This is a genomic window from Nioella sp. MMSF_3534, from assembly GCF_030732985.1.
Classification (GTDB): domain Bacteria; phylum Pseudomonadota; class Alphaproteobacteria; order Rhodobacterales; family Rhodobacteraceae; genus Nioella.
The window spans coordinates 1-54,421 of the sequence record NZ_JASHJX010000026.1 but is presented as its reverse complement, the minus strand read 5'-3'; the positions used below and the strand labels follow the sequence as shown (position 1 = coordinate 54,421).

General features: G+C 66.1%; 56 protein-coding genes, 1 tRNA gene and 2 riboswitches (1 of these 59 cut by a window edge). Of the genes, 16 read left to right on the top strand and 41 right to left on the bottom strand.

All coding sequences use genetic code 11. The features are described 5' to 3' along the window. The 8 genes from RBB16_RS12300 to cbiE form a co-directional block, all read right to left on the bottom strand. Positions 1-224: the start of a D-cysteine desulfhydrase gene (locus RBB16_RS12300; protein WP_306046450.1), read on the bottom strand. The gene continues 769 nt to the left of window position 1, outside the view; only the first 224 of its 993 coding nucleotides appear in the window; its start codon is at positions 222-224; the stop codon falls past the left edge of the window. Between the two features lie 205 nt (positions 225-429). Next, entirely contained in the window at positions 430-1,191 is a 762-nt protein-coding gene (gene cobF / locus RBB16_RS12295; RefSeq protein WP_306046449.1) for a precorrin-6A synthase (deacetylating), read from the bottom strand. 71 nt (positions 1,192-1,262) lie between these two features. Then, positions 1,263-1,940: an energy-coupling factor ABC transporter permease gene (locus RBB16_RS12290; protein ID WP_306046448.1), complete on the bottom strand. Its 678-nt coding sequence runs from the start codon at positions 1,938-1,940 to the stop codon at positions 1,263-1,265. Between the two features lie 78 nt (positions 1,941-2,018). Further along, positions 2,019-2,239, bottom strand: a riboswitch (cobalamin riboswitch). A gap of 18 nt (positions 2,240-2,257) precedes the next feature. After that, positions 2,258-2,983 (bottom strand): uroporphyrinogen-III C-methyltransferase, encoded by a 726-nt coding sequence (gene cobA / locus RBB16_RS12285; RefSeq protein WP_306046447.1) that lies wholly within the window; start codon positions 2,981-2,983, stop codon positions 2,258-2,260. Position 2,984: 1 nt separating this feature from the next. Next, complete coding sequence (locus RBB16_RS12280) at positions 2,985-4,292, bottom strand: cobyrinate a,c-diamide synthase (protein WP_306046446.1); 1,308 nt, start codon at positions 4,290-4,292, stop codon at positions 2,985-2,987. Next, positions 4,292-5,077, bottom strand: a complete 786-nt coding sequence (gene cobM / locus RBB16_RS12275) for a precorrin-4 C(11)-methyltransferase (RefSeq protein ID WP_306046445.1) — start codon at positions 5,075-5,077, stop codon at positions 4,292-4,294. The genes RBB16_RS12280 and cobM overlap by 1 nt, the downstream gene beginning before the upstream one ends. Continuing rightward, a complete protein-coding gene (locus RBB16_RS12270; protein WP_306046444.1) occupies positions 5,074-5,442 on the bottom strand; it encodes a cobalamin biosynthesis protein in 369 nt (122 codons plus the stop codon). Before RBB16_RS12270 ends, cobM begins: the two co-directional genes overlap by 4 nt. After that, positions 5,439-6,626, bottom strand: coding sequence for a precorrin-6y C5,15-methyltransferase (decarboxylating) subunit CbiE (gene cbiE, locus RBB16_RS12265; protein WP_306046443.1), 1,188 nt, complete (start codon positions 6,624-6,626; stop codon positions 5,439-5,441). Before cbiE ends, RBB16_RS12270 begins: the two co-directional genes overlap by 4 nt. Here cbiE and RBB16_RS12260 point away from each other — a divergent pair. After that, on the top strand, positions 6,625-7,374 hold the full coding sequence (locus RBB16_RS12260) for a cobalt-precorrin-6A reductase (protein ID WP_306046442.1): 750 nt from the start codon (positions 6,625-6,627) through the stop codon (positions 7,372-7,374). The genes cbiE and RBB16_RS12260 overlap by 2 nt on opposite strands. Here the strand turns inward: RBB16_RS12260 and cobJ are convergent. Genes cobJ through RBB16_RS12225 form a run of 7 tightly spaced genes read right to left on the bottom strand, consistent with a single transcriptional unit; the run spans position 7,350 to position 15,258 of the window. Further along, on the bottom strand, positions 7,350-8,087 hold the full coding sequence (gene cobJ / locus RBB16_RS12255) for a precorrin-3B C(17)-methyltransferase (RefSeq protein WP_306046441.1): 738 nt from the start codon (positions 8,085-8,087) through the stop codon (positions 7,350-7,352). The two genes, RBB16_RS12260 and cobJ, sit on opposite strands and share 25 nt — an antisense overlap. Beyond that, complete coding sequence (gene cobI / locus RBB16_RS12250; protein ID WP_306046440.1) at positions 8,084-8,800, bottom strand: precorrin-2 C(20)-methyltransferase; 717 nt, start codon at positions 8,798-8,800, stop codon at positions 8,084-8,086. Before cobI ends, cobJ begins: the two co-directional genes overlap by 4 nt. A gap of 5 nt (positions 8,801-8,805) precedes the next feature. Then, positions 8,806-9,435: a precorrin-8X methylmutase gene (locus RBB16_RS12245; RefSeq protein WP_306046439.1), complete on the bottom strand. Its 630-nt coding sequence runs from the start codon at positions 9,433-9,435 to the stop codon at positions 8,806-8,808. Beyond that, positions 9,436-10,575, bottom strand: a complete 1,140-nt coding sequence (gene cobG / locus RBB16_RS12240; RefSeq protein WP_306046438.1) for a precorrin-3B synthase — start codon at positions 10,573-10,575, stop codon at positions 9,436-9,438. Next, on the bottom strand, positions 10,572-13,823 hold the full coding sequence (gene cobN / locus RBB16_RS12235) for a cobaltochelatase subunit CobN (protein WP_306046437.1): 3,252 nt from the start codon (positions 13,821-13,823) through the stop codon (positions 10,572-10,574). Before cobN ends, cobG begins: the two co-directional genes overlap by 4 nt. Before the next feature lie 10 nt (positions 13,824-13,833). Beyond that, entirely contained in the window at positions 13,834-14,868 is a 1,035-nt protein-coding gene (gene cobW / locus RBB16_RS12230; RefSeq protein WP_306046436.1) for a cobalamin biosynthesis protein CobW, read from the bottom strand. Between the two features lie 3 nt (positions 14,869-14,871). Next, positions 14,872-15,258: a DUF1636 domain-containing protein gene (locus RBB16_RS12225; protein WP_306046435.1), complete on the bottom strand. Its 387-nt coding sequence runs from the start codon at positions 15,256-15,258 to the stop codon at positions 14,872-14,874. A gap of 84 nt (positions 15,259-15,342) precedes the next feature. After that, positions 15,343-15,568: riboswitch (cobalamin riboswitch) on the bottom strand. Between the two features lie 37 nt (positions 15,569-15,605). On the opposite strand from RBB16_RS12225, the gene cobO reads away from it, so the two are divergent. The 4 genes from cobO to RBB16_RS12205 all read left to right on the top strand — a co-directional run bounded on the left by cobO (position 15,606) and on the right by RBB16_RS12205 (position 18,697). Beyond that, the gene (cobO, locus tag RBB16_RS12220; RefSeq protein WP_306046434.1) at positions 15,606-16,226 is read left to right on the top strand and encodes a cob(I)yrinic acid a,c-diamide adenosyltransferase; all 621 of its coding nucleotides are present in this window, start codon (positions 15,606-15,608) and stop codon (positions 16,224-16,226) included. 310 nt (positions 16,227-16,536) lie between these two features. Continuing rightward, positions 16,537-16,884, top strand: a complete 348-nt coding sequence (locus tag RBB16_RS12215) for a Lin0512 family protein (protein WP_306046433.1) — start codon at positions 16,537-16,539, stop codon at positions 16,882-16,884. Continuing rightward, positions 16,884-17,252, top strand: a complete 369-nt coding sequence (locus RBB16_RS12210; protein WP_306046432.1) for a Lin0512 family protein — start codon at positions 16,884-16,886, stop codon at positions 17,250-17,252. The genes RBB16_RS12215 and RBB16_RS12210 overlap by 1 nt, the downstream gene beginning before the upstream one ends. After that, positions 17,249-18,697, top strand: a complete 1,449-nt coding sequence (locus tag RBB16_RS12205) for a cobyric acid synthase (protein ID WP_306046431.1) — start codon at positions 17,249-17,251, stop codon at positions 18,695-18,697. The genes RBB16_RS12210 and RBB16_RS12205 overlap by 4 nt, the downstream gene beginning before the upstream one ends. Positions 18,698-18,798: 101 nt before the next feature. Here the strand turns inward: RBB16_RS12205 and RBB16_RS12200 are convergent, their stop codons facing one another. From RBB16_RS12200 to RBB16_RS12190, 3 genes are all read right to left on the bottom strand, one after another. Further along, entirely contained in the window at positions 18,799-20,001 is a 1,203-nt protein-coding gene (locus tag RBB16_RS12200) for a UbiH/UbiF family hydroxylase (protein ID WP_306046455.1), read from the bottom strand. 87 nt (positions 20,002-20,088) lie between these two features. Continuing rightward, a complete protein-coding gene (locus RBB16_RS12195) occupies positions 20,089-20,313 on the bottom strand; it encodes a hypothetical protein (protein ID WP_306046430.1) in 225 nt (74 codons plus the stop codon). A 149-nt stretch (positions 20,314-20,462) separates the two neighbouring features. Then, positions 20,463-21,110, bottom strand: a complete 648-nt coding sequence (locus RBB16_RS12190) for a pyrimidine 5'-nucleotidase (RefSeq protein WP_306046429.1) — start codon at positions 21,108-21,110, stop codon at positions 20,463-20,465. A gap of 87 nt (positions 21,111-21,197) precedes the next feature. On the opposite strand from RBB16_RS12190, the gene RBB16_RS12185 reads away from it, so the two are divergent. Beyond that, a complete protein-coding gene (locus tag RBB16_RS12185; RefSeq protein WP_306046428.1) occupies positions 21,198-21,839 on the top strand; it encodes a GntR family transcriptional regulator in 642 nt (213 codons plus the stop codon). Here RBB16_RS12185 and RBB16_RS12180 read toward each other — a convergent pair. Both RBB16_RS12180 and carA read right to left on the bottom strand, forming a co-directional pair. Beyond that, entirely contained in the window at positions 21,785-23,755 is a 1,971-nt protein-coding gene (locus tag RBB16_RS12180; RefSeq protein WP_306046427.1) for a glycosyltransferase family 2 protein, read from the bottom strand. The genes RBB16_RS12185 and RBB16_RS12180 overlap by 55 nt on opposite strands. Before the next feature lie 71 nt (positions 23,756-23,826). After that, positions 23,827-24,981, bottom strand: a complete 1,155-nt coding sequence (carA, locus tag RBB16_RS12175) for a glutamine-hydrolyzing carbamoyl-phosphate synthase small subunit (RefSeq protein ID WP_306046426.1) — start codon at positions 24,979-24,981, stop codon at positions 23,827-23,829. Positions 24,982-25,134: 153 nt separating this feature from the next. On the opposite strand from carA, the gene RBB16_RS12170 reads away from it, so the two are divergent. Next, the gene (locus RBB16_RS12170) at positions 25,135-25,593 is read left to right on the top strand and encodes a GatB/YqeY domain-containing protein (RefSeq protein ID WP_306046425.1); all 459 of its coding nucleotides are present in this window, start codon (positions 25,135-25,137) and stop codon (positions 25,591-25,593) included. Between the two features lie 354 nt (positions 25,594-25,947). Here the strand turns inward: RBB16_RS12170 and RBB16_RS12165 are convergent, their stop codons facing one another. From RBB16_RS12165 to RBB16_RS12140, 6 genes are all read right to left on the bottom strand, one after another. Next, on the bottom strand, positions 25,948-26,475 hold the full coding sequence (locus RBB16_RS12165; protein ID WP_306046424.1) for a DUF2244 domain-containing protein: 528 nt from the start codon (positions 26,473-26,475) through the stop codon (positions 25,948-25,950). Between the two features lie 4 nt (positions 26,476-26,479). Beyond that, entirely contained in the window at positions 26,480-28,153 is a 1,674-nt protein-coding gene (ctaD, locus tag RBB16_RS12160) for a cytochrome c oxidase subunit I (protein WP_071690685.1), read from the bottom strand. A 215-nt stretch (positions 28,154-28,368) separates the two neighbouring features. After that, positions 28,369-28,593, bottom strand: coding sequence for a hypothetical protein (locus tag RBB16_RS12155; RefSeq protein ID WP_306046423.1), 225 nt, complete (start codon positions 28,591-28,593; stop codon positions 28,369-28,371). A 241-nt stretch (positions 28,594-28,834) separates the two neighbouring features. Continuing rightward, the gene (locus RBB16_RS12150) at positions 28,835-29,506 is read right to left on the bottom strand and encodes a hypothetical protein (protein ID WP_306046422.1); all 672 of its coding nucleotides are present in this window, start codon (positions 29,504-29,506) and stop codon (positions 28,835-28,837) included. A gap of 110 nt (positions 29,507-29,616) precedes the next feature. Then, positions 29,617-30,297, bottom strand: a complete 681-nt coding sequence (gene lipB, locus RBB16_RS12145) for a lipoyl(octanoyl) transferase LipB (RefSeq protein ID WP_306046421.1) — start codon at positions 30,295-30,297, stop codon at positions 29,617-29,619. A gap of 3 nt (positions 30,298-30,300) precedes the next feature. Beyond that, on the bottom strand, positions 30,301-31,074 hold the full coding sequence (locus tag RBB16_RS12140) for a LytTR family DNA-binding domain-containing protein (protein WP_306046420.1): 774 nt from the start codon (positions 31,072-31,074) through the stop codon (positions 30,301-30,303). A 100-nt stretch (positions 31,075-31,174) separates the two neighbouring features. Between RBB16_RS12140 and RBB16_RS12135 the strand changes: the two genes are divergently transcribed. The 3 genes from RBB16_RS12135 to RBB16_RS12125 all read left to right on the top strand — a co-directional run bounded on the left by RBB16_RS12135 (position 31,175) and on the right by RBB16_RS12125 (position 32,659). Beyond that, positions 31,175-31,669 carry a DUF2306 domain-containing protein gene (locus RBB16_RS12135; protein ID WP_306046419.1) on the top strand — a complete coding sequence of 165 codons (495 nt, stop codon included), beginning with the start codon at positions 31,175-31,177 and terminating at the stop codon, positions 31,667-31,669. A gap of 158 nt (positions 31,670-31,827) precedes the next feature. Then, a complete protein-coding gene (locus RBB16_RS12130) occupies positions 31,828-32,421 on the top strand; it encodes a peptidoglycan-binding domain-containing protein (protein WP_071690691.1) in 594 nt (197 codons plus the stop codon). Positions 32,422-32,572: 151 nt separating this feature from the next. Further along, positions 32,573-32,659, top strand: a tRNA-Leu gene (locus RBB16_RS12125). A 245-nt stretch (positions 32,660-32,904) separates the two neighbouring features. Here the strand turns inward: RBB16_RS12125 and RBB16_RS12120 are convergent. Together RBB16_RS12120 and RBB16_RS12115 are read right to left on the bottom strand one after the other, a co-directional pair. Further along, complete coding sequence (locus tag RBB16_RS12120; RefSeq protein ID WP_306046418.1) at positions 32,905-33,504, bottom strand: response regulator transcription factor; 600 nt, start codon at positions 33,502-33,504, stop codon at positions 32,905-32,907. 179 nt (positions 33,505-33,683) lie between these two features. Further along, a complete protein-coding gene (locus tag RBB16_RS12115) occupies positions 33,684-34,832 on the bottom strand; it encodes an acyl-CoA dehydrogenase family protein (RefSeq protein WP_306046417.1) in 1,149 nt (382 codons plus the stop codon). Between the two features lie 117 nt (positions 34,833-34,949). Here RBB16_RS12115 and eutB point away from each other — a divergent pair, with 117 nt between their 5' ends. The 3 genes from eutB to RBB16_RS12100 all read left to right on the top strand — a co-directional run bounded on the left by eutB (position 34,950) and on the right by RBB16_RS12100 (position 38,487). Further along, positions 34,950-35,954: a hydroxyectoine utilization dehydratase EutB gene (gene eutB / locus RBB16_RS12110; RefSeq protein WP_306046416.1), complete on the top strand. Its 1,005-nt coding sequence runs from the start codon at positions 34,950-34,952 to the stop codon at positions 35,952-35,954. Further along, positions 35,944-36,930, top strand: a complete 987-nt coding sequence (locus RBB16_RS12105; RefSeq protein WP_306046415.1) for a cyclodeaminase — start codon at positions 35,944-35,946, stop codon at positions 36,928-36,930. The genes eutB and RBB16_RS12105 overlap by 11 nt, the downstream gene beginning before the upstream one ends. Positions 36,931-37,116: 186 nt before the next feature. Beyond that, complete coding sequence (locus RBB16_RS12100) at positions 37,117-38,487, top strand: aspartate aminotransferase family protein (RefSeq protein WP_306046414.1); 1,371 nt, start codon at positions 37,117-37,119, stop codon at positions 38,485-38,487. Between the two features lie 282 nt (positions 38,488-38,769). Here RBB16_RS12100 and RBB16_RS12095 read toward each other — a convergent pair whose 3' ends face one another. The 4 genes from RBB16_RS12095 to RBB16_RS12080 form a co-directional block, all read right to left on the bottom strand. Next, positions 38,770-39,729: an ABC transporter ATP-binding protein gene (locus RBB16_RS12095; protein WP_306046413.1), complete on the bottom strand. Its 960-nt coding sequence runs from the start codon at positions 39,727-39,729 to the stop codon at positions 38,770-38,772. Next, on the bottom strand, positions 39,726-41,606 hold the full coding sequence (locus RBB16_RS12090) for a dipeptide/oligopeptide/nickel ABC transporter permease/ATP-binding protein (RefSeq protein WP_306046454.1): 1,881 nt from the start codon (positions 41,604-41,606) through the stop codon (positions 39,726-39,728). The genes RBB16_RS12095 and RBB16_RS12090 overlap by 4 nt, the downstream gene beginning before the upstream one ends. After that, positions 41,606-42,553: an ABC transporter permease gene (locus RBB16_RS12085; RefSeq protein WP_071690699.1), complete on the bottom strand. Its 948-nt coding sequence runs from the start codon at positions 42,551-42,553 to the stop codon at positions 41,606-41,608. Before RBB16_RS12085 ends, RBB16_RS12090 begins: the two co-directional genes overlap by 1 nt. A 147-nt stretch (positions 42,554-42,700) precedes the next feature. Continuing rightward, positions 42,701-44,275, bottom strand: a complete 1,575-nt coding sequence (locus RBB16_RS12080) for an ABC transporter substrate-binding protein (protein WP_306046412.1) — start codon at positions 44,273-44,275, stop codon at positions 42,701-42,703. 92 nt (positions 44,276-44,367) lie between these two features. Between RBB16_RS12080 and RBB16_RS12075 the strand changes: the two genes are divergently transcribed. Continuing rightward, positions 44,368-45,033 carry a DUF1028 domain-containing protein gene (locus RBB16_RS12075; RefSeq protein WP_306046411.1) on the top strand — a complete coding sequence of 222 codons (666 nt, stop codon included), beginning with the start codon at positions 44,368-44,370 and terminating at the stop codon, positions 45,031-45,033. Between the two features lie 164 nt (positions 45,034-45,197). On the opposite strand, the gene RBB16_RS12070 is transcribed toward RBB16_RS12075, so the two are convergent. Further along, positions 45,198-45,959: a FadR/GntR family transcriptional regulator gene (locus tag RBB16_RS12070; protein ID WP_306046410.1), complete on the bottom strand. Its 762-nt coding sequence runs from the start codon at positions 45,957-45,959 to the stop codon at positions 45,198-45,200. A 70-nt stretch (positions 45,960-46,029) separates the two neighbouring features. Here RBB16_RS12070 and RBB16_RS12065 point away from each other — a divergent pair, with 70 nt between their 5' ends. Beyond that, a complete protein-coding gene (locus RBB16_RS12065; RefSeq protein WP_306046409.1) occupies positions 46,030-47,247 on the top strand; it encodes a M20 family metallo-hydrolase in 1,218 nt (405 codons plus the stop codon). 132 nt (positions 47,248-47,379) lie between these two features. Here RBB16_RS12065 and RBB16_RS12060 read toward each other — a convergent pair whose 3' ends face one another. Further along, positions 47,380-48,153, bottom strand: coding sequence for an HpcH/HpaI aldolase/citrate lyase family protein (locus RBB16_RS12060; RefSeq protein WP_306046408.1), 774 nt, complete (start codon positions 48,151-48,153; stop codon positions 47,380-47,382). A 120-nt stretch (positions 48,154-48,273) separates the two neighbouring features. Here RBB16_RS12060 and speD point away from each other — a divergent pair, with 120 nt between their 5' ends. Further along, the gene (gene speD / locus RBB16_RS12055; protein ID WP_306046407.1) at positions 48,274-48,630 is read left to right on the top strand and encodes an adenosylmethionine decarboxylase; all 357 of its coding nucleotides are present in this window, start codon (positions 48,274-48,276) and stop codon (positions 48,628-48,630) included. Here the strand turns inward: speD and RBB16_RS12050 are convergent, their stop codons facing one another. From RBB16_RS12050 to mtnA, 7 genes are all read right to left on the bottom strand, one after another. Continuing rightward, complete coding sequence (locus RBB16_RS12050) at positions 48,631-50,175, bottom strand: polyamine aminopropyltransferase (protein ID WP_306046406.1); 1,545 nt, start codon at positions 50,173-50,175, stop codon at positions 48,631-48,633. It lies immediately after the preceding gene. Beyond that, positions 50,172-50,396, bottom strand: coding sequence for a DUF350 domain-containing protein (locus RBB16_RS12045; protein ID WP_071690706.1), 225 nt, complete (start codon positions 50,394-50,396; stop codon positions 50,172-50,174). Before RBB16_RS12045 ends, RBB16_RS12050 begins: the two co-directional genes overlap by 4 nt. Positions 50,397-50,409: 13 nt before the next feature. Beyond that, positions 50,410-50,577 (bottom strand): hypothetical protein, encoded by a 168-nt coding sequence (locus RBB16_RS12040; RefSeq protein ID WP_306046405.1) that lies wholly within the window; start codon positions 50,575-50,577, stop codon positions 50,410-50,412. 1 nt (position 50,578) lies between these two features. Then, positions 50,579-51,940, bottom strand: a complete 1,362-nt coding sequence (locus RBB16_RS12035) for a DUF4178 domain-containing protein (protein WP_306046404.1) — start codon at positions 51,938-51,940, stop codon at positions 50,579-50,581. Beyond that, positions 51,937-52,551 (bottom strand): DUF4178 domain-containing protein, encoded by a 615-nt coding sequence (locus RBB16_RS12030; RefSeq protein ID WP_306046403.1) that lies wholly within the window; start codon positions 52,549-52,551, stop codon positions 51,937-51,939. The genes RBB16_RS12035 and RBB16_RS12030 overlap by 4 nt, the downstream gene beginning before the upstream one ends. A 111-nt stretch (positions 52,552-52,662) precedes the next feature. Then, positions 52,663-53,322 (bottom strand): class II aldolase/adducin family protein, encoded by a 660-nt coding sequence (locus RBB16_RS12025; RefSeq protein ID WP_306046402.1) that lies wholly within the window; start codon positions 53,320-53,322, stop codon positions 52,663-52,665. Then, positions 53,319-54,413: an S-methyl-5-thioribose-1-phosphate isomerase gene (gene mtnA / locus RBB16_RS12020; protein WP_306046453.1), complete on the bottom strand. Its 1,095-nt coding sequence runs from the start codon at positions 54,411-54,413 to the stop codon at positions 53,319-53,321. Before mtnA ends, RBB16_RS12025 begins: the two co-directional genes overlap by 4 nt. Positions 54,414-54,421: the final 8 nt, after the last annotated feature.

The window sequence follows — 54,421 nt, the reverse complement described above, 5'->3', positions numbered from 1 at the left end:
GTCTGCGTGGCCCCTTGGGTCATCACCATGTCAGCGCCCATCTCGACCGCTTCGGCCATCAGGAATTCCAGCTTGCGGGTCTTGTTGCCGCCGGTCGACATCCCCGTACAGTCGTCGCGCTTGATCCAGATCTCGCAACCCAGTTCCTTCGACAGGCGCTCCATCGGTTCCAGAGGGGTGGGCAGGTGCGCGAGGTGCAGGCGGGGGAAACGGGCGAGATGCATGGGCGTGGCTCCGGGCTAGGCGTTCGGCGCGGAGCGTAGCGCTGTCCCTGTCGCGGCGTCCAGAGCGTTCTGATGCGCGTAAGGGGTTTATTTCCATCAGGTTTCGCGCAACTTAAGATCGGTTTCCAGAGCTCTTAACTTGCGCGGGGGAAGGCCTTTGCAAAGGCCTTTCAACGGCCTTGCAAGGCCGTTCCCCGCGCGTCGCTCAGGCCGGAGTGCTGCGGCGCAACAGGTAGATATCCATGATCCAGCCATGCGCGGCGCGGGCCTCTGCGCGGGTCTTGACGATTTTGTCGGTAACTTCGGAAACCGCGCCGGACAGGGAAATCTCGTTGTCCATTCCGGCATAGCCCGTCCACCAGATTTGCAGCCCCTCGGCGTCCAGGGTGCGAAAGCTCAGCTCGCCATCCAGCATCACCACCGCCGTATCGGCCCCGGCTGGAAACCCGTTGTCGCGGATCTGGCGGCCTGTGGTGACGACAACGGGGCCATTGATCTCGTTCAAAGGAATGGCATGGGCCGCCGTCAGCGCCTGGATCGAGGTGATGCCGGGGATCACGCGGGTCTTAAGCGGCAGCAGACGTGCGACCCGCTCCGCGATCCTGAGCGTGGAATCGTAGAGCGAGGGGTCGCCCCAGACGAGGAAGGCCACTCGGGTGCCGCCACCCAGATGGGTGCGGATCGTCTCAACCCAGATCGCGGCGATCGCATCGTGCCAGGCGTCCACGCGGGCGCGGTAGTCGGCAATCGCGGGGTCGCGCACGGGCAGGGCGAATTCCACCACTTTCGTCGCCGGGTCGGTCAGCACATCGGCGCAGATCTGGCGGCGCAGGCCCGCAAGGTCATCCTTCTCTGCCCCCTTGGTGGGGATCAGGATCAGGTCGGCGGCATTGATCGCATCAATCGCCTGCAGGGTCAGGTGACGCGGGTTGCCGGTGCCGATGCCGATCAGGTCGAGCGCGATCATGGGTGGGGTCCTTCAAAGAAACACGGCCCCGCAATCGGGGGCCGTGAAACGTGGATCAATGTCCGTCTGGATCAGGCAGCGTCGTAGACGCGCGGGTTGATCAGGCCGGAGCCTTTCAGGCCGCGCAGCGACTTGGCACCGGCCAGAACGGCGAGGTCCACCAGCGGCTCGATCAGCACGACCATCATGTAAGCGCCGCCGAAGGCCAGAACCGAGGCCATGCTGTCCGCGCCCACGCCCTGACCGTAGAAGACCCAGAACGCCACCCAGGCGACCACGCCACCCTGGTAGGCGGTGGAGAGTTTCAGGGCCTGCACGTAGCTGAGATCGACATAGCGGGTGCCGGGCGCGATCAGGCGCTTGGCCAGCGCCGAGATCGCGAAGAGCGGCACCAGCAGCGTGGTGAGGTTCACGAAATACATCGGCAGATCGGTCGGTGCGAAGAACATCCCCTGGATGAGCAGGCCAAGCGCCAGGCCGATCGCGGCGGGCGCGGCACCCAGCATCAGCAGCAGGGTGGAGCCGAGGATGAAGTGCACTTCCGACACGCCCACGGGGAAATGGGGCAGCAGTTCGAAGAACACGAAGGTGCCGATGGTGGCCAGGCCCGACCGCGCGACCAGCGACGCGGCACCGCTTTCGCGGATGGTGTCGAGCGCCATCTTGGCGGCATAGGTGGCACCGCCGGCGGCGGTGGCATAGGCCAGCGCCATTTTGGCGCCATGGACGATCCCGGGTTCGATATGCATGTTTCTCGTCTCCTTGCCGTCTCCCCGACGGCGTCTATATCTATACCGGGAAAGTCCCGGCGGCTGGAACGGTGCCCGCGGACGGGCGCAGGTCACGGCAGGTCTCCTGACTTGCGGGTCGTCGCTTCCCCCGGGCCTTCCCGGCCCCTCGGGGCCAGTGGCGTGTTCCGGGCACGCTCGCCGCTTACAGTTGCGGGGGCAGTCACGGATTTGGCGCCTGATGGCTACACCGCACCGTGTTCCCTTTTCATTTCTCCGGCGCGTTCGGGCCTTCGAAAACCGTGATCGTTTCATGTTTCATGGCAGGTCGTCGCCTGTCAAGCGTCGCCCTCTGCCAAGGGACCGTAGAGGATGAGGCCCGGCATGCGGCTGTCTGATTGCGACAACTCGCGCGCCAGTTCTGCCACGCTGGAGCGGTGGAGCCGCTGGTTCTCGGTCGAGACGGATTCGGCATAGAGCGCGGGCGTGTCGGCGGGCAGGCCCAGATCCACCAGCCGGTTCACCAGCCCCGCGAAGGTGCGCTTGCCCATATAGACGACAGTGGTCGCGCCGGGATCGGCCAGGGCCTTCAGATCGAGCCCCTCGGGCAAGGCCCCGGTCACATCATGGCCGGTGACGAACTGTACCCGGCGGGCAGTCAGGCGGCGGGTCAGCGGAATACCGGCGGCGGCAGCGGCAGCGGAGGCCGAGGTGACGCCGGGGATGATCTCATAGGGGATGCCCTCGGCGCGCAGCGCGGTGATCTCTTCCTCCAGCCGTCCGAAGATGCCGGAATCGCCGGATTTCAGACGCACCACCCTCTGGTCGATCTTGGCGTAATCCACCAGCAGGCGGCTCACGTGATCCTGCTTGGGCGAGGGGCGGCCCGCCCGCTTGCCCACGCCAATGAGGTCCGCACCCTCGCGGGCATGGGCGAGGATCGGGCCGGAGCTGAGATCGTCGAACAGCACCGCATCGGCGCGGCCAAGCCGGTCGACCGCCTTGAGCGTCAGAAGCTCGGGGTCGCCCGGGCCGGAGGAGACGAAACTGACGAAACCGGTCATGCTACCGCGTGGCCTCCGCGATCAGGTGAAAGAAGGTGCCGGTCGCATGGCCCCGGCGCGATCCGGTCTCGGGCACCGCCGCGCCGCCTGCATCGACCACCTCGGCCAAGGGGGCGTCGGGCTGGTCGAGGATGGTGGAGTAGTGGAACTCGTGCCCCCGCAGACGCGCGCCCGCCACATGGCCGGGCATGGCAGTTTGCAGCGTCGCCAGCCGATAGCCCAGATGCATCTTGCGCTTTTCATAGGAGGTCACAAGGCCAAGCAGCCCCGCCATCTCGTGCCGGGTGCCCTCCTTGTCGATCAGCGCCGTTCCCATGGCCATGTAGCCGCCGCACTCGCCATGGACGGGGCGGGTTTCGGCAAAGGTTTTCAGGCCGGTGCGGAACCTTGTGGCGGCAGCCAGTTCGCCCGCGTGCAGCTCCGGGTAGCCGCCGGGCAGCCAGCAGATATCGGCGCTGTCGTCGGGGGCTTCATCGTTGAGCGGCGAAAAGGGCAGGATCTCTGCGCCCGCCCGACGCCAGCCATCCAGCTGATGCGGGTAGACGAAGGAAAACGCCCCGTCGCGGGCCAATGCGATGCGCTGACCGGGGGGCGTGATCGCGGCGGTGTCACCGGTCAGCACCGTCGCACCTGCGACCTCCAGCACCCGGTCCAGATCCACGTTCTCCGCCACGAAGCGCGCGGCCGCGTCCAGAATGCGCGGCATCTCTGCCTGTTCGCCCGCTTGTACAAGGCCCAGATGGCGCGAGGGCATCTCGATCTCTTTCTGGCGGGGCAGGGCGCCGAGCACGTCTATCCCCACCTCCGCCATCCCTGCGCGCAGCATCGCCTCGTGCCGGGGGGAGGCCACGCGATTGAGCACCACGCCCGCGATCCGCACGTCGCGCCGCATCAGGGCAAAGCCCTTGGCCACCGCCGCAGCCGACTGTGCCTGACCGGATGTGTCCAGCACCAGCACCACCGGCCAGCCGGTCAGCGCCGCCAGATGCGCGCTGGCCCCATTGCCGCATTCGCCATCGCTGACCACCCCGTCAAAGAGCCCCATGGACCCTTCCGCGACGATCAGGTCAGCCCCGTCCGCAACGCCAATCAGCCCGCCGATCATGTCCTCGCCCATGGCCCAGGTGTCGAGGTTCACCGACGCCCGTCCTGCCGCCGCGGAATGGAAACCGGGGTCGATATAGTCCGGGCCGCTCTTGAACGGTTGCACGGTCAGGCCCCGCGCCCGCAGGGCGGCCAGCAGCCCAAGCGTCAGCGTGGTCTTGCCGGTGCCCGAGGCGGGGGCGGAGATGATCAGACCGCGCGGCATCAGTCCACGGTTTCCGGAAAGCGCGGATCGGTGCCCACGGGGCGGAAGCGGCGGTCGTAATCGCCCGCGTAAAGGCAGCTTTCGTCGAAATCTTCCGCGCCCAAAGCAGGCCCCACGAGGATCAGCGCCGTGCGCCCGCGTTCACCCCCAGTGGCTTCCTCGACCGTGGCGAGCGTCGCCTTGACGATCCGCTGATCGGGCCATGTGGCGCGCCAGATCACGGCAACGGGGCAGTCGGGGCCATAGGCGGGGGTGAGGCGCGTCACCACATCCTCCAGCACATGGACCGACAGGTGAATGGCCAGCGTCGCGCCGGTCGCGGCGAAGTTTTCAAGCGTCTCGCCCTCGGGCATGGCCGACGCGCGGCCGGAGGTGCGGGTCAGCACCAGCGATTGCGCAACGCCGGGCAGGGTCAGTTCCGCGCCCAAAGCGGCGGCGGCGGCGGCGAAGGAGGGCACGCCGGGGGTCACGTCATAAGGGATGCCTTCAGCCCGCAACCGGCGCAGCTGTTCGCCCATGGCGGACCAGACCGACAGATCCCCGGAATGCAGCCGCGCCACGTCATGGCCTGCCGCGTGGGCTGCCTTGATTTCCGCGATGATCTCATCAAGCGAGAGCGGCGCGGTGTTCACGATCCGCGCGCCTTCGGGGCAGTGGGACAGCAACTCCTCCGGCACCAGCGACCCGGCATAAAGGCAGACGGGGCAGGACGCGATGAGGTCGCGCCCGCGAAGGGTGATCAGGTCTGCCGCGCCGGGGCCTGCGCCGATGAAGTGAACGGTCATGTGTCAGTCCTTTCTGCCAGCGCCATGGTGGCCATGCCGCAAGCGCTATGCACGCGGGGGGCGATCAGACGCGCCCTGTAGCCGCCTTTGCGGGCCGACGCCAGAGCCAAGGCTTCCGCGACGGAGCCGGTGGCGAAACGCGCCTTGATGCGGGGGGAGCAGGTGAGCGTTGGTTCACCCGCGATGTCCTGTTCGGTCAGGTGGGTGAGGGGCAGGCCCTCGGCCTCGGCCCAAGCTGTCAGGGCGGGCGTGGCCTTGATATCGAGGCAGGCCAGCGCATCCGGGCGGCGACCTGCGCGCGCCATTGCATCCGCGAAAGCCGCTGCGCCCGCCTCGGCGCGCAATCCGATACCGGCCCAGATCATCGCGTCACCACCCATTGCATCACGGGCCGCGCGCGCGTCCAGCCGCGCATGGAGCCAAGCGGCCCGGCCTCGGCCAGTTCCGCGCGCAAAAGGTGGCCGCCATAGGCCCCGTGCCAGCGAATGAGCAGCGCCTCGGTTTCCAGCGTGACGGCGTTCATGACCAGCCGCGTACCTTTCGGCATCCGGTCCCACAGGGCGGTCAGCATCTCTTCCGTCGCGCCGCCACCGACGAAAACGGTATTGGGGTCGGGCAGGTCGGCCAGCGCCTCGGGCGCGCGGCCCTCCACGGTGGTGATCCGGTGATCCAGCCCGAACTTGCGGGCATTCAAGCGGATGTTGTCGGCCCGGTCGGCGCGGGTTTCCAGCGCGGTTGCGGTCGCGCCGGGGGCGGCAAGGCAGAACTCGACCGAGATGGAGCCGGAGCCTGCGCCAAGATCCCACAGGTGCTGGCCGGGGCGGGGCGCAAGGGCCGAAAGCGTCAGGGCGCGCACCGGGCGCTTGGTGATCTGGCCGTCGCTTTGGAAAAGATCGTCCGGCAGGCCCGAGGCGCGCGGCAGGCCGGGCGCGCCTTTGGCGTCGATGGCGGCGAGGACCGGGGCCGTGACTTCGCCAAGATCGAAGCCATCGGCGGGGCAGCTGCGCAGGCGTTCACGCGGGCCGCCAAGCGCCTCGCAGATCGTCAGCCGCGACGCGCCATAGCCCTGTGCAGTCAGCCAATCCGCCAATTCCGCCGCCGCATCGCCATCGCGCAGGGTGCAGAGCACGCGGGCGCCGTCGTGCAAGACCGGGGTCAGGCGCTCGAAGGGCGCGGCGTGGAGGCCGAGGCAGATCGTCTCTTCCAGCTTCCAGCCGAGCCGGGAAGCGGCGAGTGAAAAGCAGGACGGCGCGGGGTAGGCGCGCCATTCGTCGGGCGCAAGGTGGCGCGACAATGACCCGCCCGCGCCGTGCCAGAAGGGATCGCCCGAGGCCAAGACCGCCACCTTGCGGCCGCGCAGGGCCAACACCGGGTCGACGGAGAAGGGCACGGGCCATTCGCGGCCACGCTCAGCCACTCCGGCCAATTCCAGATGCCGCGGCCCGCCAAAGACGAATTCCGCCGCATCGAGCGCGTCACGGCTTGCGGGCGGCAACCCGTTCAGGCCATCTTCGCCCAGACCGATGAGAGAGAGCCAGGGCTCAGCCATGACACGCATCCTCCTGCTTGGCGGCACGACCGAGGCCACCATGCTCGCCCGCCTTCTGGCCGAGGCGGGGATGGACGCCATTTTCTCCTACGCGGGCCGGACCGACAAGCCGATGGCGCAGCCCCTGCCCACGCGGGTCGGTGGCTTTGGCGGTGTGGCGGGACTGGTGGACTATCTGAAGGCCGAGGGGATCACACATGCGGTCGATGCCACGCATCCCTTTGCCGCGCAGATGAGCACGAATGCCGTCCACGCCTGCGCCGAGGCCGGTGTGCCGCTGGTCGGGCTGGAACGCTCGGGCTGGCGCGCGGCCGAAGGCGACCGCTGGACCCATGTCGTGGATATGGAAAGCGCGGTCGCGGCCCTGCCTGACAGCGGCGCGCGGGTGTTTCTGGCCATCGGCAAGCAGCATGTGGCCGACTTCGCCGGGAAGCCCGCGAATTTCTACCTGCTGCGCCTTGTCGATCCGCCGAAAGACCCGCTGCCCCTGCCGGATGCCGAGGCCGTCATCGCGCGCGGCCCTTTCGATGTGGCGGGCGACCGCGCACTGATGGAACGTCATCGCATCACCCATATCGTCGCCAAGAACGGCGGCGGGGCGGGGGCGCGCGCCAAGCTTGATGCTGCTCGCGAACTGGGCCTGCCGGTGATCCTGATCAATCGGCCCCACGTGCCGCCCCGCCGCATCCTGACCAGTGCCAGCGCGGTTATGGAGTGGCTGGATCACAGCGCCGATCTCGGGGTGTAGACGTAGTTTCCCACCCGCCGCGTATCGCGGTTGCCGACGATCACCATGGTGCGCATGTCGGCCATCTCGGGCGTGGCCTCGGCCAGTGTGACGGTGGTGATCGCTTCCTCGGGCGTGCTGACCGCGCGGGCGAAGGAAATCAGCGTGTCTGGCCCGCAGGCCTCGCACAGGATCTCCAGCGCGCGGGCGAACTGGTGGGGCCGCGATTTGGAGCGCGGGTTGTAGAAGGCCATGGCAAACCCGGCCTCGCCAGCAAGACGCAACCGCTTTTCGATCAACTCCCACGGCTTGAGGTTGTCGGAAAGGTTGATCGCCGCGAAATCATGCCCCAGGGGCGCGCCGATACGTGCAGCGGCGGCGAGCATCGCGGTGATGCCGGGCAGCACGCGGATGTCGAGGGAAAGCCACTCTGCCGGGCCGTTCTCCAGCGCCTCGAATACGGCAGAGGCCATGGCAAAGACGCCGGGATCGCCGGAGGAGACGACGACCACGCGTTTGCCCTCTGCCGCCATCTCAAGCGCATGCGTGGCGCGGTCAAGCTCTACCCGATTGTCGCTTTCATGCAGCGTCAGGCCGGGGCGCGGGGTCACGCGGCGGACATAAGGAATGTAGCCCACAACATCGGTCGCCTCGGCCAGCACCTCGGCCACTTCCGGCACGATGAGGCTCTCGCGCCCCGGCCCGAGCCCCGCGACGACGACCCACCCGCTCATGGCCGGCGGCCTTGCCCGTGCAGGAGGCAGATGGCGAAATACGGCGTCTCACCCGCGAAATCGGTCAGCTTCTGCACCGTCTGTTTCGGCATCGTGCCGCGTTCCACCAGCCATGCGTCATCGAGCCGCCCGGCGGCTTCCAATGCGCGTTTCAGCTTCGGCAGGTTACGCCCGATCTTCATGACCACGGCGGCGTCGGTGTCTTTCAGGCGACGCACCAGTTCCTCTTCAGGCAGCGTCGCCATCGCCACGGTCAGCACGTCATCGCCCCAGGTGATCGGCAGGTCGGTCGCCGTCCAGCAGCCGGACATGCCGGTGATACCGGGCACGATTTCCACCTCGACCCGACCTTGCAGGCGGGAATGCAGATGCATGAACGAGCCGTAGAAGAACGGGTCGCCCTCGCACAGAACGATAACGTCATCACTCGCGGCGAGCGCCTCCAGCCGGTCGGTCCAGCCGTCGTAGAACTCGGACAGGATGCGATTATATTCCGGGTCCTTGAAGGAAATCTCGGTCGTGACCGGGTATTCCATCGCGTGTTCGGTCACATCCTCGCGCAGCATCCCCTCGACAATCTGCCGCGCCTGCCCCTTGCGGCCTGCCTTGCGGAAATAGGCGAGGTGACGCGCCCCCCGGATCAGCCGGTCGGAGCGCACGCTCATCAGATCGGGGTCGCCGGGGCCGAGCCCGGTGCAGATGACCTTGCCCATGTCGCTTACTCCTTGAAACTGGCGAGCGCGTTGACCGCCGCCACGGTAATGGCGGACCCGCCAAGGCGACCCTGCACGATCATCGACGGCACCGGCAGGTCCTGCATCAGCGCATCCTTCGACTCACGCGCGCCGACGAAGCCCACGGGGCAGCCGATGATGGCGGCAGGGCGTGGGCAGGCGGGGTCTTCGAGCATGTTGAGAAGGTGGAAAAGCGCTGTGGGGGCGTTGCCGATCGCCACGAGCGCGCCCTCAAGATGCGGGCGCCACAGTTCCAGCGCGGCAGCAGAGCGGGTGTTGGCCATCTCCTTGGCCATCTCCGGCACGCGCGGGTCGCGCAGGGTGCAGATCACTTCATTATTTGCGGGCAGGCGCGGGCGGGTGATGCCCTCGCTGACCATATAGGCGTCACACAGGATCGGCGCGCCGTCTTTCAGCGCCTGCCGGGCGATGGTCGCCATTCCGGGCGAAAACCGCACGTCCTTTTCCAGCCCTACGAGGCCCGCTGCATGGATCATGCGCACGACCACGGGTTCTTCATCCTTGTCGAAGCGGTCGAGCTCGGCCTCCGCTCGGATGGTGCGGAAGCTTTCCTCGTAAATGGCGGCGCCGTTGGTCTCGTAGATGTGGGGCATTCACAGGGCCTTCTTGATCTGGTCGGGGGCAAGGCCAGTGGCCTCGGGCGTGGCGTCGGCGCGGCCGTTGCGGATAAGGTCGAAGCGCTCAGGGCCGGTCGCGGTCAGGGTGATCGCCGCAGGGCCGGGATGGGCGCAACCCTTGGCGCAGCCGGAGATATGCAGGCGCTGGCCTGCGGGCAGATGCGGGGCGAGGGTGCGGGCAAGGTCGCGCGTGGGTGACAGGGCTTGCGGACACCCCGGCGCACCGGTGCAGACGTCGATCGCCAAGCGCGGGTCATGGGCGTCGTGGATCAGGCCGGGCAGAGCGGGGGCCTCGGTCATGCCTTCCAGCAGCAGCATCCGCCACGGGGTGACGCGGATCGGCGCAAGCTCCGCCAGCGCGGCGAGGCTGTCTGCGGTGATCTGCCCGAACTCCAATGCCACGAGTTGGCCCGCTGATGTGGCACCCGGGGCCGGAGGCGTTGCGCCTGCCACCGCTGGCGTTTCGTGGAACTGGCCGGGCAGGACCGCGCCAGCCGCCTGATGCCGCGCCATGCGACCCCGGCCCTTGGGTGCGCCGCCGGTGGCGAGGAACCAGTGGGCGAGGTCGAGCGCGGCCTCGGCGGCGGTGGCTTCGGTCACGGGCGCTGCAAAGCCGCTGCCATCGGGGCGCAGGACAAGGCCGTTCTCGCCGCGTTCGATGCGGATGTCGGCGGAGGTCTCGCGCAGGATCGGCAGCGCTCCGCAGTCGACGGCAAAGCCGAACTTGCCCGGCAGGTCGGGGGCGTCAGGCTGTGCCAGCGCCTCGGTCAGCGCGCGGGCGATGCGATGCGTCAGGTCACCCTCGGACCAGAACGGCTGAACCACCAGGTTGCGCCGGGTTTCCGCCGCCACGTCCCGGTCGATGAGGCCAAGCGCCGTCAGCCCGTCGATCAGGGCCGGGTGTGCCTCGGGCGTGACGCCCCGGATCTGCACATTGGCGCGGGCGGACATGTCAATGAGCCCGTTCCCGTGCTCTGCCGCCAGCCGCGCCACACCTGCCGCCTGATCCAGCGTCAGCCGCCCAAGCGGTGCACGCACGCGGACAACCAGCCCGTCGCCCGACATCATCGGACGCAGCGCACCGGGGCACCAGCCGTGGACCACCGGGGCGCTCATTGTGCGGCCTCCAGACTGGCGGCGATGGAGTTGCGGCGTGTCACCCAAAGCCCCGCATCGTGCAGCGCCTGAAAGCGGGCGCGCATGGCGGCGAGGGCCTCGGGGTTCTCGCGCTCCATGAAGGCGACCAGATCGTCGCGGCCAAGCGTGGCGTCGTGGTAGAGGTCAAAGAGATGCGGCGGCACGGCGGCGGCTAGATGCGCGAAGGCGGCAAGGTGGTCGAGCGTCGCCGCGATCTCTGCCGCGCCCCGGAACCCGTGCCGCATCATCCCATCCGCCCAGTCGGGGTTGGCGGCGCGGGCGCGGGTGACGCGGGCGATTTCCTCGGTCAGGTCGCGGGCGCGGGGGCGGTCGGGCTGTGTCGCGTCCATGTGGTAAAGCGCGGGCGCATCGCCGCCAAGCCGGGCCACGGCGGCGGCAAAGCCCGCCTCATGCGCGGCATAGTCCGAGGCCATCAGCAAATCGGTTTCCGGCAGATCCTGCAAATGCACGAAACTGTCGGCGGATTTCACGCGGGTTTCCAGCGCATCGCGCGCCTCGGAGGAGGTGCCTTGCGCGTCGATGGCGTAGGAGGAGGCTGCCAGCCACGCCTCGCCCGCCGCGCTGCGGGCCTCGTCGGAATAGTCGTCCAGATGCGCCGTCATCCCCACCCCGTAGCTGCCAGGGCGCGGTCCGAAGACGCGCGGGGTGCGGGCGAGATAGGGGTTGTCTTCTGCCGCTTCCTCGCGGTCTGCAAGCGCGCCCGCCGCCGCCTCGAACATCTGGGCAAGGCCGGGGAAGACATCGCGGAAGAGGCCCGAGACGCGCAGGGTCACGTCGATCCGGGGGCGGCCAAGCAGCGCCAGCGGGATCACCTCGAAGCCCGACACGCGTTCGCTGCCCTCGTCCCATTTCGGCGCAAGCCCCGCGAGGTGCAGCGCCATGGCGAATTCCTCGCCCGCCGTGCGCATCGTGGCCGATCCCCACAGGTCCACGACCAGCCCGCGCGGCCAATCACCGTGGTCCTGCAGGTGCTTGCGCAAGAGTTCCTCGGCCAGCTTCACGCCTTGCGCATGGGCGGCGCGGGAGGGCACGGCGCGCGGATCGGTGGTGAAGAGGTTGCGCCCCGTGGGCATCACATCGGACCGGCCCCGATGGGGCGACCCGGAGGGGCCGGGGGCGACGAGGCGACCCTCAAGCGCGGCCAGCAGCCCGGCGCGCTCCTCCGCCCCGCAGGTGCCGGTGCCGAAGATGTGCAGCCCGTCGCCATACTGGCTTTCCTTGATGTCGCAGACGAAGCGGTCGATGCGGGTGATCGCCTCGGCGGCGCTCGCGTCTTCCGGGATGCCCAGATCGGCCTCGACCCCCGTGCCCTGCGCCTCGGCGCGAATATCGGCGATCAGCCGGTCGCGGCGGGCCGGGTCGAGCCCGTCGGCGGTGGAGTATTCATCGAGCAGATGTTCCAGCCGCCCCATGCCCTCGGGCAGCGTCGTCTGTGCCATCGGGGGCGGCATGTGGCCGATGGTGACGGCGCCCACCCGGCGCTTGGCTTGCGCGGCCTCGCCGGGGTCGTTCACGATGAAGGGATAGATGACGGGCAGGGGGCCGAGCAGCGCCTCGGGCCAGCAGTCCTGCGAGAGTGCCACCGCCTTGCCCGGCAGCCATTCCAGCGTGCCATGCGCGCCCACATGGATCAGCGCGTCGGTTTGCGCCCGCAGCCAGAGGTAGAAGGCGACATAGCCGTGGCGCGGGGTGCGGGAAAGGTCGTGGTAATCGTCGTCGCGGGTTTTGACCTCGCCCCGTTCGGGTTGCAGCGCGATGAGCGCCTTGCCCGCCCGGATCGCGGCGAAGGTGATCTGGTCGCCTTCGGTGGCGGGGTCGGTTTCCGGGTCTCCCCATGCGGCGAAAAGGTCGTCGCGCAGGGCGGCGGGCAGCGTTTCCAAGGCCGCGCGGTAGTCGGCCAACGGCCAGCCGATGCGTTCGACCAGCAGCCGCTTGCCCAGGTCGGGGGCCTGGCCGAGGTCGTGGCCCTGCGCGGTCAGCCCCTCCAGCAGCCCCTCGACCGAGGCCAGCGGGTCCAAACCGACCGCGTGAGCAAGGTTCCAGTCGCGGCCCGGATAGGTGGAGAGCACGATTGCCAGCCGTTTGTCGGCGGCGGGCAGGGTGGCGAGGCGGTGCCACGCGGCGACGCGATCGACCACCTGCGCGATGCGGCCTTCGTCGGCGCGGTGCGCGAAACGGGAGTATTCGAGGTCCGGGTCCTTGCGGCCCGGCTGCTTGAAGCTGGCGACGCCCGCAAAGATGCGCCCGTCCACCTCCGGCAATACCACATGCATGGCGAGGTCGGCGGGCGACAGGCCCCGGTCGGCCTCGGCCCAGTCCTTCTTGCGCGCGGTCGAGAGGGCCACCTGAAAGACCGGGCAGCCGGGGTCAGAGAGTGGAGAGGGCTTGCCGTCTGCCCCCTGCGCCGAAAAGGCGGTGGCGTTGACGATGGCGGCGGGGGTTAGTCGGGTCAGTTCGGTGCGCAGCCAGTCCGCGGCGGCGGGTTGCTTGAGGCTGGAGGCGAAGATACCCACGGCCTCGAACCCTTTGGCCTCTAGCGCCGCGATCGTGGCGTCCACCGGGTCAGTATCGGCGGCGGTCAGGTAGGAGCGGTAGAAGGTGACGGGGACGAGCGGTTTGCCCGAGGGTTCGAAAGACCGCAGCACGCCGTCGCCGGGGCGGTAGAAGCCGAAATCCGGCACGGTCTTTTCGCCCACCACCGGCCCCGCATAAAGCCCGCCCGCCAGCGCCAGTTGCGCGAGCGCCGCATGGGCGGCCACGGCCCCGCCCGCGTCGCACAGGTGTTGCAAGCGGCGCAGGGTCGAGACGGGAAGGGTTGATATTTCATCCAGACGCGGATCAGGGCGGCCATCGGCGGGCAGGACCGCCAGCGCCATGCCGGTGCGGTCGGCCAGTTCGCGAAGCGTCGCCAGCCCATAGGGCCAGTAGCTTTCGCCGCCAATGAGCTTGACCAGAACCGCGCGCGTGCCGATCAGCGTCTGTTCGGCGTATGTGTCGACCGAAAGCGGATGTTTCAGGGCGACGAGATTGGCGAGGCGAACCGAGGGTTCAAACCCATGCGCCTTGGCCCTGCCATAGCCCGCCGCGAAGGCCCCGAGGTCGGAATCGGAAAAGGACAGCACCACCAGATCGGCGGGGCTTTGCCCCAGATCTTGCGGGGTGTCGGTTTCCTCCAACCCGTGACTTTCGCGGAAGACGACATGCATCGGCCCGGCCTTACCCCTCCAGCACCGCGCGGATGGCGGCGGGGTCGACGTGATCATGCTCGCCGATCACGACAAGCTGCGACCGGCGGGGCAGGTCGCCCCAGGGACGGTCGAACTGGGTGCGCAGGCGCTCGCCCACGGCCTGAACCAGTAGTCGCATCGGTTTGCCTTTCACGGCGATATACCCTTTCACGCGCAGCGCGTTCTGTTCCCGCGCCAGCCGCAGCACGGCAGCTTCCAGCGCTTTCACGTCTTCTACCTCGTCCAGCTCGATCACCACGCTGTCAAAATCGTCATGTTCGTGGTCATCCGCGCCGTCATGGTGGCTGGGACGCGCATCGAGATCGTCCTCGGCGGCCGCTTCCAGCCCCAGAACGACGCGCGGGTCGATGACGCCCTCGGTCATTGGCAGGATCGAAACGGGGCGGGGCATTTCGGCTTCGACAACCGCGCGGGCCCTGGCAAGACCGTCCTCGCCCGCCAGATCGGCCTTGGAGAGCAGCACGATATCGGCGCAGGAAATCTGATCCTCGAAAACCTCGCCAAGCGGCGTGTCGTGGTCGAGGCTGTCATCGGCCTCGCGCTGCGCCTGCACGGCGTCCACATCGCTGGCAAATCGACCCGCCGCCACGGCCTCGGCATCGGCCAGCGCAATCACGCCATCGACGGTGATGCGCGAGCGGATCGCGGGCCAGTCGAAGGCCTTGAGCAGCGGCTTGGGCAGGGCCAGCCCGCTGGTCTCGATCAGGATATGATCGGGCGTGTCCGGCAGCGCCATCAGCGCCTCGATCGTCGGGATGAAATCATCCGCCACGGTGCAGCAGATGCAGCCATTGGCCAGTTCCACGATGTTTTCCGCAGGGCAATTCTCGTCCGCGCAGGTCTTGAGGATGTCGCCATCGACGCCGGCTGTGCCGAATTCATTGACCAGAACAGCCAGCCGCTTGCCCTGGTTATTGGTCATCAGGTGGCGAATGAGCGTGGTCTTCCCCGCGCCGAGAAAGCCGGTGATGACGGTGACGGGGATCTTGGAGAGCGATTGCATGGATCAGTCCTTGGGGTCTGGGGCCGAAAGCGGGGGGATGCGGGCGATGGATTGTTTGCGGAACACCTCGGGCCGCTCGCGCCAGGGAACAAGCCCGTCGGTCGTGGCGGCATAGGCGCGGATACCGGCGAGGATCTGGTCGAGGTGATCCTCGGGATCGAGGCGGCCATAGATATAGGTCCAGCGGTCTGGCCCGCCGGTGAGGGCCAGCGAACAGCCATTGGAACAGGCGGACAGGCATTCATTGCCGCGCAGGCGCACGCCTTCGGGCAGGTCGGCAGCTTGCAGCGCCGCGTGCAGGCGAAAGCCCGGGCGCGGTTCCTCGTGCACCCGTTCGCCATCCACCGTTTTGCGGCAGGTCGTGCAGACCGTGACTGTCACCTCGCCCATGCGCGGCCTCTCTTGATTCTGCGAAAAGGGATGACCAGCCGGGGCGCGTTTGCCCATCATGGCCGGCGCGACACACCCCGTTCGCCCGTTACTCCTGTTGCTGGCAGGTCTCCCGGCTTGCGGATATCGGGGCAGGTCTGCCCCGGCGGCGTCTGGTCCTTCCCGGGCTGTGCCAGTGGTTCCAGGGCCTTCTCCGGTCACGGTCGCGGGGGCGGCTGCGCTTCGGCGATGAACCGTGCAAGGTCGCAAAGCCTGTCGCATTCCCTCTTCGCCTGTTCTAGGAACAGGAACCAGCAGACCCGCACCTGCGGCATGAGCCGCACCGATGTCAAGCGAAGGATGAAGAAATGGCCGATACGCCGCTCTCGGATGAAGACCGCCACGCCCAGAAGATGGCCAAGAAGAAGGCCGCGCGCGACAAGATCATGGCCACCAAGGAAGGCGAGAAGGGGCTGATCATCGTCCATACCGGGCCGGGCAAGGGGAAATCCTCCTCCGGTTTCGGGATGATTCTGCGCTGTATCGCCCATGAGATGCCCTGCGCCGTGGTGCAGTTCATCAAGGGGGCCTGGGACACGGGCGAACGGCGTATCCTGGAGGGGAATTTCTCTGACCTTTGCCAGTTCCATGCCATGGGCGAGGGCTTTACCTGGGAAACCCAGGACAAGAGCCGCGACATCGCCATGGCCGCGAAAGGTTGGGAAAAAGCCAAGGAGCTGATCCGGGACCCGGAAATCAAGATGGTGCTTCTGGACGAGATCAATATCGCCCTGCGCTATGATTATCTGGATGTCGCCGAGGTCGTGCGGTTCCTGAGCGAGGAAAAGCCGCCGATGACCCATGTGGTGCTGACCGGGCGCAATGCCAAGGAGGAGCTGATCGAGATCGCCGATCTGGTGACCGAGATGACCCTGGTCAAGCACCCGTTCCGGTCGGGGATAAAGGGCCAGAAGGGAGTCGAGTTCTGAGAGCGGTTTCGCCGCCTTCGGCGTCGATCCGCCGGGGGGCGCTGCCCCCCGGACCCCCCGAGGTATTTTCGCCAAGATGAAAGCAAGGGTTTGTTAAGGTTAACGTGCCATGATGGGCGTGCGGTACAGGGAGAGGTCCCGATGACCGCCCAAGGTGAAAGCGCCGCGTCTAACCTGCCTCGGCAGCACTGGGCGCGGCGCCGACAGCATTTCCCTTCCGATTTCATCTTGGCTGAAATACCTCCGCCGGAGGCTCCTGCCCTGTCCGCGGGCGCAGGTGCTGGAGGAGGGGAGCAAAGGGAAGACAGCCATGGGTAAAATCAGGATGCTGACGGAATTCGGTCAGGGCACAAGCCTGCGTCGGCAGGATTATACAGAGGCTGCGATCCGCGCGGTCCGCGATGCGCTTTGGCACAACTCGATCAATCTCGCGGAGCTGTTCGGGCGGGACAAGTCCGAAATGCTGATCGACGTGGAGATCGGAGTGGCTGCGCCTGACAAGGTGGATGTTGATACTGTGGCGGCCGTGTTTCCCTATGGGCGCGTCAATGTGACGGCCGTGCGGGGCGGGCTCGACGTGCCGCGCGCGGATGGCAAGGCTCCCACGGTGATCGCAGTGGCGGCGCTGTCGGTGTCCTTCGAGATGGAGGGCGCGTGATGGCAGAGCAGCGGTTCATCATCGAGATGGGGATGGGCAATGACCTGCATGGGCAGGACTACACAAAGGCCGCCGCGCGGGCCATCGAGGATGCGATCCGGCACAGCTCGATCCCCATGTTCGAAGCGCTCGGGATGGACCATGCGCAGATGCGCGTCCAGGTCACCGTGGGCGTGCAGGCCCCCGATCAGGTGGATTGCGCGGCGCTGACCGCCGGGCTGCCGCGTGGACGGGTCGAGGTCAGGGCGGTGCATGGCGGGCTCGACGTGACCAACCCGGACAGCGGTGCGGTGACGGTGATTGCCAGCGCGGCGGTCGAGGCGTTCTTGGACCCTGCTATCATGGCCGCGCGCGGGGCGCGCGTATGACCAAGGCGCTGATGATCCAGGGGGCGGGGTCCAACGTGGGCAAGTCGCTGCTTGTCGCGGGTCTGTGCCGGGCGGCGCGTCTGCGCGGGCTATCGGTCGCGCCGTTCAAGCCGCAGAACATGTCCAACAACGCCGCCGTAACCGTGGACGGGGGCGAGATCGGGCGGGCGCAGGCGCTTCAGGCTCTGGCCTCGGGGCTGGAGCCCGTGGTGGACATGAACCCGGTGCTGCTGAAGCCCGAAACCGATGTGGGCGCGCAGGTGGTGGTGCAGGGCAAGCGGCTGACCACGGTGAAGGCGCGGGACTATGCGGGCCTGAAGCCGCAGCTGATGGCGCCGGTGCTGGAGAGTTTCAACCGTCTGAAATCGCACCATGATCTGGTGATCGTGGAAGGGGCTGGCAGCCCGGCGGAGGTGAACCTGCGCGCGGGCGACATTGCCAATATGGGCTTCGCCGTGGCGGCGGGCGTGCCGGTGGTGCTGGCGGGCGATATTGACCGGGGGGGCGTGATTGCCCAGATGGTGGGCACCCAGGCAGTGCTGGATCCGGGCGATGAGGCGCTGATAAAGGGCTTTCTGATCAACAAGTTCCGGGGCGATGTTAGCCTTTTCGACGATGGCTACCGGATGATCGAGCAGCGCACCGGGTGGCGTGGCTTCGGGGTGTTGCCGTTCTTCCCCGAGGCGTCCAAACTCCCGGCCGAGGACGCGTTGGACCTGCCCCGTGGGGGCTTCGGCGAGGGGTTGAAGATCGCCTGCCTGGCGCTCAGCCGGATTGCAAATTTCGACGATCTCGACCCGCTGGCGCAGGAGCCGGGCGTGTCGCTGACCATGGTGCGGGCCGGCGAGGTGATCCCGGCAGAGACCGACCTTGTGATCATCCCCGGCAGCAAATCCACGCGCGGGGATCTGGCATATCTGCGGGCGCAGGGATGGGATATCGACCTGCTGGCCCATTGGCGGCGCGGCGGGCATATTCTTGGGATTTGCGGCGGATATCAGATGCTTGGCCGCATGGTTCACGACCCGGAAGGGATCGAGGGCAGCGCCGGATCGACCGATGGCCTCGGGCTGCTGGAGGTGGACACCGTCATGACCGGGGACAAGAGCCTGACCCGTGTCGAGGCCGTGCACGAGGCTACGGGCGCAATGATGCGAGGCTACGAGATTCATATCGGGCGCACGGATGGGCCGGACCGGGCACGGGGCTTCGCGCGGGTTGCCGGACTGCCAGAGGGTGCGGGGTCTGCGGATGGGCGGGTGCAGGGCAGCTACCTGCACGGGATGTTTGCGGAAGACGGGTTCCGGCGCGCCTTCCTGGACGGGTTCGGGGTGCGGGCCGGAACGCAATCCTACGGGCAGGTGGTGGAACAGACCCTGGATGCGCTGGCCGCCCATATGGAGCGGCATCTTGATGTGGAGGGGCTGCTGGCCCTGGCGCGCTGAGGGGCGATTTCGGCCCGGTGCCCTGCGTACACGCCCCTTGCACCCCGCGTGCAGACAGAAGCCCGGTGCGCCCGCCCCGTTTGACGCAGGACGAAAGCGCCCTAGCCCGCGCGCCCGGTTCCAAGCCCGGCGCGCATCAAACTGGTCCGCACGGGCTTGACCGAGTAAAACGCCCGAAGTGCCCGCATCCGCATGTCGCGCAACCCCTGGATCGAGACCATGGAGGCCCGGTTCAGCGCGTCGATTCCGGCCACGCGGGCACGCACCTCGCCGTGGCGGGCCTTGTGATAGGCGGCAAGCATCCTGCGCGACCCCAGATCCTCGGGGTTGGCTTCGGCCAGGTCCAGCAGCGCCCGCATGTCGCCGAGGCTCATGTTCAGCCCCTGTGCGCCAATGGGTGGCACCACATGGGCCGCTTCCGCCACCAGCGCCACGCGCTCGGCCTCCATCCGCTCGGCCACCTGAGAGATGATCGGCCAGACCGTGCGCCGTGTGATCAGCGTGAGCGGTCCCCAGAGACCGGCGGAGCGGGCGGTCATCTCGGCCTCGAAATCGGGGGTGGGCAAGGCGGCCAGCCGCGCCGCTTCGGGGCCGCGTTCCATCCAGACCACGGCGGAACTGGGGCGGCCCTCGTGATCGGGCAACGGCACCAGCGTGAAGGGGCCGCCGGAGCGGTGGATCTCGGTTGATACGTTTCCGTGCGGCACGTCATGGGTGACCGCGAAGGCCAGCGCCTTCTGGCCGTAGCGGGTGGTTTTCACGGGGATGCCCACAGCCTCGCGCACCGGTGAGTTGCGGCCATCGGCGGCAATGACCAGCCGGGTGCGGATGCGAGCGCCGTCCGAGAGCGTCACCAGCGCCTCGCGCTCGCGGGTCAGCACGCCCGCCGTGCCGGTGCCGGGGCGGAAATCGACATTGGGCATCTCGGCCAGCCGGGCCACCATTTCGCGCCGCAGCAGCCAGTTGGGCAGGTTCCAGCCAAACGGCAGGTCCGAGATATCGGCGGCGTTGAAATCATGGCTGCTGCGCGGCTCCGGCTCTGTGCCGCCCGCGTCCACGATCCGCATGATCTGCAGCGCGCTGGCATGGGGCTCCAACCGGTCCCAGAGCCCCGCGCGGATCAGGAAATCGCGCGAGGGTTGCAGGAAGGCCGTGGTCCGCAGGTCCGATCCTTCGGACTGCATGTCGGTGACCGGCGGGGTAGGGTCGACGCAGATCACCGAAAACCCCGCCGACCCGAAGGCCGCAGCCGCCGTCAGCCCCGCGACGCCGCCGCCGGAGACCAGCACATCGGTTTCGATCATCTTGGGCATGGGAGGATCTCCTTCAGCGGCATGATGTCCGTCTGATACGCCTGAAACGGGGCAAGGTCCAAGCGGCAGAAGGGCGCGTCAGCCGAGCGTGATGCGGATCAGCAGGTAGAAACCGAGCACGACCGCCGTCAGCGCCCCGATGATCAGCCCGGCATAGCCGAAGACGATGGTGCCCGCGATCCATGCAACGGCCAGAAGCGCAATGGCCCAAAGCATGGTTGTGGAGCTGTCCAGAGCCCGCAGCAGCGTCCGGACATGCGGATAGACGCCCTTCGCAGGGCTGGTAAAGGGGATGAAAGCCATTCGAAATCTCCTGTTCGTGCCCTTTGAGATAGGCAGGACAGGTGAACGGACCATCGGCAGAATGACGCAGTGCGACGGGCTGTCGCCGATCTACCCGCCAATGCTTTTCGCTAAGGTATTTCTGGACCCGTTCCTGTCTCTTTGCAGTTTCAATCGGTCAGGCGCGACAGAAACTCCGTCAGGTCATCGGTGTGGTGGTGAATATGGTCCGCAGGCTCCGGGTCCGGGGCCACATGAACTGTGCGCAACCCCATCTCATGCGGGGCGGCGAGGTTGCGCACGTCATCCTCGAACATCGCCGCGCGGGTGGGATCGAGCCCGTCTGTCGCGAAGACCGTCTTGAAGGCCCGGCGTTCCGGTTTGGGACGCAGGCCCGCATGTTCCACGCCATATATCGCGTCGAACAGCCCCGACAGCCCGCGCGCGGCGATCACCTGTTCCGCGTAGGGCGCGGTGCCGTTGGTATAGATGATGCGCCGTCCGGGCAGGGCGCGGATGCGGGCGGCAAGATCGGGGTCGGGGCGCAGCACCGAAAAGTCGATCTGGTGGACCTCGTGCAGGTAGGGGCCGGGATCGACGCCGTGAATATCCATCAGCCCCGCCAGCGTCGTCCCGTGATCGCGCCAATAGCGATAGCGCAGGCGGTCGGCTTCCTCCCGGTCCACGCCGAGCGCCTCCATCACATAGGCGGTCATCTTGACATTGATCTGGTCAAAGAGCGCCATGTCCGGCGGGTAGAGCGTATGGTCGAGGTCGAAGACCCAGGTCGTGACATGCTCGAAATGCGCGCGGGGCATGGGCTGCGTCCTTTTTTGCCGCGCCCCGAAAGGCTTGCGCTTGGACCGGGGCGGTCCTAGCCTTGCCAGAAAACCGGGGGGAAACCAATGGCCAGTCCCAAAGCGCCGCAAAAAGACGCCTATGATCTGATCCTGAAAGCCATCGACGAGGGCACCTATCGGCCCGGCTCGCGGCTGGTGGAATCGGAACTGGCGGAGCGGTTCGGGGTCAGCCGCACCCCAATCCGCGAGGCGTTGCAGCGGCTGGAAACGCAAGGGTTGCTGACCCGCGACGGGCGCAGCCTGATCGTGGCCTCGCTCGATCATGACCAGATGGCGCAGCTCTATATCGTGCGGGCGGAGCTGGAGGGGCTGGCGGCCCGGCTGGCGGCGCAGCATGCGGCGGCCGAAGAGATCAAGGTGCTGCAGGAGATGGTGGCAGCGGACCATGCGCTTCTGGATGATCCGGCGGCGCTCAGCCGCGCCAACCGGCGGTTTCACAAGCAGATTCACCTGGCCTCTCACAATAAGTACCTGGTGCAGCAGCTTGACCTCGTGCACCGGTCCATGGCGCTGATGGCGACCACATCCCTGGCGGCAGAGGGGCGCGGGCCGGTGGCGCTCGATGAGCATGATGCGATTGTGCGCGCCATTGCCGAGCGTGACGGGGACCGCGCGGCGCGGATGCTGAAGGATCACCTGTCGACGGCGTTCGAGGTGCGGCTGAAGGAAGAGGCCGGCAAGGTCTGACCCTGCATCAGGTCGGTGGCCTGCCCGCCCTGAGAAAACCGCCCATGGGCCGTCTTGCGCCAGTGAAACGGTTTGACCAGCAGCTCTGCCAGCCCCAGAAGCGTGGCGGCTGAGGCCAGCAGGAAGTAGACATCCAGTATCGGGATCCAGAGCCGGAGCTTGCGGTGGCGGGGCAGGGCGGCGGCGCGCCAGGCGGCGTAGAAGGTCAGCATCTGGCAGGCCACGAAGAAGAAGGCGAGGCCCAGATAGCCCTGCGTGGTCAGGTAGGCGTCCAGCGGGTGCGGCAGGCCTGCGACCTTGACCACCAGCGTCCACAGCACCGGCGCCAGCGAGAAGCCCAGGACCGTCCCCAGTAGCTGCGCCTGTAGCCCGAGGAACCGCCGCGCGCCAAGGTCGCGCCACAGCTGCACCGGGTCGCGCATATGGGTGGCCCAGGTCATCGCGTAACCCTTGAGCCAGCGTGAGCGCTGCTTGACCCAGGGCAGAACGGCGGCGTTGGCCTCCTCATAGGTGGTGGTCTCGATGATCTCGGTCCGGTAGCCCTGCCGGGTGAGCCTGAGGCCCAGATCCGCATCCTCGGTCACGTTATGGGCGTCCCACGCGCCCATTTCCTCTAGCAATGACCGGCGGAAGAACAGCGTCGTTCCGCCAAGCGGCACGAAGAGGCCAAGCCGCGAGACGCCGGGTAGCAACAGCCGGAACCAGGTGGCATATTCCAGAGTGAAACAGCGGCTGAGCCAGTTGTGATGGGGGTTGTAGTAGTCGAGCTGCCCTTGCAGGCAGGCCACATCCGGCGGCACCTCAAGGAAGCGTTGCGCAACCTTGCGGATCTGGTCGGGCTCTGGCGCATCCTCGGCGTCATAGACTCCCACGATGGACCCGCGCGCGAAGTTGAGGCCATAGTTCATCGCCCGAGGCTTGGTGCGGGGCTGGCCCGGCGGCACGATCACGGCGCGCATCCAGAAGGGCAGCTCGGCGCGGGTGAGGGCATTGCGGGTGGTCGCGTCTTCCTCCTCGATCAGCAGGATCACGTCGAGCAATTCGCGGGGATAGTCCAGCCGGCTGACCCGGCGGATCAGATGCCCGGCGATGTCGGGCTCATTGAACAGCGGCAGCAGGATCGTCACCACGGGCAGCGCGGAAGACGGGTGGATCGGCGGGGCGTGATCGACCTGCCGGACCTGAGGCGGCAGGTCGATGCCATGCAGGGCCAGCCATTTCAGCATCGCGTTGACGGCCGCAATCAACACGCCAAGCGCGCACAGCCCCGCCACCACCGCGCCGGGGGCCAGCAGCAGCGCGCCACAGACCGCCAGCAGCACCGCCAGCCAGCGACGAAAGGCGCGCGGCGCGTCCCAGTCACGGCAGCTGTAGGGACCGGGGGTGCGCGCCTCGGCGATGCGGGCCAGTTCGTTTCCATAGACACCGGTCAGGGCAATCTGCATCCGCTCGCGGCTGGCGAGGGCCAGCAACACGGGGCCGTCATGATCCGACAGCGCGGCGCGAATTTCATCGGCCCGGTCGGGGCGGTTTGTCATGATCACAAGTGCCGATCCGGCGCGGCGCAGGGGCACGGCGTTGAGCCGAATGGCCAGCCCCGCCGGCAGCAGTCCCGCCAGCGCCGGATCCGGGGGCGGATGATCCTCTGGCAGCAGCTTTGTGCCGCTTTGTTCGGCGAGCGCGTCCAGAAGCTGTGCCTCGGAAATGGCACCCTGGGTGACGAGGATTTCCCCGATCGGCAGGTCGCGGTGGCGCTGGCTGACAAGGGCCCTGTGCATCTGTTCGGCGGTGATGGCCCCCCGGTCGAACAGCAGTTGGGCCAGTCGGGGTTTGCGCAGGGGAGGGCGGGCGTCAGGAACAACGCGCAGCTTTGCCGTGCCCTGGGGGCTGTACGCCTGTCGAACCGCCTGAGTCATCCGCTCATACCAAAAATCCCCGACCGTTTCGGGCCGGGGATCATTAGGAGGCTGATAATCCTAATAAATGGTTAAACCGTCTCGGTCTTGCGCGCCTGCATCGCGGCGGCGAAGCGTTCGAACAGGTAATAGCTGTCCTGCGGGCCGGGGCTGGCTTCGGGGTGATACTGCACCGAGAAGACCGGCTTGTCGGTCATGCGGATACCGCAGTTCGAGCCGTCAAAGAGCGAGACATGGGTTTCCTTCACGCCTGCGGGCAGGGTCTGGCTGTCGACCGTGAAACCGTGGTTCATCGAGGTGATCTCGACCTTGCCGGTTTCCAGATCCTTCACCGGATGGTTGGCGCCGTGGTGGCCGTGGTTCATCTTGACGGTCTTGGCCCCAAGCGCCAGTGCCAGCATCTGGTGGCCAAGACAGATGCCGAAGACTGGCAGATCGGCCTTCAGGACCTCCTTGATCATCGGCACCGCATAGATGCCGGTCGCCGCCGGATCGCCGGGGCCATTGGACAGGAACACGCCGTCGGGCTGGTGGGCCAGCACCTCCTCTGCCGTCGCCGTGGCAGGCAGGACGGTCACGTCGCACCCGGCGGAGGCGAGGCAGCGCAGGATGTTGCGCTTGGCGCCATAATCGACGGCCACGACCTTGAAACCGGGTTCCTCGCGCTTGGTGTAGCCCTCGGGCCAGGCCCACCGTTTTTCATCCCATTTGTAGCTTTGCGCGCAGGTGACGTCCTTGGCGAGGTCCAGCCCTTCCAGCCCGGCGAACCCGCGGGCGGCGGCAACCAGCGCCTCCAGGTCGAACTTGCCCTCCGGGTCATGGGCCAGCGCCACATGCGGCGCGCCCTGCTGGCGGATTGCGCGGGTCAGGCGGCGGGTGTCGATACCGCCGATGCAGATCCGGCCCTTGGCGGTAAGCCAGCCGGTCAGTTCCTGCTGCGCGCGCCAGTTCGAGGGCTCCGTCGGGTCCCACTTGACGACCATGCCGGCGGCCACGGGCTCGGCGGTTTCGTCGTCTTCGGTGTTGACGCCGGTATTGCCGATATGGGGGAAAGTGAAGGTCACGATCTGGCCCGCATAGGAGGGGTCGGTCATGATCTCCTGGTAGCCGGTCATCGCGGTGTTGAAGCACAGTTCAGCCACGGTCTGGCCGGTTGCGCCGAAGCCTCGGCCATAGAACACGGTCCCATCAGCGAGAACGAGGCAGGCGGTGGGGCGGGCGGTCATGGGCGACTCCGGTGCTGGCGTGAAATTCGCGGCAACCTAAGGGGAAGGCCCCCTGGGGTCAAGCGGCTGCGAGAGCCTTGTTGCTGCGGGTGCATTCGCCTATTGTCGGGCACTGTTGCACAAGGATTCTGCAATCAGTTGGGGATGGGACCTATGTCACTGAGGGAACGGATCACGACCGAAATGAAGGCCGCGATGCGCGAGAAGAACAGCGCGCGGGTGTCGACCCTGCGGCTGATCAATGCCGCGATCAAGGATCAGGACATCGCCGCGCGCGGCAAGGGCGAATCCGAGGGTGTGGGCGAGGCCGATGTGCTGGCGATTCTCGGCAAGATGGTCAAGCAGCGCCAGGAAAGCGCGCGGGCCTATGAGGAAGGCGGGCGGCTGGAGCTGGCCGAGAAGGAGCGCGAGGAGATCGTGATCCTGGAGGAGTTCCTGCCCCGCCAATTGTCGGATGAGGAAGTGGCCAAGGCGATTGCGGACGCGATTGCGTCCACAGGGGCAGAAAGCATCCGCGACATGGGCAAGGTCATGGGCGCACTGAAAAGCAAATATACCGGCCAGATGGATTTCGGATCGGTCGGCCCCAAGGTGCGGGACATGCTGGGGTAAGACGCCTTGCGGCGACGGATCGGGCGGCCTTTCCTTCGGGAAGGGCCGTTTTTTTCATGCGCGATCCGCTGCGGGACCGGCTTGGGCCGGGCAGGGGGGACGCGGTCTCTTTGGGGAAACACCTGTGTCGGGGCGCGGAGGCCTGAGGGCAGGCAAATGGAATGCGGCGCCGCGTTCCGGCGCGGGGCATTTGGTGTCTATCGGACATGTCCTTGAGCCTGCTGTGATCCACCTTGGCCGTTGTCAGGGGCCGTATCTGGCGGCAGCGGGCAGACGAAGCCACGCTTGGGATGTGGTTAACCGCTGGCCACAATGACAGATCGGCATGAAGATCGGGTTAACGGGCGGGCCGGATCAACCGGGCCTCATTTCGCGCAGTAACAGGTGGTACAGTTCCACCCGTTCCTCGGCGGCCAGAAACGCGCCGATCTCGACTTCGCGGCCCTCGCCCTTCAGGGTCACGTAGTCGGGCACCCGGCCCCCTTGCGGGATCAGGCGGACCTGCACCCAGTAGGGGTTCGCCTCCCAGACCTGATCGGCTTTGCGCGGGGCCACGTGGGTCAGGCGCACATGGTCGTCCCAGATCAGCAGTTCCTCATGCAGGTCCATGTCGCGCCAGGACCGTTTCAGCCCCCACCAGATCGCCCAGATCGCGCCCCCGACGAAGGGCAGCAAACCCCACAGGACCGGCGACCCGAAAGCCGCCAGCAGCGGCAGCGCCAGCAGCACGGCGGTTGCGCCGATGAACCAGACGAAGCCGCCGGGCGTCAGCGATTTATGCGGGCGCGCGACAAGGCGCAGCCGGGGCTGGCCCTCGCCGCCATTGAAAAGGGCCCCGGAATGATCCGGAGCCCCTTCGTATCGGGTTATGTCAACCGGCATCAGATCAGTGGTGCGGTTGCTTGTCCCACATGTCCTGGGTCGGAAGCTCTTCGAAAGTGTGCTCCGGCGGCGGGCTGGGAAGGGTCCATTCCAGCGTATCCGCGTATTCGCCCCAGTAGTTGTCCTCGGTCACGCGACGGCCTGCCATCAGCGTGTAGAACACGATGCCGATGAACAGCAGGAACGAGGCGAAGGAGATGAAGGCACCGATCGACGAGATGTAGTTCCAGTAGGCATAGGCCTCGGGGTAGTCGATATAGCGGCGCGGCATGCCCTGGACGCCAAGGAAGTGCTGCGGGAAGAAGGTGATGTTGGCACCGATGAAGAACAGCCAGAAATGCACCTTGCCCCAGAACTCCGAATACTGGCGGCCGGACATCTTGCCGATCCAGTAGTAGACGCCTGCGAAGATGCAGAACACGGCGCCAAGCGACATCACGTAGTGGAAGTGCGCAACCACGTAGTAGGTGTCATGATAGGCGCGGTCGAGACCGGCCTGAGACAGCACGATGCCGGTCACGCCGCCCACGGTGAAGATGAAGATGAAGCCGATGGCAAACAGCATGGGCGTCTTGAACTCGATCGAGCCCTGCCACATGGTTGCGATCCAGCTGAAGATCTTCACGCCCGTCGGCACCGCGATGACCATCGTGGCGACCATGAAATAGGCCTGCTGGTTCAGCGTCATGCCGACCGTGTACATGTGGTGCGCCCACACGACGAAGCCAAGCGCGCCAATGGCGACCATCGCGTAGACCATCGGCAGGTAGCCGAAGACCGGCTTCTTGGAGAAGGTCGCGATGATGTGGCTGATGATGCCGAAGCCGGGAACGATGATCATGTACACTTCCGGGTGGCCGAAGAACCACAGCAGGTGCTGGTACAGGATCGGGTCACCGCCCTCGGCCGGGTTGAAGAAACCGGTGCCGAAGTTGCGGTCGGTCAGCAGCATGGTGATGGCGCCGGCCAGAACCGGCAGAGACAGCAGGATCAGCCATGCGGTGACGAAGATCGACCAGGGGAACAGGGGCGTCTTGTGCAGGGTCATGCCCGGCGCACGCATGTTCAGGAACGTGGTGATGATGTTGATCGCGCCAAGGATCGACGAGGCGCCCGAGACGTGGACCGCGAAGATCGCGAAGTCCATCGAGGTGCCCGCTTCAAGCGTGGACAGCGGCGCATAAAGCACCCAGCCCACACCCGAGCCCATCTGACCGTTGCCACCGGGGGCCAGCATCGAGGCGACGCCGAGCGACACACCGGCCACATACATCCAGTAGCTGAGGTTGTTCAGGCGCGGGAACGCCATGTCCGGCGCGCCGATCATCAGCGGCATGAAGTAGTTGCCGAAACCGCCAAACAGCGCGGGGATGACCACGAAGAACATCATCAGGACGCCGTGATAGGTGATCATCACGTTCCAGAGGTGACCGTTCGGGGAGCATTCTTCGGCACCGATCCCGCCAAGGAAGCGGGCGCCTTCGGCACACATGTACTGAACGCCGGGATGCATCAGCTCCATGCGCATGTAGACCGTGAAGATCACCGACAGAAGGCCGACGAAGCCCGCGGTGAACAGATAAAGGATACCGATATCCTTGTGGTTGGTGGACATGAACCAGCGGGTAAAGAACCCCGGCTTTTCGTGGTCATGTCCCGAAATGGCAGCATCAGCCATGGACGTCTCCTGTTCCAAAGAAGCACGCAGACCAAGACTGTCTGGCCCCACGCGCCCTATTCCCTGTCGGATGTTCTAGTTTGCAGGTGGGGGGTTCGCAACGTGTTTGGCGGCGTCAGGGTGGGAAAAAATGCCTCAGGATTCGCCTATAGAGCGCTGGTGGAGGCGGAATTCGGATCAATCGCAACCGGGCGTTGTGCGATCTGCCGGATAGGTCAGTTCAGTTCGCTGCCCTGAACTTCGCTGTCGGTTTCTTCGATTCCGGTGATCTGGCGGGCCGGATCGGGGCCGTCCTGCGGCGCTTCGGCGTGAAGGCCGGACACGTCCGAAATCGAGGTCGAGACAGCAAGGGCGACCAGCAGCCCGAGCGTGGCCAGCGCCGCCATCATGACGGAGGCTTCGATCCGGTCGTTCCGTTCGTGGTCGGTTGCTTGTGGCACGACACTTTCCTTCTGGTTGCCCGAAATGGGCGTACTACTCGATACAGGTTGCCCGGCTCACGCAATACAGCCGGACCTGGCGTTACTGGCCGCGCTTCTCGTTCCCTCGGGCGCGGTCCATACCGTTCCAGCCCGGTCGCATCGGCAACAGGGTGACCCGGTATTGTTCCAGTTTGCTGTGGAAATCGGGCCAAAACATGGCAGATCGCGCGGCATATCGGAAACGGTTCGTTTCATGGGGTCAGCTTTCGACGCTGACATTGTCGATATAGGCGCCGACATTGTCCTCGGGGCCGGTGCCCTGGATCATCAACAGGTTCGAGCCGTCGCCGGACCCGCCGGTGATCTCGAATTCATAGCTGCTCATGGACGTGCCCTGCGGATTGGCGGTGCCGACCAGTTCGCCGCCCCAGTAGACCTCCACGCCATTGTTCATGCGCGGATCGGCGGCATCGAAGGACACGGTATAGACCTGGCCGTCCACGGCGTCGGTCATGACCTGTCCGAGGCTCATGTTCCCCGGACTGGCATCGAGATCGAGCATGTAGCCTCCATCGGTCGCCGTGACGCCGTGATAGCCGCTCCAGACCACTTCGGCGCGCGGATCGTCCAGAAGCGACCAGCCGTTCATCGCGCCTGCCGAATAGAACCCCCAACCGGCGGCGATCATGCCCTCGATATCCTCGAACGAGCCGTTTGCCAGCCGGTTCTGACCCCACCGGTGCAGCCCGGTGATGCTCTGGCCGGACAGATCGGCGATTTCTTCGGCCTGGTATTCGACCCCCACGGAAATGACCGCCGTTGTCGCAAGGCCGAGCCCGACCAGTCCGCCGGTCAGCACCACCCAGTCAACGGTAACCGCGCCGGATTCATCGCGGAGAAATCGCTGTATCTCAGTTTTGTCAGTGGACATGACGTCCTCCTCAACCGGAATTCAAAAACACTTCCGGTCAAATTGTTCGAAAACTGTGGCATGAGCCGGGAGGAAACGAGACCGGCCAAAGGTATTCCTGAGATGCCCGATCAGGCCGGCGGGCTTCGCCGCGCGACCGGGGCGGTGCCGAAGATCTGCCCGAAGGTCTTTTCCAACGCCACATCCACATCGTCCAGCGTCACCGGCAGACCCAGATCGACCAGCGATGTCACCCCGTGCCCGGTGATGCCGCAGGGAACGATGCCGTCGAAATGGGACAGATCCGGTTCCACGTTGATCGACAGGCCATGATAGCTGACCCATTTGGTCAGCCGCACGCCAAGCGCCGCGATCTTGTCTTCGCGGGGCGTGCCATCGGGCAGGGCGGGTTTGTCGGGCCGCGCGACCCAGACACCGACACGGCCCTCGCGCTTTTCGCCCGTCAGGTTGAATTCGGCCAGCGTGGCGATGACCCAATCCTCCATCTGCTGCACGAAGGCCCGCACGTCATGACCGCGCGCCGCCACGTCGAGCAGCACATAGGCCACCCGCTGACCCGGCCCATGATAGGTGTACTGGCCGCCGCGCTTGGTATCATAGACCGGGAAACGGTCGGGGTCGGTCAGGTCGGCGGGCTTGGCGGAGGTGCCTGCGGTATAGAGCGGCGGGTGTTCCAGCAGCCAGATCGCCTCGTCCGCCTCGCCCCGCGCGATGGCGGCGGCGCGGTCCTCCATCCAGGCCACGGCCTGATCATAGGGCACCAGTTCGTCCGAGCGGATCCAGTCTACCATATGCTATCCGGGCAGAAGCCCGGCCTCCTTCACGGCCGCGATGTTGGACCGGCTTACGGGAATGTCGCGTCCGTCCGACATCGTCAAGACCGCGCGCGCGCCGTCACGCCGGACCGAGCGGACCTGGGCGAGCGACACCCAATGCGACCGGTGCACCTGAAGCCCCGGTGTGGGATCGGTCTCGCGGATGGCATCCGACAGGCGCATGAGCAGCAGGTCTCGCCCCCTGGTGGTGACGATCTCGACATAGTGATCCTGCACAGAAAGCGAGATCAGCGCCCCGCGCTTGTCCAGCGGCAAGCGGTCGAGAAGGGAGGGGAGCCGGTTGGTGGGGGCATCGGGCGTGGACGGGCCGAGATAAAGCGCCACCCCCGCGATGACCATGGCGATGAGGATTCCGTTAAGCGCCAGCCCCGCAACATAGCGCGGCGCGGTCGGGGCCAGCCCGAAGACAGCCCAGTTGAGCAGCGCGACCTCCAGCGTGATGGCAAGCCCCGCCAGAGCCCCGGCCAGCAAAACCGCCGGAGCGCGCGGCAGAAGCTGCCCCAAACCGCCTGCGGTCAGCATGGTGACGAGGATCGAGCCGGTCACATAGGTGACGAAGCACAGCCCCAGCCAGTAGGTCAGCCTAGGCAGAGGCGTAAGATGTTCCAAAGTGCCGAACGGTCCCGCGAGTCCTGCCACGATGCCCACGGCGGCGATGATCACCAGCGTCGGCCGGCTGGACAGGATCGCGTGCCATTCACGCTTCGCGGATTGCAAGGGCCCGTCACTCACGAATGCGGCCTTTCTGTTTACGCATCGTCCCTGTCGGTTCCGCGCCGGGCCGTGGCACAGCCGGTGCATCGCATTCCAAAAGACAATCAAGAGGTCTGACATGACAAGTTTCGCCCCGCTTTTCAATGCACCGATCGCGGTGCAGATCCATGTTGCCGGTGCCGTGCCCGCCCTGCTGCTGACGCCGCTGGTGCTGTGGCGGCCGCGCCGCGACCGGCTGCACAGGCTGGCGGGCTATGGCTGGGTTCTGGCGATGGCGGTGACGGCGATCAGCTCTTTCTGGATCACGGGGTTCGGTGTGGTCGGCCCGTTCAGCCCGATCCACCTGCTGTCCGTGCTGACGATCTTCGGGCTGGTGACGGGGGTCTGGGCGGCGATCCGAAAGGATCTGCGCGGCCACCGGGCGGCGATGACCAATATGTCATGGGGGTTGGCGGCGGCGGGATTGCTGAACTTCCTGCCAGGACGACTGACCAACCGGATCGTGCTGGACGGTGCGGGCTGGGACGGCTTCGCCGCCGTCGTGGCGCTGGCCGTGCTGGCGGGGGGCGCAGTCTGGTGGATGCGCCGCGCGGCCGGGGCGAATCACGCCTGAGGGGGGGATGGTCAGCAGGCGATCCGGTGCGGATGCGCGGGGTCAATACGCTTTATTGGAGGCGGTTTACCCCAAATAGTAAAGGTTTTCGGACTTTGGATTGAACCGAAACGTGCTAAGTTGCGACCAACAGCTGAGACACCGAATTGGAGGATGCCATGATTATCAAATCCCTGACTGCCGCGACATTTGCCGTCGCTCTTGCTGCCGTTCCCGCCCAGGAAGCCCGCGCCGACGCAGGCGATGTCGTGGGTGGCCTGATCATCGGCGGCCTGATCGGCGCCGCCATTGCCAATGGCAATAACGGCGGTGGCAACCGCGGAACCACAAGCGGCGGCGGCGGCGGGGGCATCCCGGCCACGCAGATGGGCCGCGACACCCAGACCGCACTGAACTATTTCGGCTTCCAGGCCGGTGCCGTCGATGGCCAGATCGGCAACGGCACCCGCCAGGCGATCGAGCGGTATCAGCTGGTGATGGGCTACCCCGTCAACGGTCGCGAATATGCCACCTACCAGTATGACCAGCTGATGCAGGCCTATTACTGGGCCATCAACGGCGGGTCCGCGCAGACCGGTCTTGTCGGTCAGCCCCTGCTGATCGCCTATCGCAACGCCCAGGTCGCCCCTCAGCAGCCGCAGGTCGTCGTGGTGCCTGCACAGCCGCAGCAGCCCGCACCGCAGGTGGTCGCGCAGCCCCCGGCCCAGACCGTCATCGTCCCCGCACCGCAGCCGGCGTCGTCGAACAAGTAATCGGGGTCCGATCCCGCCGATTTCCCAAGGCCGTCCACCCGTTGGACGGCCTTTTTGCATGGCCCCCGCGCGGAAGTGAAAAGAGGTGACGAATCCCCCTTGCGCATCCCCGCGACCCTCGGCTAAACAGCCGCGCACTACCTGATCACGTGCGGTCGTGGCGGAATTGGTAGACGCGCAGCGTTGAGGTCGCTGTGGGGTAACTCCCGTGGAAGTTCGAGTCTTCTCGACCGCACCATGTCACATCCTGATGTGACTTCTGACAAATCCAAAAAGATGCGGATCGCTATTGAGCACAGGATGAAGCTTCATCCTTTGGCAACGGTCCCGATGCGGGTGGCGCTGCGATACCACTGACATGGACGGTTCGGTTTGTCCGATCCGTTGCGAACCGAATTGAAACGGGATGTGCCGCTGAACCTGTCATGGCCGGGTGTGGGTCCGGTGCATGGAGCCACACCGGAACGGGCAACCGCCGGTGACCTAGACCAATTGCCGATCGCGGGCGATCATGGCCGCCTGGGTGCGATTGCGGGCATCAAGCTTGCGGCACAGGGTTTTCACATGCAGCTTGATCGTGACTTCCTGAAGGTTCAGTTCGCGGGCGATTTCCTTGTTCGATTTGGCGTCGCACAGCGCCCGCAGAACCTCGGTTTCCCGGGTGGTCAGATTGGCCTCATTGGCGCTGCCGGCCTGCTGCTGGAACGAGACAGGCATGAACACCTCACCCAGGACCATCAGGCGGATCGCGCCGATCATGGCCTTGGCGCTCATGGTCTTGGGAACGAATCCGATGGCTCCGGCCTCGATGGCGCTTTGCGCAATGGCGGGGGTCGCCATGCCTGACAGAACCGCGACCGGGCCGCCGTTCATGGCGGCTTTCATCTGGGCGATTCCGTCCAGCCCGTTCATGCCGGGCATCTTGTAATCCAGAAGGGCCAGGTCGAATTCGCCGTTGCGGGCTGCGGCAATGGCGTCGTCCAGATTCTCTGCGGTCGCCACCTCGTCAACCCCTTCGGATTTCAGGAACAGGCTGATCGTGTCGCGAACAAGGTCGTGATCATCCGCAAGAAGAATGCGCATTTCTTTCCTTTCCATGACTGCCCGGTGTCGATGGTAGCGGATTGCCTGAGCGGATGGAATAGCGGTTTCGCCCTGTCTGCCTCTCACCGCTGACCGGGGCGGCGCTCGCTCACCCGCCGGCCCGATGAGGGGAAACGGCAGGCTTGGACCGGATGCGAGGCCTGTCACGCCACCATGGCTCACATGCGTTTGGCGACTTCCTCCAGCATCACCTCGGTCGCGCCGCCGCCTATGGCCTGCACGCGGGCGTCGCGGGTCATCCGTTCGATCACGGTGCCGCGCATGAAGCCGGTGCCGCCGTGGAATTGCAGGCAGTCATGCATGACCCGGTTCACCAGATCGCCGCAGAGCGCCTTGATCATGGAGACTTCCTTGACCACCTCTTCGCCCGTCGCATCACGCATGGCGGTGGCGTAGATCAGGTGGCGGGCGGCGGTCACTTCGGCCTGCAACATCGCCAGCCGCTGCCGGATCGCCTGCTTCTCCCACAGGGGTGCACCGAAGGCCTGGCGGGTCTTCACATGGTCCAGCGTCAGATCAATCGCCGCCTGCGCCTCTCCCATGGCCATGGCGCCGATGACGATGCGTTCGTTCTGGAAATTCTGCATGATCGCGTAGAATCCCCGGCCTTCTTCGCCCAGGATGTTGTCGGCCGGAATCTCGCAGTTGTCGAAGTGCAGCTCGGCGGTGTCCGAACTGCGCCAGCCGTGCTTGTCGAGCTGCCGGGCGACGGTGAAGCCGGGCGTGCCCTTTTCCACCAGGAACATGGTCACCCCGCGCGAGGGTGGGGCGTTCGGATCGGTCTTGGCAGCGACACAGTAGATATCGGCATGCACGCCGTTGGTGATGAAGGTCTTGGCCCCGTTCAGAACGAAGGAGTCGTTGCCCTTGCGGCTGGCGCGCGTGGCGATGCCCTTCACATCCGACCCGGCCCCCGGTTCGGTGACGGCCACGGCGGTGATGGTCTGGCCCGAGACGATCCCCGGCATCCAGCGGTCGCGCTGCGCGTCGGTGCCTGCGTTGAACAGGTGGACCGAGGCCATGTCGGTATGCACAAGCGCGGTGATCGCGACGCCGGAAAAGGTGGACCGGCCCAGTTCCTCTGCCCAGACCGCGGTGGCGCGGGTGTCCATCTCGGCCCCGCCATAGGCCGCGGGGTAGCGGATGCCGAAGAACCCCAGTTCACCCATCCGGGTCAGAACCTCTCGCGGGACCATCCCCGCCTCTTCCCAGGCCTCGGCATGGGGGTGAATCTCTTCGGTCACGAAGCGGCGGATCTGGTCTCGCAGCAGCTCGTGTTCCGGTTCCAGAAACAGGGCGTTGGTCATGGCGTGTCCTCCCTCGGGACGCAGGCTGGCGCAGGCACGGGCCAAATGGCAAGCACGACGTAACGGCGGGATTTCCGAACTTTCCTTCCGCCGGGGAAACATGCACAACTGCGCGTCATGACATTCAGCCTTGCCGATATCCTGACCGCCCGCCGCGTTCTGCGTGGACAGGCAGACGCCACACCCTTCGTGCCCTCGCCTTACATGAGCGCGCGGGCGGGACATGACTTTATGTTGAAGCTGGAAACCTGCCAGCCCATTGGCGCCTTCAAGCTGCGCGGTGCGATGAACGCGGTGATGACCCTGCCCGACGGCGTGGCGGGGGTGACCTGCTGTTCCACCGGCAACCATGGGCGCGGCGTGGCCTATGCCGCCGCGCGCCGGGGCATCCGCGCGGTGATCTGCATGTCGGAACTGGTGCCGCAGGCCAAGGTGGACGGCATTCGCGCGCTTGGGGCCGAGGTGAAGATCGTCGGTCGGTCTCAGGACGACGCGCTGGCCGAAAGCCTGCGGCTGGTGGAGGCCGAGGGGCTGGCCGAAATCTCGCCCTTCGACGACCCCAAGGTGATCGCGGGGCAGGGCACGATCGGGTTCGAGATGATCGAGGCCCGGCCCGATCTGCATACGGTTCTGGTGCCGCTGTCGGGGGGCGGGCTGGCGGGCGGCGTCTCGGTGGCTGTGAAATCCGTGAACCCGGATGTGCGGGTTATTGGCATCACCATGGACCGGGGCGCGGCCATGCAGGCCTCTATCGCCGCTGGTCGCCCGGTCGAGGTGGAGGAAGTGCCGAGCCTTGCCGACTCGCTTGGTGGCGGGATCGGGTTGAAAAACAAGCTGAGCTTCCCGCTCTGCCGCGACAATCTCGACGCAATCGTGCTGGTGACGGAAGAAGAAATCCGCGATGCCATGCAGGTTCTGTTCTACGAGGATCGCATCGTCGCGGAAGGGGCCAGCGTGGTCGGGCTGGCGGCGGTTCTGGCGGGCAAGGTCGAGCCCCAGGGGCCGGTCGGCACCATCGTGACAGGGCGCAATCTGGATATGGGCCAGTTCCACCGGATTATGGCGGGTGAGGATATTTCATTGGGGGACAGGATCTTGAAGGGCAAGACATATGGCGCATGACATCCGCATCGTGACCGAGGCGCAGTTGCGGCAGGTGGTGGAGCTGGACCTGACCGCCATCGACGTGGTCGAGAAGGCCTTCGCGGCGCTGGCCTCTGGTCGGGTGGTGATGCCGCCGATCCTGTCGATGGACCTGCCCGACGCGAATGGAGAGGTCGATGTCAAAACCGCCTATATCCCCGGCTTCGAAGGCTTTGCGATCAAGGTCAGCCCCGGCTTTTTCGACAATCCGAAGCTGGGACTTCCCAGCCTGAACGGGTTGATGATCCTGTTTTCCGCCAAGACCGGGCTGGTGCAGGCGGTGTTCCTCGACAATGGCTACCTGACCGATATCCGCACCGCAGCCGCAGGGGCCGTTGCCGCCCGCCACCTCGCGCCGCCGCATGTAGAGACGGCAGGCGTGATCGGCACGGGTGTGCAGGCGCGATTGCAGATGCAGGCGGCGCATCTGGTGCGGCCCTTCAAGCGGCTGCTGGTCTGGGGACGGGATGCCGCCAAGGCGGCTGTCTGCGCCGATGATCTGCGTCTTGACCTGGGGATCGAGGTCGATGCCGTGTCAAACCCGGAACGGCTGGTTGCGGAAAGCCAGCTGGTGGTGACGACGACCCCCGCCCGTGCGCCGGTCATCAAGGCCGACTGGCTGCATCCGGGCCTGCACATCACCGCCATGGGCTCGGATCAGGCCGGCAAATGCGAGATCGACCCGCGCGCGCTGGTCCTGGCCGACGCCTATATCTGCGACAGCGTCGCGCAATGCGAAGTGTCGGGGGAGCTGGAGGCGGCGCTGGCCGTCAATCTCTGGACCAGGGGCACGCCCGGCGAGTTGGGGCAGGTCATCAACGGCAGCGCCCTTGGCCGCCGGACTGCCGACGACATCACCATCTGCGACCTGACCGGCACCGGCGCGCAGGACACCGCCATTGCCAGCCATGTCTTTGCCCGGCTTGGCGATGCGGGGACCAGCGTGACAAGCTAGGGCTGGAAACGGGGCTTCGCTTTGGCTATGGTCGCGCCGACCACGGCAATAAAGGCATTGCGCGCTGCTGCCGGGGTGAGCGGAGCCTTTTGCCCAGCTCTATCCGGCCCCAGCCCGGAAGCGTGCATCCCGGCTCCTATCCTGTGACCTTAGGCGGCGCGCCGCCAGAACCGCGAGAGATGAGCCATGCTGCGCAATGACCAACTGGACCAGTGGGACCGCGAGAACTTCTTCCACCCCTCAACCCACCTTGCCGAATTCGCGCGGGGCAATGTGCCCAACCGGGTCGTGACCGGCGGCTCGGGCTGCCATATCGAGGACCGCGATGGCAACCGCCTGCTCGATGCCTTCGCCGGGCTTTACTGCGTGAATGTGGGCTATGGCCGCCAGGACATCGCCGAGGCCATCGCCGCGCAGGCCAAGGAACTGGCCTATTACCATTCCTATGTGGGCCACGGCACCGAGGCCAGCATCACTCTGTCCAAGATGATCCTCGACCGCGCGCCTGCGAACATGTCGAAGGTCTATTTCGGCCTTGGGGGATCGGACGCGAACGAGACCAACATCAAGCTGGTCTGGTATTACAACAATATCCTCGGCCGCCCCGAGAAGAAGAAGATCATCAGCCGCTGGCGCGGCTACCATGGCTCGGGCCTGATGACCGGCTCGCTGACCGGGCTGGAACTTTTCCACAAGAAGTTCGACCTGCCGCTGACCCAGGTGATCCACACCGAGGCGCCCTATTACTACCGCCGCCCCGATCTGGACATGTCGGAGGAGGCCTTCACCGCCCATTGCGTGGCCGAGCTGGAGGCGCTGATCGAGCGTGAAGGCGCCGACACCATCGCCGCCTTCATCGGCGAACCCGTGCTTGGCACCGGCGGCATCGTTCCCCCGCCCGCGGGCTACTGGGCGGCCATTCAGGCGGTGCTGAAGAAGCATGACATCCTGCTCATTGCAGATGAGGTCGTGACCGGGTTCGGCCGCCTTGGCACCATGTTCGGGTCGGACCATTACGGGATCGAGGCCGATATCATCACCATCGCCAAGGGGCTGACCTCCGCCTATGCGCCCCTGTCCGGGTCGATCGTGTCGGACAAGGTCTGGAAGGTGCTGGAGGACGGCACCGACGAGAACGGCCCCATCGGCCACGGCTGGACATATTCCGCGCATCCCATCGGGGCGGCGGCGGGGGTGGCCAACCTCAAGCTGATTGATGAGCTGAACCTCGTGCAGAACGCGGGCGAAGTGGGCGGCTACCTCAACGCCACGATGACAGCGGCGCTGGCGGAGCATGCCAATGTCGGCGAGATCCGGGGCGAGGGGATGCTCTGCGCGGTGGAATTCGTGAAGGACAAGGGCAGCCGCAGCTTCTTTGACGCCTCCGAAAAGGTCGGCCCCCGCATCGCGGCGGCGCTTCTGGAACAGGGCGTCATCGCCCGCGCCATGCCGCAGGGCGACATCCTCGGCTTCGCCCCGCCCTTCTGCCTGACGAAGGAAGAAGCGGATGAGGTGGTCGGCAAGACCGCGAAGGCTGTGGCGGCGGTTCTGGGCTGAGGCCAATGCTGTAAGGGTTCGGGGTGGGTCATGGCCATCCCGAACCCGGATGGGCGTTTCCCGCGCGGAATCAAGGCCGAAGGCCGCCGCGCATCGCCGACGCGCCCCCACGCGGAGGCGATTTGGCCGATGCAGGCGCGCCGCGTAGATGTTCTGCGGATTTGGCCGACATAAACGGCCTACCTCCAACGCTGGATCGCCCCCGCGCGCGTCTGCGATGCGCGGCTTTTTCCCGGGATGTCCGGCGGCCGAAAAGACCGCATTGCGGAAACCGACTGCGGTTCACGCCTCCAACGGATGAAAACAGGCCACCGACACGCCATCGCCCTGATCGATCAGCTCTGGCACCTCGGCGCGGCATTGGTCGCTGGCGAAGGGGCAGCGGGCGGCGAAGGAACATCCCGGCGGCGGGTTCAGCGGGTCGGGGAGTTCGGTTTCCCGGCCCTCGGGCGCTTTCAGGTCGCGGCCCACCACCGGGGCGCTTTCAGCCAGCAGCTTGGTGTACGGGTGCCGGGGGGCGGAGAAGATGCGCTCCGCCGGGCCAAGCTCCACCAGGGCGCCGAAATAAAGCACCGCGATGCGGTCGCTCACTGCCTCCACCACCGCCAGATCATGGGTAATGAAGAGGTAAGTCAGGCCAAACTCCGCCTTCAGATCCGCCAGCAGGTTCAGCACCTGCGCCTGAACGGATACATCCAAAGCCGACACCGGTTCATCCAGGATCAGAATGCGCGCCTCGGCAGCCAGCGCCCGCGCGATGCCGATCCGCTGTGCCTGCCCGCCGGAAAACTCGTGTGGATAACGGTCGAGGAATTCCTCGCGCAGGTTCACGGCGGCGAAGATCTCGGCGATCCGTTTGCGCCGTTCCGGCGCGGCCATGCCATGCAGGTGCTTCAGCGGCGCGTCCATGATCTGGCGGATCGTCTTGCGCGGGTTAAGCGAGGAGATCGGGTCCTGAAAGACATACTGGATCTTCTTGCCGAAGGCTGCGGGGTCGGCATTGTCGAGCGCCGCGCCCTCGATCTCGATCGTGCCTTTCGTGGCAGGCAAAAGCCCCACCAGCATCCGCGCCAATGTGGACTTTCCGCAGCCGGATTCCCCAACAATGCCAAGGGTTTCGCCCTTGGCGACCTCCAGCGTCACCGGTTGTACCGCGTGCACCACCGCGCGGGGCGGGCCGAAAAGGCTCTTGCCGACGGGGAAGTCCTTTTTCAGCTTGGTCAGCTTCAGGGCGGCGGTCATGCGGGCACCTCCTCGATTTCCGGGGCAATGCAGCGGACCCGGCGGGTTGCACCGATTTCATCCAGCGTGATGTTGCCCTCGCGGCAGGCCGCGCGCACCTTGTCGCAGCGGTCGGCAAAAGCGCAGCCTGCAGGCAGCTTGTCCACGACGGGGGGCAGGCCGGGAATGGCCTCCAACCGCCTGCGCCCGCCGCCCAGTTCCGGCACGCAGGCCATCAGGCGCCGGGTGTAGGGATGGGCGGGGGAGGCGAGGATCTCATCCGTGGTGCCCTGTTCCACGATCCGGCCCGCATACATGACCGCCACCCGGTCACAAAGCTGCGCCACGACGCCGAAATCATGGGTGATGAACAAGATCACCACGCCACGATCCCGCCGCAGGTCATCCAGCAGCGTCAGGATCTGCGCCTGCACGGTCACGTCGAGCGCGGTTGTCGGTTCATCGGCGATGATCACATCCGGGTCATTGGCCAGTGCCATGGCGATGCCCACCCGCTGGCGCATCCCACCCGACATCTCGTGCGGGTAGTTGTCCACCCGGTCCTCCGCATTGGGAATGCGAACCGATTTCAGCAGCTCGATGGCATGGGCGCGGGCCTCGGCCTTGGGCACATTGCGATGCACACGGACCGCTTCGATCAGCTGGTCGCCGACGGTATAGAGCGGATGCAGCGACGCCAGCGGGTCCTGGAAGATATAGGCCACCTTGCGCCCACGCAGGCTGCGCAACAGTTCATAGGGCGCGCCGACCAGTTCCTCACCGCGATAATAGACCGACCCGCCGGTGATCTTGCCGGGCGGCGAGGCGACGAGCCCCATGATGGACAGCGCCGTAACCGACTTGCCGGACCCGCTCTCGCCAATGAGGCCGAGGCATTCGCCCGGTTGGATCTGCAGGTCGACGCCGCCCACGGCGCGGTAGATGCGCGGGCCTATATGGAACTGGGTTTCCAGTTGAGACAGCTGCAGGAGCGCGGTGCCATCTGCCGTTTCGCCGGGCTGCCGGTCGCGGGCGACCAGCGTGGCGGGCAGGGGGCGGCTGAGCGCGCCGGACTTCAGCCGCGGGTCCAGCGCGTCGCGCACCCCGTCGCCCAGAAGGTTGATCGCCATGACGATGATCAGGATCATCACGCCGGGCACCAGCGATGTATGCGGGTTGGTGATGAGCGCCGAACGCGCTTCACCAAGCATCGACCCCAGATCGGCTTGCGGCGGTTGCGAGCCGAGCCCGAGGAAGCTCAGCCCTGCGGTTTCCAGGATCATCCAGCCCACGGTGGTGGACATGGCGATGACGATCACCGGCAGCACATTGGGCAGGATCTCGGTCAGGATGATCTTGGCATCCGACAGCCCCGCCAGCCGGGCCGCATCGACGAATTCCTTATGCGCGATGCCGACGGTGATGCCCCTGATATTCCTCGCGAAAAACGGAATGTTGACGGCGGCGACGGCAATCAGTGCGTTCATCAACCCGGGGCCGAGCGCGGCCACGATGGCCAGCGCCAGAAGGATGTAAGGAAAGGCCATCAGCACATCGACGAAGCGCATGATGATGTTGTCGGTGCGGCCCCCGTAATAGCCCGAGATGATGCCGATCGCGGCCCCGATCGTGGCGGCGATGAAGGCGGCGGCGAAGCCCACGGCGAGGGAAAGCCGCGTGCCCCACATCAGGCGGGACAGCAGGTCGCGGCCCAGATGGTCGGTGCCCAGAAGCGCGCCTTCGGAGAAGGGCGGCGTGAAGCGGGCGGGGGTGTTCGTCACGTCCGGGTCGGCCAGCGGCAGGATCGGCGTCAGAACGGCCAGCAGAACGACAAGACCCATCACGATCAGTCCCGCCAGCGCCAGCTGGTTGCGGGCGAGGAGTTTCAGGAACGCCATCATGTCTTGATCCTCGGGTCCAGAAGGCTTTGGGCCACGTCCACGATAATGTTGAACAGCACGTAGCAGGCGGCGACGAAGACGACGCCGCCTTGCACCAGCAGGATGTCGCGGCGCAGGATCGCGTCGACCAGCATCTGGCCGATGCCGGGCCATTGGAAGACGCGCTCGATATAGACCGCGCCGGACAGGACGAACCCCGCCTGAATGCCCAGAACGGGGATGATCGAGACCATGGCGGCGCGCAGCGCGTGACGCCAGATGATGCCGCGTTCGCGCACGCCCTTGGCGCGGGCGGTGCGGATGAAGTCCTGGCGCAACACCTCCAGCATGGCCGAGCGCGAGAGGCGCGCGATGACGCCGGTGGCCACAACGGCCAGTGCAAGCGCGGGCATGGTGAGGTGATCGATCAGCGCCCAGATGTCGCGCGTGCCGTAGATGGGCCACATGCCCGAGACCGGGAACCAGCGCAGGTTCACCGCGAAGATCAGGATCATCATCATGCCAAGAAAGAAGGAAGGGATTGAAATCCCTAGCAAAACCGCGAAGGTGATGGCCTTGTCGGCAAATCCGTACTGGCGCGCGGCAGAGATGACGCCAGCGGCAATCCCCAGGAATGAACAGAGAATAAACGCCGTGCCCGCAAGGATCAGCGTGGCGTTGAAACGTTCCAGAACCTCGTCCAGCACCGGGCGGTTGAGGTTGAAGGACCGGCCCAGATCGCCCTGAACAAGGTTCCCCAGCCAGATGAAATAGCGTTGCACCAGCGGCTGATCGAGCCCCAGATCGCGGTTCAGTTCGGCCACGTTTTCGGGCGTTGCGTAGCTGCCCAGAATGGCGGTGGCGGGGTCGCCGGGGATCATCGCCATGATCGCGAAGACGATCACCGAGATGCCGATCAGCACCGGAATGGCGGACAGAAGTCGGCGGAGGATGTAGCGGCCCATGGCAGGAAATCTCCGGTCGGCGGGGGCTGAAAAGTGGGGGGTGCCCCCCGTGCACCGGGCGTACACCCCCTGTACACCCCCCGTGCAGACAAAAAACGCACCGCGGCGAGAGGAAGGGAGGCCCCCGCCGCGGCACTCAGCTTAGGCTCAGTTCTTCACCACGTCATGCAGAAGCAGGAAGAAGGAGGGTTCGAGCGCGAAGCCTTCCACCCGGTCATTGGTGACCGCGTTCTGCACCCAGTTGGCCACGAAGACCCACGGCGCGTCCTCCTGCACGATCACCTGCATCTGGCGATAGAGTTCTGCGCGGCGGTCCTGGTCGGTCGAGCTGCGGGCCTCTTCCAGCAGGGCGTCAACTTCGGGGTTGGAATAGTAGCCCGAGTTGAAGCCGCCCTGATCGGGCCACGCATCGGTGCGCAGCGCCAGATAGGGCAGGGTGTCGGGGTCGTTGGTCATCCACGCCATCTCGGCCATGTCTGCTTCACCCTCAAGGCCGGGGTTCACGCGGCCAAGGAAGGTGTTCCATTCATAGGTCTCGATGGTGACGTCGAAGCCCACGGCCTCCAGATCCGCCTGAATGGCGGTGCCCATGGCGACGGGGTCCAGCATGCCCGATCCGCCCTCGGTCACGTAGAAGGTGATCTCGGGGTTCTCGACGCCGGCCTCGGCCAGCAGTTCGCGGGCGCGGTCGGGGTCGTAGGGATAGGGCTCCAGTTCCTCGTTATAGGCCCATGCGAAGGCGGGCGGGGTGGGGCCTGCCGCAACGGCGGCGGTGCCTTCCAGCACGTCATTCACGATGGCCTCTTTGTTGATCGCGTAGTTCGCGGCCTGACGGACGCGGACATCGGCAAACGGGCCTTCCAGCGCGTTCAGGATCAGGAACCAGACGTGCGGGCCTGCCTGTTCGACGATCTGGAAGCTGTCGCCGCCGAATTCGGACAGGGCCACCGGCGGAACCTCGACCATCATGTCGATGCCGCCTGCCAGCATTTCGGCCACGCGGGTGTTGGCGTCGGTGATCGGGCGGAAGACCACGGCCTCCAGCGCGGGCGCACCGCCCCAGTAGTCGGGGTTGCCGGTCACGACCACGGCCTCGTTCGCGCGCCATTCCTCGAAGACGAAGGCGCCGGTGCCGGACGGGTTGCGGCCAAATTCGGCCCCGTGTTCCATCACCGCGGCGGGCGAGACGATCAGGCCCGTGGGGTAGGCGAGGTTCGACAGGAACGGCGCGTAGGGCGCGTTCAGGGTGAACTGAACGGTCATGTCGTCGAGCGCCTCGACCTCTTCCACGGCAGAGAAGAAGAAGGACAGCGGGAACGGGCCGGTGTCATGGTAGGGGTGGTTTTCGTCCAGCATCCGGTCGAAGTTGAACACCACGGCCTCGGCGTCGAAGGCGCTGCCGTCATGGAAGCTGACACCTTCGCGCAGGGTGAAGGTGTAGACGGTGCCGTCCTCCGAGATCTCCCAGGAGGTGGCGAGTGCCGGTTCGACCTCCAGCGTGCCGGAGGCGTAGCGCACCAGACCGTCATAGACGTTCATCAGGATGCGGAAGTCGTTGACGGCGGTCACGGCATGGGGGTCGAGCGCCTGAGGCTCGGCCACCTGGCCGACGACAAGAACGCCGGGCGGAGTTTGTGCAGCGGCGGGGTTGGCCCCAATGGCCAGCGCCGAAGCCGCCACGGCGGCAAGCAGCGCGCGCCGTGTCATGGTCAGCAGTTTCATGGCAGATCCTTCCCTGTGGAATTTATCATGATGAATTGCATTCACGCAAATGATCATGATAAATTCAAGAGAAATATTAGCAGGAGCCCGGCATGACCTTCTCGATTCTTGCCCATGACCAGAAAACAGGCACTTACGCGGCAGCCGCCGCAACGGGCAGCCTCTGCGTGGGCGGATGGGTCATTCGCGGCGATATCGAGCGCGGGCTGTCGGCGTCGCAGGGCACCGCGCCGAGCACCTTCTGGCGCGATGAGGCGATTCGCCTGATGGGCCAGGGGGTGAGCGCCGGAGACGCGGTTTTCGCTGTAACTCAAGGGGATGCGGGGCGCGGGCACCGGCAATTGATCACGCTGGATGCGGCAGGCCGGGCCGGGGGCTTCACCGGTGGCAAGAGCGTGCCCGCCGCCGCGCATCGCTGCTTTGGCGGGCTGGCCGTGGCGGGTAACATGCTGAGCTCGGAGGCGGTTCTGGACGCGCTTGTCGCGCGGTTCCGGGACGGTGAAGGAGAGGACATGGCCGAGCGGCTGCTGGCGAGCCTGCGGGCGGCAGAGGTGGCCGGGGGTGATTCGCGCGGGCTGCTCTCTGCGGCGCTGCTGGTGCTGCGCCCCGATGCGCCGCCTCTGGATCTGCGGATCGACCGGAGCGACCGGCCGCTGGACGATCTGGGCGCGTTGTTGCAGGCGGCGCGGACGCCCCCTTATGCGGATTGGCTGGACGAGGTGCCGGTGCTGACGGATAAATCGCGCGCACCGGGATGAGCGGGGGGCGAGAACGCGATTTCGAAATCGCGTCACCCGCGCTCTTTCAAGGGCGCGCGGCCCATCGGATCGGACCGGTGCGATTCGGGATCGGCCAGGACGTGGCCGGGGTCCGGCCACAGGGACGCGATTTCGAAATCGCGTGGTCGCGCTGACCTCGCCGCTTATTCCGCGATGAACCGGCGCATGACGCGGGCTTCCTGCCGCTGCATCAGGGATTCCGCGCCAAGCATATGAGAGCGCATGATCGCTTCGGCCCGGTCGGCATCGCCCGCTTCCAACGCTTCCACCAGGTCGAGCTGGTGACGCTGGCCGCGCACGCGCAGTTCCTCGTTATGGGGTTCATAGAGACGGCGGTAGACGGTCAGATCCGTCAGGATGCGCGCCATGAACGAGACCATAAAGGCCAGCAGCGGATTGCGGGAATATTCCGCCAGCTTGGCGTGGAATTTCAGCGAGTTGATATGCTGGTCGCGTTCTTCCTCGGGCGATTGTGCGGGGTGGTCGTATTGCTTCACCAGCCCGCGCAGCTCCGCGATCTGCTCGGGCGTCAGCGTGCCCGCCAGCGAGGCGGCCAGTTCCGGTTCCACCACCTTGCGCATCTGGTAGATGTCGGACACCGAAAGGTCCTGAAAGTAGAAATAGTTGGCCAGCAGCGACTTGGCGCGTTCTAGGCTGACCTCGCCCACGAAACTGCCGCCACCGGGGCCGGTGCGGGTGACAATGAGGCCCTGTGCCTCCAGAATCCGCATCGCCTCGCGCACGGTGCCTTTCGAGACCCCGAAAAGCGAGATCATCTCGGCCTCATTGGGCAGTTTCGCGCCCTGCTTGAGGTCGCGTTCCACGACCCAATCCTTGATCTGGTCAGCCACCTTGACGGGGCGGGACCGGCGGGGGGAACTCGGTTTTGCGGGCGTGTCGGTCATGTGGCTCGGCGCTGATTTATCATGATGAACCTAGACCCAAGCGGCTGGCTTGTGTAGGAAATAAATTATCATGATAAATTCGGAGGCGATCATGGATTGGGGGCAAGAGGCGGCGCGTCGTCTGGCAGAGATTGCCGAGTGCAGCGCGCCCGGGCCGGGGGTGACGCGCTTTCCCTTCACGGTGGCGCATCGCGCGGCGATCGCGCAGATTGACCAGTGGATGACCCGCGCCGGGCTGACGGTGCATATGGACGCGGCGGGCACTGTGGTGGGACGGCGCGAGGGGCCGGCGGGGGCGGGGACTCTGCTGATCGGGTCGCATCAGGATTCGGTGCGCGGCGGCGGGGCCTATGATGGGATCATGGGCATTGCGCTGGCCTGTCTGGCGCTGGAACGCCTTGCGGATCGTGACCTGCCCTTTGCGGTCGAGGTGCTGGCCTTCGCCGACGAGGAGGGGGTGCGCTTTCCCACGGCGCTGATGGGGCCAAGGGCGCTGGCGGGCACGTTCGATCCGGGCGTTCTGGAGCGCTGCGATGCGGAGGGCGTGTCGCTTCGGCAGGCACTTGCGGAATTCGGGGGCGACCCCGAAGCGGTGGCGGGCCTGAGGCGCGACCCGGCGGGTATACGGGGCTATCTGGAGCTGCATATCGAACAGGGACCCGTGCTGGAACGCGCAGGCCAGCCTGTGGGTGTGGTCAGCAGCATCTGTGGGATCGAACGCAATGCGCTGACCTTCCGGGGCGAGACCGGCCACGCGGGCACCGTGCCGATGGAGGCGCGGCGCGATGCGCTGGTCGCGGCATCGGGGTTGATCGCGGCGCTTCCGGGGGTGGCCGCTGACTGGCCGGGTCTGCGCGCCACGGTCGGCGAGATGCACCTGCATCCCAATGTTGCCAATGCGATCCCCGAGGAGGTGCGGCTGGTGCTGGAGATTCGCGCCGAGCAGGATGCGGACCGCGAGGCCTGCGCGGCGCGTTGCCGGGAGATGGCGGAAGCAGGGGCGCGCGCGGCGGGGTGCGAGGTGAGCTTTGAGCGAAGCTATGTGCAGCCCGCCATGGCCTGTGATGCCGATCTTGTCGCGGTGCTGCGCCGGGCCGCGGGGGAGGGGGTGCCGATACTGCCCTCCGGTGCCACCCATGATGCCTCGGCCATGGCCGATCTCTGCCCGATGGCGATGCTGTTCCTGCGCTGCCGGGGCGGGCTGAGCCACCGGCCCGAGGAATATGCCAGTCCTGAGGATATGGGCGTGGCGGTGGAGGTGCTGGCGCGGGCGCTGGTGGAGATGTGAGGCGGGGGAGCGCGCCTTCTCAAGCCCCCCTTTCAGGGGAGCCCTCGTCGGCGCGCGTTGCCACGGGCGTGTGGCGGGGCGCGGTGAGCCATTCGAAGAGGAGGAGTCTTGGCACCGGTGCGCGGCGTCGGATCAGCCGATCTTGTCGCGCCAGGCGGCGGCCTTGGCGGTGGCCTCGCGCCGCAGCACCACCATATCCACATCAACGGCGATGAACTTGCCGCCCGCCGCGTTCACCGCGTCCAGCATCACCGGATCGAGCGACAGGAACCCGGCGGGCAGGCCGGCGGCGGTGATGCGCTTGACCGCATCGACCACGGCGGCCTTGACTTCGGGGTGAGAGCCCTGGCCGGGATAGCCCATGGAGGCGGCCAGATCGGCGGGACCGATGAAGATGCCGTCGACGCCCTCGACCGCCGCGATGGCCTCGATCTGGCCAAGTGCCTCGGCGGTTTCGACCTGAACCAGCAGGCAGATCTCCTCATGCGCGCGGGTGGCGTAGTCCTTGACCGCCCCGTATCGGGTGGCCCGCGTCGTCCCCGCCATGCCCCTTATGCCATGTGGCGGATAGCGGGTGGCGGCGACGGCGGCGGCGGCTTCCTCGGCGTTTTGGACATAGGGGATCAGCAGCGACTGCGCCCCGCAATCCAGCAGCTTCTTGATTTCGACCGCGTCGTTCCAGCCGGGCCGCACCACGGCGCTGACCGGATAGGGCGCAGCGGCCTGCATCAGGGGCATCGTGTCGACCGCGCCCATGGCGGAATGTTCCGTGTCGATCAGCAGCCAGTCATAACCACAACCCGCCAGCAGCTCGACCACGCCACTATCGGGGATCGAAACCCACATTCCGATCTGTTTCCGGCCCGCCTTGAGGGCGGCTTTGAAGGCGTTCTTGGGCAGGTCCATGGGGGCGGCTCCTTCATGGGAGGGCGGTTAGTTGACTTGTTCAGCATTGCACGGGCGCGGGGCGAAGGAAAGATCGTATGCGGGCTTCTCATCCGGCAAGGGCCGGGCTATTGCGAAGGGATGACAGACCAGCCCGACCACAGCCCCGGATTGCACCTGATCGTGGACCTTTACGGGGCCAGCCATCTGGATGACATGACCACGCTGGACAGCGCCCTGCGTGGCGCGGCGGCGGCTGCGGGGGCCACGGTTCTGGCCGATCACCTGCATCATTTTGGCGAGGGGCACGGGGTGACGGGCGTGCTGGTGCTGGCGGAATCGCATATCTCGATCCACACTTGGCCAGAGACCGGCTATGCCGCCGTCGATATCTTCCTCTGTGGCCGGTCCGATGCCCATAAGGCCGCCGATCATCTGCGCGCGGTGCTGCGGCCTGAGCGGGTGGTGATCACCGAGATCGCGCGCGGGCAGGGGTGATCAGGGGAACCAGCGGTCCCAGCCATCGAGGTAATAGCCCACAAGCGCATGGGATTGCAGGGTGTTGGCCTCGGCCTCGACCCGCGAGACATCGCCCCCGAAGAGCCGTGCAGCCTGCCACTCGTCTTCGTTCAGATAGCGCAGGCCCTCGGGCAGGGGCAGGTTGTCCGCCCCATGTTCCAAGGGCGCGGCGATGATGAAGCCCCATTCCCCGAAACTGGGCACATAGGTGTGATAGGGCAGCGTCCAGAGCCCCGCCGTGCCGGGGGTCAGCGGGTTGGTGGCGCTTTCAAAGGTTTCGACCACAGACCAGAAGGCCTGCCGCGCGAAGAGCGGTGATCCCGCTTGTGTGACGATCAGCCCGTGGGTCGAGAGCCGCTCGGCCAGCAGCCCGTAGAAGCTGCGGGAATAGAGCCGCGAGAGGGCGAGATTCTTGGGGTCCGGCAGGTCGAGGATGATGACGTCATAGAGCGTTTCTGCGTGTTCGATGAACTCCCACGCGTCGGAATTGATGATCGTCACACGCGGGTCGCTGAAGGCGTGATCGTTCAGCGGTGCAAGGTCCGGGTGGTCGCGGAAAAGCGCGGTGACGGCGGGATCGAGATCGACCAGCGTCACGGTTTCCACATCCTCGTGGCGCAGCACTTCGCGGGTGGCCATGCCGTCGCCGCCGCCAAGGATCAGGATGTTGCGGGCGCGGGGCGCGAGGCCCATGGCGGGATGCACCAGAAGTTCGTGATAGCGGTACTCGTCGATGCTGTCGAACTGGATGGAATGGTCGAGGAAGAGCCGCACCCGGTCCTGAAAGCGGGTCACCGTGATCTGCTGGTAGGGCGTGGCCTGATCGAAGATGATGCTGTCCTCGTAAAGACCGGCATCGGCCACCGAGACCAGCCGTTCCGACTGCACCAGCCCGCCAAGCGTGGCGGCAAAGGCGAGCGCCCAGAAGGTCACCTGTGTCCGTGTCACCAGATCGCGGAAAATCCACAGCGACAGGCCCGCAACCCCAAGGTTCAACGCCCCGAAGGCGAGGCTTGCGGACATCAGGCCCAGATGCGGGATGATCAGCAGCGGAAAGGCCAGCGACGCGGCGAGCGCGCCCACATAGTCCACGGTCAGCACGTTTTCGAACCGGAACTCGCTGGCGCCCTCGGCCTTCAGGATGCGGACAATGAGCGGGATCTCCATGCCCGACAGCACGCCCACGGCGATAAGCATGCTATAGAGCGGCAGGCCGACCTCGCCCATCCAGCCGTAGATGATGAAGAGCACCGGCGCCATGAAGCCGCCGACCAGCCCCAGAAGGATCTGCGCCCAGACAAAGCCGGAAAACGCCTGCCCCACATAGCGCGACAGCCACGATCCAAGCCCCATGGACGACAGGAAAATCCCGATCACCAGCGAGAACTGGCGCACGGAATCCCCAAGCAGATAGCTGGAGACGGTGGCCGCGACCAGTTCGTAGATCAGCCCGGCAATGGCGACCAGAAAGGTCGCCGCCAGCAGCCAGACCTCGCGCAGCCGCGGCGCGGCGGCTGGTGTCATGAAACGATGACAGCCGCGATGATGATGGCGATGGAGAGGAACAGCATGCCGATCATGACGGCCAGTGCGATGTTCTGATCTTCCTCGATCTCCTTGATGATCGGGAAGGGCGAGGCCGCGACGATGATCTTCCACACGATCCACATCAGCACCATGCCGATGCCGGTATAGACGATGGTGCCGAGAATTTCGGCCAGTTGAAGCTCTGCAAACAGTTCCATTGGATCCTCTTTCTTATTTGACGCGACCGAAGGCGAAGAAGCTGGAATTGCCGCCGCTGCCGGTTCTCAGCGAAACCTGCCGCCCGGACGTGTCGGGGGCCGCGCCCCGATAGGCGACGTAGGAGACGCCGAGGACGGCGACGATGGTAAAGGCAAGGAAGATGGTGCGAAACAGGTTCATGTCAGTCCTCGCTCGTCCAGTCCGAGCCGCTCCAGCGTTTGCGGTTGAAGTTCCATTTGCCCAGAAGGGCCACAATCGCAAGGATCAGGAAAACGACGGCCAGCCGGTAGAGCCAGTAGCCGCTGGAAATCCCCGCATAGGTGCGGATCGTGACATTGCCTTCCGAGAAATGAAGCTGGCTGGCACTGGTGATCTCGCCCTCGAAGCCGGCACGCGTATTGGCGCTGGTCGGTCCTTGGCCGGACCATCGGAGGTTCAGCTGGTAATCGCCCGCCATCGCGGATGGGAACACCAGTTCGGTGTGGTTGCGGCTGCCGGCGGCGGCCCCTTGACGCTGTCCGCCAACGGTCACGACCGCCCGCCGGGGCGCCTCGGGCACCGACCGGCCATCGGGATGGGCCAGATCAATCGACGCGCGGGCATAGACCGGGAGGCTGGGCGGGTTGGCCAGCGTCGGCGCGACATAGGGCGTGCCGTCGAATGTCAGCCGGACCGGGCCGGTCACATTGGGGATCGTGATCGGTACGGCGGCCGGGATCTGACGGGTCTCCAGCACGATGGGATCGCCGACCAGTGTTCCGTTGCGCGTGTCGAAGAAGATGGCCAGCACGATGCAGGCCACCAGGGCGATCAGCGACGTGATCAGCATGAACCGGTCGTTGCCTCCGGACTGATACGGCGTCATCGGATGGACGCCCTGCGGCACCGGCGGGTTGCTGACCCCGAAGGAGGCCGAGACCTCGGCGCTGTCCACCAGTTCCGAGCGATAGACCTCGCGTTCCTGGTTGGTTTGCGAGAACCCCAGCATCGCCTCGTCGCTGAGAACAGTGACCGTGGTGGTCTTGTCCCCGATCTTGGGCGCCCAGGTGAATTCGCCTTCGGCAAAGGTGATCTCGCCGGTCGAGGTCTCGTAATAGCGGTAGCGTTCCCCATCAATGGTGATGGTCGGCGGGTGATTGGCGCGTTCCACCTGCCCCTCGGACAGCCAGACGGGCCGCCGGTAGCGCCGTGTAAAGACCAGGTGCCCGTCCTCGATGGTCAGCCAGGCATAGCCATGGGTCGGCGAATAAAGCTGGTGGTCGATCCAGGTCCAGGTCTGGCCACGATAGCGTTCGCGGAACTCCAGCATGCCGATCACGGTGTAGTCGGCGCCCCGGATCTTGCCGGACATGCCGATGCGGAACGGGCTGTCGGGGCGTTGCAGCCCGTCGAACTTGGCAATGACGGCGTAATTGTCCTGCGCGTCCAGTTCGGCCCCGCAATAGGGGCAGATATGGACCATGACCCGCCCGCCGCCGAGCACATCGAGCCCGGCCCCACAGGAGGTGCAGTTGACGGAAGTGGTGGCGGCGGCAAGGCTCATGACTGCCTCCTGACCTTGATCTCGAAGGGATCAAACCAGGTGCCCAGGAACCAGGATTGCCCGCCCTCCCAAAGCTCGCCCGACAGCAGGCGACCGTTCGAGGCCTGCGCGTTCACGAAACTGTAGGTTTCGCCCACTTTCAGTTCCTCGTCGAAACTGCCGCGCAGGGCCACGCATTCGGCGCTGTCGACCTCGACCACCCTGAAATGCTGATTCTGGCAGGTGATCTCGCGTCCCGGCCGGAATTCGCCCTGGCTGCGGGGGTAATTGCTGGCAGGCACAGGCTGCTGCACCACCACATCGCCCTCATCGACCGAGACCCAGGCGGAATCGCCCGAAGGGGTCTGGCCCCAGAATTCTTCCCAGAAGCCGCGGCCATAGGAAAACCGCGCGTGGCCATGCAGGGTGACAGTGGTCTTGCCGCAGATCACCGTATCGCCGATGTCAAAGAGCATGGGCACCTCGTGCATCACGCCCTGTTCGCCCGCCAGCCGCACGGCATCGGACTCGATCAGGATCGTCGAATCGCAGGAGGGGCAGGTCACCATGCGCGCCCGCGCAATGGTGGGGGTGACGTCATCGCCGCAATTGGGGCAACTGAATGTGCTCATCTGGCAATCTGTGGTCTGCAAATGGCCCCAGGCGTGGGGCGGAATATCGGTAACTCGGGTCAGCCTAAGCGCGGATGGCCGCGAAATAAAGTCAGAATTTCCCGCCCCCGGTCAGTCGCGGTGGCCATAGTCGGCGAAGGCGGCAAGCGCTTCCTCGATCTGAAGCCGGTCGAGCAGATGCGGCGTGCCGATGGACAGCGAGAGGATATAGGTCTGCGCAAGAGCCTCCAATTCACCCATGCGCCAGAGCGCTTTCGGCAGGCTTTCCCCCACCACCGTGGCGCCATGGTTGGCCATCAGGCAGGCGTGACGCTCGGCCATGGCGGCGGTGACGTTCCGCGCCAGATCCTCGCCCCCAAAGAGAGCATAGCCCGCCAGCGGCACGTCATGGCCCCCGAAGGCCGCAACCATGTAATGGACCGCCGGAATGGTCATGCGGTTCTGTGCCAGGGCTGTGCAATGGATGGGATGCGCATGGACAACCGCGTGCATCGCGGGTTTGGCGTTGTAGAGCGCCTGGTGAAATCGCCATTCGGTGGAGGGTTTGAGCGGGCCTGTCCCGGCGGGGTCACCGGCGAGCGGAACGGGCTGGATCATGTCGGGCGTCATATCCTCGTAAGGCACGCCCGACGGGGTGATCAGCATGACGTCGCCCGCCCGGACCGAGACATTGCCGGAGGTGCCCTGGTTGATGCCCTCGGCGCTAAGTTTCAGGCAGGCGTCGATGATGGCCTGCCGTGTCTCTGTCGTGTCCGCATAGGGGGGCGTCATGGCGCGGCCATCTCGGGGAAGAGGCCCGCAAGCCCCGCTTCGGAGGCCTCGCAGATGCCGCGTTCGGTGATCAGCCCCGTGACCAGCCGCGCGGGCGTGACGTCGAAGGCGGGGTTGCCGGCGGGGGTGCCCTCGGGCGTGACCTGCACGCTGGAGATGCCAGTCGCGTCCCGGCCCTGAATGTGGGTGACTTCACGGGCGGGGCGGTCCTCGATGGGAATCTCGGCCACGCCGTCCGAAACGGTCCAGTCGATGGTGGGCGAGGGCAGCGCGACATAGAAGGGCACGTCGTTGTCACGGGCGGCCAGTGCCTTGAGATAGGTGCCGATCTTGTTGCAGACATCGCCCGTGCGGGTCGTGCGGTCGGTGCCGGTGATGACCATGTCGACCATCCCGCGCTGCATCAGGTGACCGCCTGCATTGTCGGTGATGTAGCTGTGCGAAATGCCGTGGCTGCCCAGCTCCCACGCGGTCAGAGCGCCCTGGTTGCGGGGGCGGGTTTCATCAACCCAGACATGGAGGGGAATGCCCGCCTCATGCGCGTGATACATGGGGCTGGTGGCGGTGCCCCAGTCCACTGTCGCCAGCCAGCCCGCGTTGCAATGGGTCAGGATGCGGACCGGCGCGCCCTTTGGCTTTTGCTCTGCGATGGCCCTGATGAGGCTGAGGCCATGGGTGCCGATGCGGCGGTTGATCTCCACGTCCTCGTCGGCGATCTCATGGGCGAGTTGCAGCGCGGCGGTAGCGCGGTCGTGCTCGGGCAGGGGGCGCATGGCGGCACTGACGCGGTCGAGCGCCCATCTGAGGTTGATCGCCGTGGGCCGCGTGGCGTGGAGCCGGTCATAGGCCTCGGTCATGGCGTTGTCGGAGCTGTCCTGCGCCAGCGCGAAGGCCATGCCATAGGCTGCCGTCGCGCCGATGAGCGGCGCGCCACGGACATGCATGTCGGTGATCGCGGTGCAGTAATCGGCGAGGCTGTCCAGTTGCTGGATGCGGAACGCGTGCGGGAGCCAGCGCTGGTCGATGATCTGCAGCGCCTTGGTTTCGTCGCTCCACCACAGGGAGCGGTAGGGGGTACCGTTGACTTTCATGGGGATAT

Bases quoted from the DNA above. Each gene is read 5' to 3' on its own strand.
- RBB16_RS12195 (WP_306046430.1), bottom strand. From the start codon at position 20,313: ATGGCTTTCATCCCCTTTACCAGCCCTGCGAAGGGCGTCTATCCGCAT.
- RBB16_RS12270 (WP_306046444.1), bottom strand. From the start codon at position 5,442: ATGATCTGGGCCGGTATCGGATTGCGCGCCGAGGCGGGCGCAGCGGCT.
- RBB16_RS12290 (WP_306046448.1), bottom strand. From the start codon at position 1,940: ATGCATATCGAACCCGGGATCGTCCATGGCGCCAAAATGGCGCTGGCC.
- RBB16_RS12025 (WP_306046402.1), bottom strand. From the start codon at position 53,322: ATGACGCCCCCCTATGCGGACACGACAGAGACACGGCAGGCCATCATC.
- cobA (WP_306046447.1), bottom strand. From the start codon at position 2,983: ATGACCGGTTTCGTCAGTTTCGTCTCCTCCGGCCCGGGCGACCCCGAG.
- RBB16_RS12170 (WP_306046425.1), top strand. From the start codon at position 25,135: ATGTCACTGAGGGAACGGATCACGACCGAAATGAAGGCCGCGATGCGC.
- RBB16_RS12280 (WP_306046446.1), bottom strand. From the start codon at position 4,292: ATGCCGCGCGGTCTGATCATCTCCGCCCCCGCCTCGGGCACCGGCAAG.
- RBB16_RS12225 (WP_306046435.1), bottom strand. From the start codon at position 15,258: ATGGGCGAGGTGACAGTCACGGTCTGCACGACCTGCCGCAAAACGGTG.
- mtnA (WP_306046453.1), bottom strand. From the start codon at position 54,413: ATGAAAGTCAACGGTACCCCCTACCGCTCCCTGTGGTGGAGCGACGAA.
- RBB16_RS12130 (WP_071690691.1), top strand. From the start codon at position 31,828: ATGATTATCAAATCCCTGACTGCCGCGACATTTGCCGTCGCTCTTGCT.
- RBB16_RS12120 (WP_306046418.1), bottom strand. From the start codon at position 33,504: ATGCGCATTCTTCTTGCGGATGATCACGACCTTGTTCGCGACACGATC.
- eutB (WP_306046416.1), top strand. From the start codon at position 34,950: ATGACATTCAGCCTTGCCGATATCCTGACCGCCCGCCGCGTTCTGCGT.
- ctaD (WP_071690685.1), bottom strand. From the start codon at position 28,153: ATGGCTGATGCTGCCATTTCGGGACATGACCACGAAAAGCCGGGGTTC.
- RBB16_RS12080 (WP_306046412.1), bottom strand. From the start codon at position 44,275: ATGAAACTGCTGACCATGACACGGCGCGCGCTGCTTGCCGCCGTGGCG.
- RBB16_RS12185 (WP_306046428.1), top strand. From the start codon at position 21,198: ATGGCCAGTCCCAAAGCGCCGCAAAAAGACGCCTATGATCTGATCCTG.
- RBB16_RS12090 (WP_306046454.1), bottom strand. From the start codon at position 41,606: ATGGCGTTCCTGAAACTCCTCGCCCGCAACCAGCTGGCGCTGGCGGGA.
- cobI (WP_306046440.1), bottom strand. From the start codon at position 8,800: ATGGGCAAGGTCATCTGCACCGGGCTCGGCCCCGGCGACCCCGATCTG.
- RBB16_RS12135 (WP_306046419.1), top strand. From the start codon at position 31,175: ATGACAAGTTTCGCCCCGCTTTTCAATGCACCGATCGCGGTGCAGATC.
- RBB16_RS12115 (WP_306046417.1), bottom strand. From the start codon at position 34,832: ATGACCAACGCCCTGTTTCTGGAACCGGAACACGAGCTGCTGCGAGAC.
- RBB16_RS12205 (WP_306046431.1), top strand. From the start codon at position 17,249: ATGACCAAGGCGCTGATGATCCAGGGGGCGGGGTCCAACGTGGGCAAG.
- speD (WP_306046407.1), top strand. From the start codon at position 48,274: ATGACAGACCAGCCCGACCACAGCCCCGGATTGCACCTGATCGTGGAC.
- RBB16_RS12030 (WP_306046403.1), bottom strand. From the start codon at position 52,551: ATGAGCACATTCAGTTGCCCCAATTGCGGCGATGACGTCACCCCCACC.
- RBB16_RS12210 (WP_306046432.1), top strand. From the start codon at position 16,884: ATGGCAGAGCAGCGGTTCATCATCGAGATGGGGATGGGCAATGACCTG.
- cobG (WP_306046438.1), bottom strand. From the start codon at position 10,575: ATGAGCGCCCCGGTGGTCCACGGCTGGTGCCCCGGTGCGCTGCGTCCG.
- RBB16_RS12085 (WP_071690699.1), bottom strand. From the start codon at position 42,553: ATGGGCCGCTACATCCTCCGCCGACTTCTGTCCGCCATTCCGGTGCTG.
- RBB16_RS12070 (WP_306046410.1), bottom strand. From the start codon at position 45,959: ATGACCGACACGCCCGCAAAACCGAGTTCCCCCCGCCGGTCCCGCCCC.
- cobF (WP_306046449.1), bottom strand. From the start codon at position 1,191: ATGATCGCGCTCGACCTGATCGGCATCGGCACCGGCAACCCGCGTCAC.
- RBB16_RS12050 (WP_306046406.1), bottom strand. From the start codon at position 50,175: ATGACACCAGCCGCCGCGCCGCGGCTGCGCGAGGTCTGGCTGCTGGCG.
- RBB16_RS12095 (WP_306046413.1), bottom strand. From the start codon at position 39,729: ATGACCGCCGCCCTGAAGCTGACCAAGCTGAAAAAGGACTTCCCCGTC.
- RBB16_RS12150 (WP_306046422.1), bottom strand. From the start codon at position 29,506: ATGTCCACTGACAAAACTGAGATACAGCGATTTCTCCGCGATGAATCC.
- RBB16_RS12200 (WP_306046455.1), bottom strand. From the start codon at position 20,001: ATGATCGAAACCGATGTGCTGGTCTCCGGCGGCGGCGTCGCGGGGCTG.
- RBB16_RS12215 (WP_306046433.1), top strand. From the start codon at position 16,537: ATGGGTAAAATCAGGATGCTGACGGAATTCGGTCAGGGCACAAGCCTG.
- RBB16_RS12045 (WP_071690706.1), bottom strand. From the start codon at position 50,396: ATGGAACTGTTTGCAGAGCTTCAACTGGCCGAAATTCTCGGCACCATC.
- RBB16_RS12260 (WP_306046442.1), top strand. From the start codon at position 6,625: ATGACACGCATCCTCCTGCTTGGCGGCACGACCGAGGCCACCATGCTC.
- RBB16_RS12105 (WP_306046415.1), top strand. From the start codon at position 35,944: ATGGCGCATGACATCCGCATCGTGACCGAGGCGCAGTTGCGGCAGGTG.
- RBB16_RS12040 (WP_306046405.1), bottom strand. From the start codon at position 50,577: ATGAACCTGTTTCGCACCATCTTCCTTGCCTTTACCATCGTCGCCGTC.
- cobM (WP_306046445.1), bottom strand. From the start codon at position 5,077: ATGACCGTTCACTTCATCGGCGCAGGCCCCGGCGCGGCAGACCTGATC.
- RBB16_RS12035 (WP_306046404.1), bottom strand. From the start codon at position 51,940: ATGAGCCTTGCCGCCGCCACCACTTCCGTCAACTGCACCTCCTGTGGG.
- RBB16_RS12075 (WP_306046411.1), top strand. From the start codon at position 44,368: ATGACCTTCTCGATTCTTGCCCATGACCAGAAAACAGGCACTTACGCG.
- RBB16_RS12245 (WP_306046439.1), bottom strand. From the start codon at position 9,435: ATGCCCCACATCTACGAGACCAACGGCGCCGCCATTTACGAGGAAAGC.
- cobJ (WP_306046441.1), bottom strand. From the start codon at position 8,087: ATGAGCGGGTGGGTCGTCGTCGCGGGGCTCGGGCCGGGGCGCGAGAGC.
- cobO (WP_306046434.1), top strand. From the start codon at position 15,606: ATGGCCGATACGCCGCTCTCGGATGAAGACCGCCACGCCCAGAAGATG.
- RBB16_RS12190 (WP_306046429.1), bottom strand. From the start codon at position 21,110: ATGCCCCGCGCGCATTTCGAGCATGTCACGACCTGGGTCTTCGACCTC.
- RBB16_RS12165 (WP_306046424.1), bottom strand. From the start codon at position 26,475: ATGCCGGTTGACATAACCCGATACGAAGGGGCTCCGGATCATTCCGGG.
- carA (WP_306046426.1), bottom strand. From the start codon at position 24,981: ATGACCGCCCGCCCCACCGCCTGCCTCGTTCTCGCTGATGGGACCGTG.
- RBB16_RS12065 (WP_306046409.1), top strand. From the start codon at position 46,030: ATGATAAATTCGGAGGCGATCATGGATTGGGGGCAAGAGGCGGCGCGT.
- lipB (WP_306046421.1), bottom strand. From the start codon at position 30,297: ATGGTAGACTGGATCCGCTCGGACGAACTGGTGCCCTATGATCAGGCC.
- RBB16_RS12060 (WP_306046408.1), bottom strand. From the start codon at position 48,153: ATGGACCTGCCCAAGAACGCCTTCAAAGCCGCCCTCAAGGCGGGCCGG.
- RBB16_RS12180 (WP_306046427.1), bottom strand. From the start codon at position 23,755: ATGACTCAGGCGGTTCGACAGGCGTACAGCCCCCAGGGCACGGCAAAG.
- cobW (WP_306046436.1), bottom strand. From the start codon at position 14,868: ATGCAATCGCTCTCCAAGATCCCCGTCACCGTCATCACCGGCTTTCTC.
- cobN (WP_306046437.1), bottom strand. From the start codon at position 13,823: ATGCATGTCGTCTTCCGCGAAAGTCACGGGTTGGAGGAAACCGACACC.
- RBB16_RS12100 (WP_306046414.1), top strand. From the start codon at position 37,117: ATGCTGCGCAATGACCAACTGGACCAGTGGGACCGCGAGAACTTCTTC.
- cbiE (WP_306046443.1), bottom strand. From the start codon at position 6,626: ATGGCTGAGCCCTGGCTCTCTCTCATCGGTCTGGGCGAAGATGGCCTG.